Genomic DNA, 56,129 nt, shown 5'->3' on the forward strand with positions numbered 1-56,129 from the left:
ACCCACCGAGGAACGTCCGGGCTCCACAGGGCAGGGTGGTAGGTAACGCCTACCTGGGGTGACCCACGGGACAGTGCCACAGAAAACAAACCGCCGGGGCCGCGCGAGCGGCACCCGGTAAGGGTGAAACGGTGGTGTAAGAGACCACCAGCGCCCAGGGTGACCTGGGCGGCTCGGTAAACCCCACCCGGAGCAAGGTCAAGAAGGGGCCACACCTGTCTCACAGGCGCGGCCCCGCGTGAACGCCCGAGGGCTGCCCGCCCGAGTTCACGGGTAGACCGCTTGAGGGTGATGGCGACATCACCCCTAGATGGATGACCGCCACCTGGCGAGCCCCCGGGCCCACCAGACACAGAACCCGGCGTACAGGCCGCCTCGTCCGTCGCCTCTTCATCTTCCCTGGTCAGAGCCGGTGCGCTGGTCGCGCACCCGCCCCGGGGGCAGATCGGGGGCAACCCCTGAGGGGATCACCGCGTGGTGTGTGCCGTTGCCGCACTGGCAGAAGGAGGGCACCCCGAACAGATTCGCTGTGGAGTGGAGGTTCTCCGGGCACAGCTCCAGATCGGTGTGGGCACCTGTTTGACGAAGACAGGCGTTCCGTCGATCTCCAGCAGTGCGGTCCTGCCGCCGATGCCGGAGCAAATCGGCGGCGCGGCGTCCACGAGTTCGTGCGGCCTGCGATGACCGCACAGGCCAGCGAGGTGGAGATGGCCCCCTGGGCGGTCAGCCGGACACCGGGGGACATGTCGGGTTCTCCACCACCGCTCCAGCCCGAGACCCGCCTCCAGCACAGCCACTTCGGCGAGCGCCCGGGCAGGAGCCGTGCGCCACTCCTTCACGCCGAGGGTGGTCGTTGGTGAGGAGCGCTGATCGGTGTTCAGGACGACGGGGGGTGATGGATGTGCATGTCGCCGTTGGTGACGGCGTTGACCGTGCCGTGGTCCTGCGCCGTGTTGGTCTGCGTCGCCAGCGCGGGCTGGGGCTCGGGCGGGGATGTGGGGGCGGGCTGATGTGCCTCAACGTGATTCCAGTGGCCGGCGACGACCGGCCCGGACGCGTTACCGCCGATGCGGATGGTGAGTTCGTCGCCCGAACTTGATGATGTTGACATGATGTGACTCCCCGCTCGTCTCATGGCTGTTCCACTCTGGTCATGGTCGTGGTGCCGCAGCCGTCACACTCCCCGGCTCCCTCCGTCCACTCGATTTCACTCGTGAACTCGGCGGTCGCCCCTTCGTCGTCGACGACGATCGTCAAAGCGACCTCCCCGATCGCCTCCCCACATGGATCATCCAGATTGGCGAGTGGCTGCGTCCCCGTGTAGTAGCCGTCACTGCCGTGGTACTCCTGCGTGTAGTTCCTTCCGCACTCCGCATCGACGTATTGCACCTGGTAGGTGCCCGGTGCGGCCTCGATGAACTGGACCATACCGCCGTCGACTTCCCAGATGCCGGCGAGGTCGTTGGTCCACTCCGGTTCCTCGGGTGTCGGAGACGAGCCTGTATCCGGGCTCCACTCCGGCTCCTGGTGAGTCGGATATGAGCCCGTATCCGCGTTTTCGTTGTCCCAGGTCGCCGTGTCGCTGGCGTCGGACTGCGACGAGGAGTCCTCATCCCGGCTCGTGACCGAGTTGATGGTGTATCCGAGGCCGGCGACGAGCAGAGCGCCGATCGCCAGGGAAAGGAGGGAAGGAACGACGCTGATCGCGCCCGCGCCCGCGCCCGCGCCCGCGCCCGCCCCCGCCCCGGCGCCCGCTCCCGTCCCGGCCGTCGTGCCGCCGGACGAGGCGCTTGTAGAGCCGCCCCAGGAACCGCTGCCGCCATCGGGCAGATGTGCGGGCGCCGAGTCCGCGCCACCGGAGGACGGTGGAGATGCGCCGCCCCCCGCCGCGCCGTCGCTCGTGACGGCCGGTGCGTCGCCGTCCCACCGGGCGTTGTTGCCCCAGAGACTGTCGCCGCCCGTCGCCTCCGGCGGCGGGTCTGCTGAGCCGTGACCGTGAGGGTCGGGGAGAGCGCCGTGACCGGTCGGTTCGAAGCCGTTCTCCGCCATGTAGGAGTCGACATCGAAGTCGGGCTGCACGATGTCCACGTCGGGTGCCGATCCCTCGCCGAAGTCGGGCGGCGTGCCGGCGTTCGGGTCGGGAGGCGGAGTGCCGGTACCCGGGTCGGCAGTCGTGTTCGTGGCACTCCCGCCCTCTCCGGGACCCAGTTCGTACCCGAGCCAAGCCGACTGGGCCAGCAGCGCGGTGTACACGACCCGCCTGCCGATCAGCAGAGCCCGGATCGCCTCCTCGCGCAGGAAGAACGCCTCGGACCGCCGGTCCCCGGCGGCGCGCGACGCGAGCCAGCCGTGGCCTAGCAACCGGCCCCACACACCGAACCGCAGGGAACGGGCCAGCCCCGGCGACGTGGCTCGCGCGAGCACCACCACCAGGTCCGGCCGGCCGGCCGCCTCGGCCAGCTCGGCCACCCGCTCCAGCACCTGGCCGTGCTCCGCCAGATCCGCCGGAGTGGTCGTGCGCTGGGACGCCCACCACGTGAAGTGCTCACACATCCGCTCGACCGAAAACGGGGCGGCGAATCGCTGGCGCAGCGTCCGCACCGTGTCCGCGACCGAGCTGTAGCCGTGTTCCCCGTCCTGGGCCAAACCCAGCCGCACGAGCCGGTCACCCACCGCCTCCGCCTCCGCCGGGGCCACCTCCGCGAGTGCCGCAAGACGGGCGGCCGCGATCTCCGCTCCGTCGAGGGTGGCCAGCAGGTGCAGCACCGTCATGGTCGCCTCGTCCGACGCCAGTTGGTCGAGCAGCGTCGGGAGCAACGCGGCGACCTCGCCCGGGCGGGGCAGCCTGCCTCCGCTCGCCGTGCCGGTACATGCCACCGCCGCCGCCCGTAGCAGCAACAGCGGGAGACCGGCCGCGACATGGCACAGGGCGTCGGCCGCGCCGCTCTCCTCCTCCAGCAGTGGGCGGTTCACCGTCCTGGCCAGCAGCTCGAAGCAGGCGGTGGGCGTCAGGCCCTCCAGCTCCAGCGCCGTGCCGTCGCCCCACAGCGATCGATCGGTGCCGGCGATGACGAAGGTCGCGTCCGGAGCCGTGTCCCACAGTTCCGACAACTGGTCGGCCGCCAGGGCGACATCGTCCAGGTACACCGTCACCCGCACCCCGGTCATCAGCCGCCGCAGCTCGGACCTGGTCGGCGCGTAGTCGGGCGCCTCGTAGCACGCCTCGAAGAGGGCTTGGGCGATGTCCCCGACGTCACGATGGGTGCCGCCCAGGAAGACCACCCCGTCGTCGCCGGGCGGCAGGACGCGTGCCGCGTGCCGCAGCAGTGTGGTCTTGCCGATTCCGGAAGGCCCCCATAACTGCACCGGGCCGCCCGCGCGGACGGCAGCCGCCAGGGCGTGCGTCGCGTTCTCCCGGCCGACGGGCTCCTGTAGACGCCGGGGCAGCAGGGAGATGTGCTGCCTGCGCTGCGGACGGGGCCGCTCGGGGCCCATCTGCACGGTCACCTGGGAGCCGTCCCGCGAGTTGACGATCAGATTGTGATTGCCCGCCACCACGGGGCCGGTGGCATTGCCGGTGATGGTGACCTGGTGCGCGGTACCCGGGCCGGTGGGCGCCGAGGCGTGGTCATCCGACATGGAATCCTCCTCTGTCTTCGGCGTGGGTTCGCGATGTTCCCGTCCTTCGGGAGGCACCGGGAGCCACCGACGCTAGTGACGTACGCGAGTCGGGAAACCGTCGTAGGACGGCTTTCCTCCGCTTCCTTCCTGAGTTCGCGCTAGTCGAAGGCGAGTCTGCGCAGTTCCGGGAGGTTCTCGATCCGGAACGTGCGGTAGCCGGTGGAGACCACGCCCTCCGTCCGGAGCCTGCGCAGTGCCTTCTGCACTGTGGGCTCTGCGGTGCCGGCGAGGGTGGCCAGTTCGGGCTGGGTGATGGGCCAGCGGATGACCGCTCGCGCACCGGCGCGTTCTCCGTACGTCATGGTGATCTGGTAGAGCACCCGGGCGAGCCGGGTCGGCGCGTCGCAGCCGGTAAAGTCGATGCGCTGGGTGGTCGCGACCCGCAGCTTCGAGATGATGGACTCGTTGACCGCCTGCGCGATCCCCGGGTCGTGCCGCGTGCAGTTGAGGAAGTCGCCACGGGAGACGACCCGGGTGACGACCTGTCCACACGTCGTCACCGTCGCTGCACGGGGGCGCCCGTCGACCGCGGCGAATTCGCCGACCAGATCGCCGCCCATCCGGACGGCCAGCAGCGCGTCCCTGTGGTCGTGGGTGCGCCCGGTCACCTTGATCACGCCGTCCAACAGGATCAGGACGAACGTGGTCTCCTCCGCTTCGCGCATCAGCACGCGGCCGGGCGGGTAGCGCGCGAGGGCGCCCAGGGTGAGCAACCGGTCGCGCGCCGCTGCCGGGAGCGCGCCGAGCAGACTCTCCACCGGCCACGCCCACGCCTCGCGCGGCCGCCCCCCAGCCCGCCCGTTCACAGCATTCGTCACGGCATCAGTGTGTGGCTCCCGCGACCTGCTGTCACTGTGTCCCCACGGATTGGAGCGTGGAAAAGTTCGGCGGATTCCGTACTGGTACGGGATGTCCGCCGCACAGCCGGTACACAGTAGGGGATGTACGGAAGGGGGACGTCGGTGCGGTGTGCCCTATCGGCTTGTCACCTGCTGGGAGGGATGCATGGACGAGGTGTCGGAGTACCGGGCGATGCTGGCCGTCGACATCGAGAGGTCGGGAGGCAGGGGTGATGTGGCGCTGCTGCGTATCCGCGAGGTCCTGCTGTCGGCGCTTCGGGAGGCCTTGGAGGAGAGCGGCATCGACCGGGGTGAGTGCCGCTTCCACGACCTCGGGGACGGGGTGCGGGTCATCGCCCCGGCGAGTCTGTCGAAGGCCAGGCTGATTCATCCGCTGATCCATGAGCTGACTATCCGGTTGCGCGCGCACAACCGGACGGCCGCCCCGTCGACGCGGATCCGCGTCAGAGTGGCGATGCACGCGGGCGACCTCTGGTTCGGACGGACCGGTACCGTCGTCGGCGGGCCGCTGGAGGTGCTGGCGCGGCTGCTCGACGCCCCAGCGGCGCGCGAGGCTCTGGCGGGAGCGGCGGACACGATTCCCCTCTCGCTTCTCGTCTCGCAGCACTACTACGACGAGACGGTGCGGCACAGCTATCCGGGCATGGATCCCGACACGTTCCGACGGGTCGCGGTCTCGGTGAAGGAGTACGAGGCGGACGCCTGGCTCCACCTGCCCGGTGCCCCGCTCCAGCCGCCTGACCCCACCCAGGGCGGGGTGGCCTCGAAGGGATCCACAGACTCGCCAGCGGGAGAACGTACCGCCGGCTCCTCGCAGATGGTCAACAAGGTGTCGGGACACGGCGTGGCGTACGCCACGCAGAACGGGTCCCAGCACATTCACCACCACTGACGCCCGGTCAGCGGCAGAAGGAAGTTTCCTGTGGAGGACGAACTGGAGGCGCTAGCCGGAGCGGGAGCCGCGGCCCTGGTCGCGGCGATGGCGACCGAGCTGTGGCAGTCCGCACGCGGCGGCGTCCTCGCGCTGTTCGGCCGTGCCGGCCGCCGGCGGCGGGCCGAGGTCGCGGACCGCCTCGACGACCACGCCGCCCTGGTAGCGGCCGCCGCCGCTCCCGACGACACGCGGCGGGCACTCGCCGGCTCCTGGGCGCGGGAGCTGGAAGCCCTGCTCGGCCGGGAAGCGGCCTGCCGGGAGCCGCTCGCCCGCCTGGTGGAGAACCTACGGGGTGCGCTGCCGGAACGCGGCGGCGCAGTGTCCCCGCGCCTGGACCAGATCAACACCGTCCATGGCTCGGGCATGGTCTTCGCCGTGCAGGGCGGCGACCAGTCCGTGCGGTGGCCGCCGAGCGCCACCGGACCATCATCCGGCCCGGAGGAGTAGGCACCGGGCCGGATGCCATCCGCCCCGGAGTATCAGCGGAGTGGATTCCCCGGTCGGCTGCCCGACATCTGAGGAACCGACCACCCGGAGCGACTGCGGAAGGTTCACCACATTCCAGGGTGGGGCCATCTACTGGACCTCACCCCGTCGGGGGCGCGATCCGCGACAGGTGGGGTGCCCTGGGCAGGGAGGAGAGCCAGCTGGGCTTCCCCGTCGGTGACGAACTGACTGACCGTGACGGAGTGGGAGAGAGAAAACAGTTCATCACCAGCCTTGAGATGGGGCCCTCGCTTTACTGACCGGCGCCAGCTTCGATCAAGTTCGGGCAGCCCACAAGGCCGACATTGTTGCACTCAAAGGGGGATGGGATGAGCGAGTCGAGCAACGACAACGAGGGCATAGGCATCCTGATCGTACTTGGCATGACAGCCGGCCTGTCCTTGGTCTGGGCTCATATCATCAAGGACCAGGCACAGCTGATGACTTGGGGCGCACTCGTGATGGCCGGAATCACCGGCCTCATCGCTGGGCACTACAGCAACCACAGCCAGTCGGTCGCCGTCACCTGCGCCTTGGCCACCCCGCTCGGCACCTACCTCGGCACGCTCCTCGGCCTCTGCATGATCGGCGTCGCTCCGTACGGAGGTGACTTCAGCGATGCCTGGCGCGTCTTCACCAGCGACATGAGCGAGGCGGCGCGCCTGTTCGAAACCGGGGCCCAGGACCGCGACTGGCTCCTCCTGTTCCTGTCGGCGCTGGTGGGGTACGGAGCGGCGGTGCTGGACGATTGACCTGGGGCGGTCCCATGCACCTGGAACCGGTTTTCCGCCCACGCTGTTCAGACCCGGCACCTCTCTCCCCGCTCAGACACTCGACAGAATCGGCTTCCGCTCGTCGTCCCACTGCGGCGGAACGGTGACCGGCGGGCCTCCTCGAACATGCGCGAGGCACGCGACTCCCGGCGCAGAGGGCGGCGGCCACGATGCGGGGTTCGGCCACCGCGAGGCGGACGCCGATGGAGATCACTCCGCCCGAGTACCCGACCGGGCGGCCGCTCCCGGGCAGCTCGATGGTGGCGGTGGCGAAGCCGTCCGCCGCCGCGCGCCCGGCCTGCGCCACCAGTCGGGGGCATATTGAGCGCGGTCCGAGCGGGGGATGGCCGAGCATGATCAGGGGCGTCGGGGCGGACGTGGATGCGGGTGTCCACAGGATGCCGGGTATTCCATCGAGGGTGAACTCGCGCTCGTGGAGGCCGTCGTCGAGTCGCTGTTCGGAAGTGAAGCGCATGGTCAGCTCTTTCGGGAGCACTCAGGAACGGCGCTCCCGGACGGCCTATCGCCCGACCGCGACCCCGGGGGAGAGTACCCATGTCGACACTGCGTTCACGGGTACCACCTCCTCGTTCTCCAACATGGCCTTCGAAAAAACAGCACCGGCGGGCCATCCCACCCCGCACCCGGAACCGGCGCGGGGTGGGGGACGTCGGTAGGCACAGGGAGAGCAGGGGAGTCGGGGGGAGCACGATGGGAAGCGGACGGCGGGTCGTGGTGTGGGGAATCGGGGGCGCGGCGCTGCTGGCGTTGCTGGCCACGGTGTTGGTGGTGGTGCTGGTGGGCGGCGACGACGGGCCCGAGGAGGTGTGGCGGGCGGAGAACGTGGCGAACGGCGGCGGTGAGCCGGATGTGGCGCTGTGGGTCCACGACGGGGTGGTCACCCGCGTCGGCCCCAACGCCGGCGAGGACGTCACCGGGTATGACGCGGCCGACGGCACCGCGCTCTGGGGCATTCCGGCGCCCGAGGGGGCGAACGGCCCCTGCGCGGCCAGCGAGCGCACCAACGCCGAGGGGATCGGCGCCGTTCTGTACCAGTCCCGCGAGGTGGACGGCTGCCTGGTGCTGGGGGTGATCGACACACGCTCCGGCGAACTGCTGTGGTCGCGCGACCTCAGCGCTCTCGAACCCTTTGTGTCGACCGGCACCGTCACGGCGACGGTCGGCCAGGACACGCTCACCGTCAACCTCTCTCCCGCCAACGTCCCCGAGGCGTTTCAGCGTTTCGACCTGGCCGGCGGCGAGCCCCTGCCCGTGCCCACGGCCGACGACGGCTGTGCCGGTGGCTGGACCCCGGTGACCATCGACCACGCCGACGAGCGCATCGTCACGCTGGACCACTGCCCGGGGCCGTCGGGCGAACCGTCGGCGGAGCAGCGCTTCGCGACGCATGTGTATGACGCGGCGACGGGCGGGTTGCTGTGGACCCGCTTCATGCCGGATCCCGGGACCGGCGTGAGCGATGTCCGGTTCGGCGAGCCGGGGGCCCCGATGATCGTCGTGGAGAACGGGAAGTTGGTGGCGTACACGGACGCCGGGGAGGAGCTGTGGCGGCTGGACGCGGACGAGGCGAGCCTCGCCGCGCGGGCTGTGGCGGACGGGGTGCTGATCACCGAGCGGCTGACGGAGGACTCCTCGGAACAGTCGGAACAGGTGGTCTTCGAGGGGTACGCCCTGGACAGCGGCGAACGGCTGTGGAGCGGCGAGTTCCCGGCGCTGACAAGCTTCCTCGCGGCCGATGACGCCGATGACGCCGATGACGCCGATGACGCCGATGACGCCGATGACGCCGATGACGCGGACGGCGCGGGCGGCGTCGCCCTGTTGGGCTCGTACTTCTACCAGCGGGGAGACGGCGGACAGTTGACCCTGAGCTGGCTCGACCTGGCGGATGGCACGGGCAGCGAGATCGGGACGGTGCCCTTCCCGTTGGAGCGCTCGCTGATCGAATCCGGCGCGGCCCTCGACGCCGACCACCTCTATCTCACCGGAACACTGGAGCAGGAGTCCCGACTCCGCGCGTTCGCCCGCTAGAACGGGTCCGTGACGGGGGGCTCCGTGGCGGCCGGTGCGAGACGGTTGTCCGCGTGTCCGCGTGTCCGCGTGTCCGCGTGTCCGCGTGTCCGCGTCGGCGCCGGGTACCGGTTCTGTCCCCTGTCGAGTCGAGTCGAAGTCGCTCTCGGTCAACGACAGTTGCGGTCTACGCGGCTAGAATCCCCCTGTCTGTGTCATGTCCACAGCGAAGGGATTTCCGGGATGAGATCGAGGATCGCGGCTACGGCCGTCAGGTTATTGCTGGTGCTCGCGGTGGTGCTGGGTGTGGGGGTGGGCACGGCGGGGGTGGCCGCCGCGGCGCCGGCGACCGTGGGGAACACCGACGGGGACGGGCTGACCATTCGGTCGGCGCCCACCACGTCGAGCGCGGGGCTCGGGCTGGTGTGGGACGGGCAGGCGGTCGACATCTCCTGTCAGGCCGTGGGGCAGTCGGTGACCAACACCCGTGGGTTCACCAGCAATCTGTGGGACTACGTGCCCGCGCTCGGCGGCTATCTCGCCGACGCGTACATGGCCACCGGGCACGACTACCGCATCCCCGGCGTTCCGGACTGCGGTGGCTCGTCGGGGCAGTACGTGCCGGTGTCGCAGTTCCAGGGGCAGCCGAACCAGGGCGAGGACTGCGGTCCGACCAGCGTGGTGACCGCGCTGCTCGCCGCCGGGGTGACGCCGAGGTCGTGGAACGCGTCCAACCCGGTGCTGGCGATCAACCGGGCGCGTTCGGACATGGGTTACGACCCGACGTGGAACGATCCGAACAAGTTCGGCACCAACGAGACCGATGTGCGTAACGCGCTCGCCGCCAACGGCGTTTCGGCGACGGTGGTGTTCAACGATATCGACCGGGTGCTGTCCCATGTGCGCTCGGGCCGGCCGGTGGTGTTGGCCGGGAACATGAAGGATCTGCCGTGGTCGGGGCAGTCCGTGCCGCACTTCCTGACCGTCGCCGGCTACGAGGGCGGCCAGTACCTGGTGCTCGACCCCGCCTCGGACACGGTCGTGTACCGGACGTCGGCCGCGGTCCTCACCGCCTACTGGAACAACGAACTCGGCCGCGCCGGCGTCATGTTGTGACCCGCTGAGCGGCCGGACGGCCGGACGGCCGGACGGTCGGGCGCGGGCGTCGACCGTGGTCCGGTGTCGGTGGGGGTCGCCAGCTGGTCGAGTCGGGGGCGGGCGTCGGCCGGGTTCTCGTGGTCGGGGAGTTCGAGGAGAACGCGGTCGACGCCGGCCTCGCGGTGGGAGTCCACGGCTTCCGGCGTCCCGTCGTAGAGGGTCACGTTCACGGTCCGGCCGGCGAGTTGTTCGGTTTGAACAGGGCCGACGCCATGGCTGAGCAGTCGGTCCAGGACGGCCACGCTGCGGTAAGTGCCGGCCGTATGACACTTGTTGACGGGGTGTTAACGTGACGCGGTGACGGAGAGCGGGGGCGTGCCCATGCGCGCGGATGCCCGGCGCAATCGGGCCGCCATCGTGGCGGCGGCCCGCGCGGCGGTGGCCGAGGGGAACGACGAGGTCCCGCTGGAGCGGATCGCCGTACGGGCGCGGGTCACCGCGCGCACCCTGTTCCGGCACTTCCCCACCAGGGACGATCTGCTGGCCGCCGTGCTGGAGGACTACTTCGCCGAGCGGGTGGAGCCGGTGCTGCTGCGGGCCGCCGCCGACCCCGATCCGCACCGCGCGATGGTGACCGTGTTGACGGAGAGCACCACCGCGTTTGTCGCACAGCCCGGGATGCTCGCGCTGGTCAGCGGGGGTGCGCTGACGGGGGGCATCACCAACCGCTACCGGCGGCCGCTGGCCGGGATCCTCTCCCGGGCGCGGCAGGCCGGCGTGGTGCGGGCCGACCTCACGCCGGAGGATTTCCCCTGTCTGGTCACCATGTTGGTGGCCGGCGCGCGGCAGGCCCCCGGCGGCTGGTCGCGTTATCTGGCGCTGATCCTCGACAGCCTCTCCCCCGAGGCGGCCAGGACGCCGCTGCCCCCGGCGGAGAAGCGAGCCCGCGCGCCGGGGAGTTCAGATGGCGGTGTGGGGGCCGAGGCGGTGGTAGGTGCGGTCGTGGAAGACGAGGGGGGTGGTTTGTGGTTGGGCGTTGCTGGTGAGGGCGAGGAGGGAGATGAGGTAGCTGGCGCCGACGGGGGTGCGTTCGATGATGCGGGCGCGTATCCAGGCGTGTGCGCCGGTGATGATGGGTTCGCCGGTGGGGAGGGTGGTCCAGCCGCCGGTTGAGAAGCGGTCGATGCCGCTGGTGGCGAAGCGGGCGGCGATGTCGTCCTGTTGGCCGGAGAGGAGGTTGACGGTGAGGGTGTCGGCGGTTGCGATGGCGGGGGCGCTGGACGAGGTGGCGGCGAGGGAGAAGGCAAGGAGGGGTGGTTCGGCGGATACGGAGATGACCGAGGTGGCGGTGAACCCGACCGGCCGGCCGTTGTGCACGGTGGCGATCACCGCGACCCCCGCCGGGTGCCGGCGGAAGACGGACTTGTAGGCGTCGACGGTCAGGCAGTCCTCTCCGACCCGTTCGGCCGAGGTCATCGGGGGCCTCCCAACGGGTGGTTCGGGGCGGTGGTGGCGGCGGACACGGGGTACTTCCTTTCGGCGGTGGGGAGTTGGGGGCTGGTTCGGGGGCGCTGCGGGATCAGATCGCCTTGCCCGGGTTGAGGATGCCCAGCGGGTCGAGGGCGTCCTTGATCCGGCGTTGGACGCGCAGCGCGTCGTTGCCCGACTCCGCCGCGAGCCAGGCCCGTTTGAGGCTTCCCACCCCGTGCTCGCCGGTGATGGTGCCGCCGAGTCGCAGGGCGAGGCGGAAGATCTCGTCGACGGTCTCCGTCACCGTTGCGGGGTCCCGGCCCTCGGCGAGCACCAGGGGGTGAAGGTTGCCGTCGCCGGCGTGGGCGAAGGTGAAGATCGGCACGCCGCTGCGTTCCGCGAGGGCGGAGAGGGCCCGTACCGCTTCGGCGAGGCGGGAACGGGGCACCGCGATGTCCTCGATCAGCACCCGCCCCAGCCGTTCGACGGCGGGCAGCGCCAGCCGGCGGGTGGCCAGCAGCGCCTCGGCGGTCTCGGGATCGTCGGTGCACTCGGATGTGGTGGCGGTGCGCCGCAGCACCGCGTGCACGGCCGCGATCTCCGCGTCGGCGGCGAAGCCGTCCGTCCGGGCCAGGACGAACGCCCGCCCGTCCGGCGGCGGTTCGCCGCGCAGCCGGGCGATAGCCGTCAGGGTGTGGCCGTCGAGGAGTTCCAGGACGCTGGGGCGCAGTCCCGCGTCGAGCACGGCGGCGCAGGCAGCGGCGGCGGCCTCCGGTGTGGCGAAGTACGCGGCGGCGGTCCCGGTGCGGGCCGGCGTCGGGAGCAGTCTGAGCGTCGCGCCGACCACCACCGCGAGGGTGCCCTCGGAGCCGGTGAACAGCGAGGTGAGGTCGTAGCCCGCCACGCCCTTGACGGTGCGGCGGCCGGTGCGCAGCCGGGTGCCGTCCGCCAGCACCACGTCGAGGCCGAGCACCGCGTCCCGGGTGACCCCGTATTTGACGCAGTGCAGTCCGCCGGCGTCGGTGGCGATATTGCCGCCCACGGTGGAGAGTTCGGCGCTCGCCGGATCGGGGGCGTAGCGCAGGCCCACGGCGCGGGCGGCCCGGTCGAGTTCGGCGGTGATCACGCCGGGTTCGACCTCGGCGAATCCGTCCTCGGCGTGCAGGGCCAGGATCCGGTTCATGCCGGCGAGGTCGAGCACCACCGTGCCGGCGCCGGCGGTGGCGCCGCCGGCCAGCCCGGTGCCGGCGCCCCTGGGCACCACGGGGATCCGGTGCGCGCTGGCCCAGCCGAGGGTGGCGACCACATCGTCGGCCGACGCGGCCCGCACCACGGCCAGCGGCGGCGCGTCGGGGCGCTGGCCCGAACGGTCGGCGGACAGCCGGCGCAGATCGTCGGGGTCCACCGAGACGGCGCGTGGCGACAGTTGACGGGCCAGGGCGTCGAACGGCGGCGCGGCGGCCGGTCGGGCGTCGGTCATCGGGGTGCCGGCCATCGGGGTGTTGGTCATCGGGGTGTTGGTTCGGTTTCGGGCAACTCGCTGACCACGGCAGGGAGATGGGCGCCGAGCCGGAGCCGTTCCAGGAAGAGCACCACGGTGGCGGCCACCGAACGGTGCGAGACGTCGTTGAGGATGTCGTGCAGCCCGCCGTCCACCTCGACGATCGAGGTGGCGCCCAACGCCCGGTAGAGCGGGACCGCTTCGGTCGGCGGGCTGATTCCGTCGGCGCCGCCGTGCACGGCGAGCAGCGGCAGGCCCAGCGGGGAGGCGTCGACCACGGGCGGTTGACCGGCGGGGGAGCCGGCGGCGCCCTCCCGGCCGAGCACCAGACGGTGGTTGGGGCAGGCGGTGCGGGCGGCGATCTCGGCGTCGGGATCGTCGGGGCGCGCGTCGTGGGTGGGCAGGCCGGCCAGGATCACGGCGTCCACGGTGTCGGCGTGCTCCCTGGCCAGCCGCAGCGCGTGCGGGCCGCCGCCGTCCACGCCCACCAGCACCAGCGGTCCGGGCGTTTCGGCGTCGGCGACCAGCTCGGCGAGGACATCGGCCGGAGTCTCGCCGAGGCCCCGGCCGGTTCCGGGGTGGTCCGTGGGGACGGCGACGACGCGGTAGGCGTCAGCGGCCAGTCGGCTGCCGAAACGGTGGTAGACCTGGGCGGTTTCGCCCCGGCCGGCGAGCAGCAGCAGGGTGCCGCGCGGGGCGATGCCCGTCGGCTCGTGCCAGCGCCGGACGGTGGAGGGTGAGGTGGTGGTCATGAGCGTGCGGCTCCCGTCGGCTGGGTGGGGGTGGTGTTCTCTTCGGTCGGGGCGCTGGTGCCCGCCAGGGCGGCGATCGTGTGCAGGACCTCGGCAATGTCCCGGCTGCCGGGCTTCTCGCCGGCCGAAGCGGAGACGCCGAGCACCCGTTGCAGGGCGGAGTTGACCGGGGTCGGTACCCCGTGCAGCCGGCCCAGCAGGCTGATCTCGCCGTTGAGGAAGTCGACCTCGCTCGATGCGCCCCGCTCGAAGCTCTGCCAGGTGGACTGCTGTCCCTGGACATGGCCCGAGCCGGGCACGATGGTGGCGAGCGCCGGATCGTAGGTGCGTTCCGTCTCCGGATCGGCCACGGTATGGCCGGCGGCGGTCAGCACGGTGCGGGCCTCGGCGGTGGCGCGGCGGCCCACGGCGGCCAACTCCTCGGGCGCGCCGGTGAACAGCTCGACCGCGTTGGTGACGTTGTGCAGCAGCTTCCACGCCTTCCAGCGGGACGCGTCCGGCACGCCCTGGGCGAGCCAGCCGGCGGCGTCGGCGTCCTCGACGAAGGCGACGGCGGCCGGATCCGGCGGTGCCGGCCTGGCCGGGAACGGGAGGCCGCCCACCAGCAGTTGGCCGGCCCTGGGGGCGGCGGCGGTGAGCACTTCGCCGGGGCCGAGATGGCGGGCCGGCACCAGGACGGTGGCGCCGATCACGTTCCCGAACCAGCGGGCGGCGACCCGTTCGGCGTCAAGGCCGTTCTGCAGGGTGATCACCGGCAGATCGGCGGCCAGGCCGCCGTCGCCGGTCGGGCGCCAGGCCCAGTCGGCGAGGGTGGCCTGCGCGTCCTGGGCCTTGGTGGCCAGCAACAGCACGTCGTCCGGGGTGAGTTCGGTCTCGGCGGGGCCGCCGACCACCGGCACGGGCACCGTGCGGCGGCCGGCCGGGGTGACGCGCACCAGGCCCCGGGCGCGGATGGCGTCCAGGGCGGCTCCCCTGGCGGAGAGCACCGCCGGGATTCCGGCCAGCAGCAGATCGGCGGCGAGCGCGCCGCCCACCGCCCCGGCGCCGATCACGACATAGCGGCGGGTCATGAAGTCCCCTTATGGGTAGCGGTGTTGAGGGCGGTGGCCGGTCCCGTGGAAGGCGCGGGGGCCGGTGCGGGGTCCAGGCCCAGATGGCCGGCGATGGTGTCGGTCCGGTAGGTGGTGCGGTGGACACCGGCCCGTTGGAGCAGCGGCACCACCCGGGCCACGAACCGTTCCACGCCGGAGGGCTGCAGGGGGAGCAGCAGGTTGACGCCGGCGACGCCCCGGCGGTGCCAGCCGATCAGGGTGTCGGCGATCTCCTCGGCGGTGCCGTGCAGATGGGTCTGGATATTGCCGAAGCCGCCGGCGTGGAGGCGTTCGGCGATCCCTCGGATGGTCAGCCCCTCGCGTTCGCCGAGGGTGCGGGCCAGTCCGGCGAGGCTGGCGCCGCTGAGCCGGTCGGGGTCGGTGGGCAGCGCTTCGACCGGCAGCGGGCCCTCGGGATCGAGGCCGGTGAGGTCGGCGCCGACGATCGGGCCCAGCCAGGCGATCGGGTCGATCCGGCCGCGCTGCACCGCGTCCAGCCGGTCGGCCAACCGGTGTGCCTCGGCGGTGGTTTCGGCGAGATAGGGGATCACTCCCGGCAGCACCAGGGGCGTGCCGGGCGGCCGGCCGTGCGCGGCGGCGCGGGCGCGGAGGTCGGCGTCCAGCGCGAGGGCGTCCTGGATGCCGTGGCCGCCGGCGTAGACCACGTCGGCGTGCCGGGCGGCCAGCTCGCGGCCCCGGGCGGAGCCGCCGGCCTGCACCACCAGCGGCCGGTCGGCGGCCCCCGTCGACAGCTGCTCCCAGCGGTCGCGGACGGTGGTGAGAAACGTTTCGGCGTTGGCGTAGCGCTGCCCGTGGTCGGGCTGTCCGGCCAGGCCGAAGTTGGCGGCGATCCGGTCGCCGGCCGAGGCGACCGCGTTGATCGCCGCCCGGCCGCCGCTCAGGGTGTGCAGGGAGAACGCCCGATCGGCCACCGTCACCGGGTCGTTGTAGGTGGTGGAGACGGTGCCGATCAGCCCGATCCGCTCGGTCGACACGGCGATGGCGGCGAGCAGTCCCAGGGGTTCGAAGCGGTGCGGGATGCCGTGTTCGTCGGTGCCGAGGGCTGGGGAGTCGGCGAGGAACACCGCGTCGAACAGGCCCTCTTCGGCGAGTTGGGCGATGCCCACGAAATGGTCGATGTCGAGTTCGGCGCCCGGTGTGCTCGTGGGGTGGGTCCAGGCGGCGGTGTGCCGGCCGACGCCGCTCATGTTGAGGCTCAGGCGCAGTGGGCGGGTCATCGGGTCGGTTCCTTGTTGTCGTCCGTGCTCCACAGGGCCAGGGGCGGGCCCGGTGGGGTCGGCAGGTTGAGGGGGCCGGCGACCCGGTGGTGGGTGCCCCGGTAGCCGCCGGGCGGCAGTGCCTCGGGGGCGAAGTAGCGGCCGGTGACGCGGTCGGCGAGGATCGCCTCGGGCGGAAAGCGGTGTTCGTCGGTGCCGAGGGCTGGGGAGTCGGCGAGGAACACGGCGTCGAACAGGCCCTCTTCGGCGAGTTGGGTGATGCCCACGAAATGGTCGATGTCGAGTTCGGCGCCCGGTGTGCTCGTGGGGTGGGTCCAGGCGGCGGTGTGCCGGCCGACGCCGCTCATGTTGAGGCTCAGGCGCAGTGGGCGGGTCATCGGGTCGGTTCCTTGTTGTCGTCCGTGCTCCACAGGGCCAGGGGCGGGCCCGGTGGGGTCGGCAGGTTGAGGGGGCCGGCGATCCGGTGGTGGGTGCCCCGGTAGCCGTCGGCCGGCAGTGCCTCGGGGGCGAAGTAGCGGCCGGTGACGCGGTCGGCGAGGATCGCCTCGGGCGGGAAGCTGTGCCACAGGTGCCGGACGGCCGCCAGGTAGTCGGTCCATTCGGGGCCCGTTCCGGTGTCCGCCAACAGGACGCGGCCCGGGGCGAGATGGGCGAGGGTGGCCAGCACACGGGCCGCGTTGTAGGGCGCGACCCGCTCGGGGTCCAGCGGCACCACGACCCGGAGTTCGGCGGTGGCGCGCAGCACCGCCGCGGCCAGCGTGGTGGCCTCCACGGGCGCCGCCGGCTCGGCGCGCGCCGGCAGCAACAGCGTCCGCACGCCGCGTCGTTCGGCGGCGCGCACCGCGTCCCGGATCGCCGGCCACGTCAACCGGCGCCCGTCGGGCAGCAGTTGGGCCAGGGTGACGGTGTCCGTTCGGGTCATTTCGCTGCCTCCTGCTGCTCGGCCCCGGGGTCGGGCCGGTGGAACGGCGCCGCCACGGAGGCGAGCAGCTCGCGGGTGTAGGGGTGGCTGGGCGCGGCGAACACGTCCTCGGTCGGGCCGTGTTCGAGGACGGATCCGTGCCGCATCACCAGCACCTCGTCGGATATCTGCCGCACCACGGCCAGATCGTGCGAGATAAAGACATAGGCGACGCCCAACTCGCGTTGCAGCCGCGTCAACAGGTCCAGAATCTGCGCCTGCACCGTCACATCGAGTGCGGACACCGGCTCGTCGCAGACCACCACCTCGGGCCGCAGCACCAGGGCGCGGGCGATGGCGACGCGCTGCCGTTGGCCGCCGGACAGCTCGCGTGGTCTGCGGTCGGCCAGTTCGGGCGGCAGCGCGACGGCGGCCAGCATCTCGGCGACGCGTTCCTCCCGTTCGCGGGCGTCGCCGATGCGGTGGGCGCGCAGCGGCTCGGCGACGGTGCGGCGCACCGTGAACCTCGGGTCGAGCGAGGCGTACGGGTTCTGCTGGACGATCCCCAGCCGCCGCCTCACGGCGCGCAGGCCGGCGGAGCCGAGGGTGGTGATCTCCGTGCCGTCCAGCAGCACGCTGCCGGAGTCGGGGCGTTCCAGGCCCAGCAGGATGCGGGCCGTGGTGGTCTTTCCCGAGCCCGACTCGCCGAGCACCCCGAGGGTGCGGCCGCGTGGCACATCGAAGCCGACGTCGTCGACGGCCCGCAGCCGGGTGCCGTCGGCGTCCCTGCCGAAGGTCTTCACCAGGTTCCGCGCCCGCAGCAGCGGCGCGGCCGCCGACTCGTTCCCGGCCTCGCGCGGCCGGACGAGCCGACGTCCGCGCAGGCTGGGGGTGTTGGCCAACAGTTCGCGGGTGTACGGGTGTTGGGGGTCGGTGACCAGTTCGACGGCCGGGCCCTGCTCCACCAGCCGGCCGTCGCGCAGCACCACGATCCGGTCCGCGCGCTCCGCCGCCATCGCGAGATCGTGGGTGATCAGCAGCAGCGCGATCCCGTGGTCGGCGCGCAGCGTCGCCAGATGGTCGAGCACCCGGCGGCTGACGGTGGCGTCCAGCGCGCTGGTCGGCTCGTCGGCGATCAGCAGCCGGGGCTCGGCCGCGAGCGCGATGGCGATCAGCACCCGTTGCCGCATCCCGCCGGACAGCTCGTGCGGGAACTGCCCCGCCCGTGTCTCCGGCCGGTCGATACCCACCTCGGCCAGTAGCCGGACGGCGCGTTCGGCGGCCTCCCGCCGGCCGGCCAGCCGGTGGATGCGCAGCGCCTCGGCGATCTGCTCGCCGACCCGGGTGGTGGGGTTCAGGGAGGACCCGGGATCCTGCGGCACCAGGGCGATCTCCGCGCCACGCAGCCGGCGCAGCGCGGACCGGGACAGGCCCAGCACGTCCCGCCCCCGGTAGCCGATCCGGCCGCCGACGATCCGCGCGTTCCCCGGCAGCATGCCGTTGACGGCGTGCGCGGTGGTGGACTTGCCCGATCCCGACTCCCCGACGACGGCGACGGTTTCGCCGGCCCGCACCTCAAGGCTCAGGCCCCGTACGGCGGTTCGTTCGCCGCCCCGGACGCGATAGGCGACGGTGAGATCGTCGATGGTCAACAGGGCGGCACCGTCGGGCTCTTGGGCCTCGGGGGTGGCCCGGGTGGTCGTGTCGGTCGTGTTGGTGACGGGGGTGCTCATCGCAGCGCCCCCCGGGTGTCCAGCCAGCGGGAGATCCGGTTGGTGGAGAGCACCGTCGCCGCGATCACCAGGCTGGGCAGCAGCGCCACCCACCAGGCCGTGGCGAGATAGTCCCGGCCCTCGCTGACGATCTTGCCCCATTCGGGAGTCGGCGGTGGTTCCCCGTAGCCGAGGAAGCTCAGCGCGGAGACGGAGAGAATCGCGCTGCCGAACTCCAGCGTGGAGAGCACCAGCGCGGGCCCGATGGAATGCGGCAGCACATGCCGCCAGAGCACCGGCAGCCGCCGCACCCCGAGCACGGTCGCCGCCTCCACATGGGGCGAGGTCCGCACCCGCAACGCCTCGGCGCGGGTGATCCTGGCGAACGAGGCGACGGAGGCGATCCCGACCGCGACGGCCACATTGGTGATCCCGAAGCCCAGTGCGGCCACCACGGCGAGCGACAGCAGCAGGGACGGCACCGCCAGCAGAACGTCGGTGAGCCGCATGATCACGGCGTCCACCACCCCGCCGAGGAAACCGGAGACCAGGCCGAGCGCCGAGCCGACGCCGAAGGCGATGCCCACCGCGATCAACGGGGCGCGCAGCGAGAGCCCGGCCCCGTGCACCACCCGAGCGAAGACGTCGCGGCCGAGCTGGTCGGTGCCGAACCAGTGCTGGGCGCTGGGGGGTTGGAGCTTGTTCAGCACCTCGCCGCTGGTCGGCGACTGGGACGTCAGCAGCCCGGGCGCGAAGGCGGCGAGCACCGCGAGGAACAGCACCGCGAAGGCCAGCAGCACCGCAGGGCCAGGACGGCGGTGGTCACGTCGCCGGCGCGGCCGCTCGGCCGGGGCCAGGACCGGCGGCCCCTGCGCCTCGGCGGCGACGGTCTCTGAGGTGGTCATCGGATGGCCTCCGTGAGGGTGACACGACGGTCGAGCAGCGGATAGGTGAGATCGACCAGCAGATTGACGACGACAAAGACCAGCGCGGACAGCAGCACCACGCCCTGCACCACGGGCAGGTCCTGGCGGGTGACGGCGTCGGCCGTCAGCCGCCCGACGCCCTCCCGGGAGAACACCGTCTCCGTCACCACCGCGCCGCCGAGCAGATTGCCCACCACCACGGCGGTGGCGGTCAGCGTCGGGCCCGCCGCGTTACGGGTCGCGTGCCGAAGGTGCAGCCGGAGCCGACCGGCGCCCTTGGCCACGGCGGTGTCCACATAGCCCTGCTCCAGCACCTCGCGCAGACTCCGGTTGAAGATCTGCGCCACGGTGGCGGTGACCGGCAGCGCCAGGGTGATCGCCGGCAGCACCAGGTTCTGGAACCCGTCGGTGCCACCCGACGGCAGCGCCCGCCACTGGAAGGCCACGACCTGGATCAGCACCAGGCCGACGGCGAAGGTGGGGAACGAGATGCCCAGCGGCGGCAGCGACATCAGCAGCTCCCTGGCCCACCGGCCCCGGGCGTGCGCCGCCAGACTGCCCACCAGCAGCCCGGCGCTCACCCCGAACAGCAGGGCCAGCGCGGCGAGTTGCGCGGTGTGCGGCAGCGCGCTGCCGATCATGGAACGCACCGGGGCGCCGGTGTGCAACGAGGTCCCCAGATCCCCGGTGAGGAGGCCGCCGAGCTGGCGTACGTACTGCACGACCAGCGGATCGTCGTAGCCGGCCTCGGCGCGCAGCGCGGCGACCTCCTCGGGGTTGAGCGCCGAATCGCCCGAACCGGAGAGCTTGATGGACAACGCGTCACTGGGCAGCACGGACAGCAGCACGAACGCGAGGGTGAAGGTCCCCAGCAGGACGAGCACCGCCTGGAGGGCGCGCGCGGCGAGGTACTTCCCCATCGGATGCCTTTCGGTTTCGGGTCGGGTGCGGGGTGCGGGGTGTCCTGCGGAGAGGGGCGGGTGGGCTACTCGTTCAGCCAGACGTCGTAGAGGCTCAGCCGCGAACTGGCCTCGAAGTGGAAGCCCTTGACGCTGTCGCGGTGGGTCATCACGCCGGCCAGCTCGTAGAGCGGGATGGCATAGCCCTGGTCCACCAGTTCCTGGGTGGCCTCGGTGACCAGCTCCTGCCGCCGTTCCGGGTCGGCCTCGCCGGACTGGGCCTGCAACAGCTCGTCCACCGGGCGGGGTTCGGCGGCCCGGTTCTGGTTGCGGCCGGTGAAGCCGAAGACGGCGCGGGCGGCGTCCGCCTCGGCGCGGTGGAACGGCGAGTACCAGAGGTCCCATTCGCCGCTGGCCTCGGCCGCGGCCAGATCGGCCGGCGCCTCAAGCCTGATCTGCAGATCGATGCCGATCTCCCGCAGCTGCGACTGGAGCAGTTCCATCATCGGCCCGGCCTGCCGACCGGCGTGGTAGAGCCCCAGCAGTTCGAGCCGCTGCCCGTCCCGTTCCCTGATCCCGTCCGAGCCCGGCACCCAACCGGCCTCGTCCAGCAGGGACCTGGCCTCCTCCGGGTCGTACTCCAGGCCGTCCAGCGGCTCGAAGAACGGGGTGGCCGAGGTGATGACGTTCTGCGCGACCTGGTCATACTCGGTGAACACGCCGGCGACGATCTCCTCGCGGTCGGCGCCCAGCGAAACGGCGCGACGCACGGCGAGTTCGGAGGTCAGCGGACGTTCCAGGTTGGGGATCAGATTGACCCCGACGCCCGGGTAGGGGCGGCCGACCACGCCGAACCCGTTGCCCTCGAAGCTGGGCACGTCCTCGGTGAGCGGGATGGTGTCGATATGCAGCTCACCGTTGCGCAGCTGCCCGGCCCGCACCCCCGACTCGGGCACCACCTCGAAGTCGACGGTCTCCACATGGGCCTCGCCCTCGTGCTCCAGCACGGGCGACGCCCAGTCGTATCCTTCGCGGCGGTTGAGCGTGATGCGCTGTTCGGGCTGGTAGGAGTCGATGACGAACGGGCCGGCCGCGACCAGGTTCCCGGCGCAGCGTTCCTCGGGCGTCGCGGCCAGCGTGGCGGGCGCCAGGATGCCGAGGGTGATGGTGGCGGTGCCCTGGAGGAACTGCACGTTGGCGTGGTCGAAGTTGACCGTGACGGTGTGCTCGTCGACCACCTCGGACCCGGCGTAGCCGTCCAGATAGGTGGAGGCCAACGGGGTGACGGCCGGGCCGAGTTCGGTGATGGTGTCGAAGTTGGCGGCGACCGCCTCGGCGTCCAGCGGGGTGCCGTCGGAGAAGGTGACGCCCGCCCGCAGATGGAAGGTGTAGGAGGTCGCGTCGGGGGAGACGTCCCAGGACTCGGCGAGCCAGGGGGTGATCTCGCCGGTTTCCGGGTCCTGGTCGGTGAGCGAATCGGCGATCTGCCGGGCCACGAAGATCGACACATTGGACGAGTTCTGGTGCGGATCGACGCAGGCCACACTCGTGTTGAGGCCGACGGCCAGGGTGCCGCCGGACCGCGGCTCGCCGTCGTCGGCGCCGCCGCCGCCCGAGCCGCCGGGCTCGGCGCCGCCGCAGGCGGTGACCAGCAGCGCCAGCGGCAGGGCGAGGCCCGCGGTGGCGAGGCGGAGCGGACGGGCCGGGGATCTGGGGAAGGTGCGCATGGTGGGTTCCTTGCAGAGGTGGCGGCGAGGCTCGGGCGGTGCTCGGCGATCAGGGACGGGGCGCCCGGGCGGGCGGGGGTGCTCAGGCGGTGGGGACGGCTTCCGCGACGGCGGCGAACGGTGATCCGGGCGGCGGGACGGGCGGGCCGGCCGCGCCGGGGGACGATTCGCCCCGCTCCCGCAGCGCCAGCTCCTGGCGGACCAGCGGGAGGACATAACGCCCGTAGTCGATGGCGTCGTTGATGTTGTCGTAGCCCCGGATGGAGATCAGCTCGGCGCCCAGATCGATGTAGTCGAGGATGGCGGCGGCCACCGTCTCCGGGGTGCCGACCAGCGCGGTCGAGGCGCCGCGCGCGTTGGTCGCCGTCGCCACCGGCGTCCACAGCGCGCGGTCGTGCAGCTCGCCCCGGTCGGCGATGTCCAACAGCCGCTGGGAGCCCACGTTCTGGGGCCGCCCGGCGCCGTGCGGCCAGCGGGCGATGGCCGTCCTGGCGGCGGGGCGGCGCAGCGCGTCCAGCACCCGGTGCGCCTTCTCCCAGGCCAGTTCCTCGGTGGGCGCGATGATCGGGCGGAACGTCACCCAGATCCTGGGCCGGTCGGCGCGGCCGGCCTTCTCGGCCTCCCGGCGCACGGCGTCGATCTGCTCGCGGGTCTCGGCCAGCGGCTCGCCCCACAGCCCGAAGATGTCGCCCAGCGCGCCACCGACCCGGTAGGCGTCGGGCGAGGAGCCGCCGACCGAGACGGGGATGGTGCCGGCGAGGGGCCGGTACTCGGCGCGGAAGTCCTCGAAGGAGTAGAACTCGCCCGCGTGGTCGAAGGGTTCGGCCGAGGTCCAGACCTTCCGCAGCACCTCGATGAACTCGGCCGAACGGGCGTACCGCCGGTCCTTGGGCAGCCGGTCGCCCTCCCTGGCCTGCTCGTGGTCGTCGCCGCCGGAGATGATGTGGACGGCGGCCCGCCCGTCGCTGAGCTGGTCCAGGGTGGCCAGCGCCTTGGCCGCCACCGTGGGATAGAGGGTGTTGGGCCGCAGCGCGATCAACGGCCTGACGCGCTCGGTGTGTTGGGCGATGGTCGCGCCGACGGTGAACGGGTCGTAGCCGGCGGAGCCGTAGGGCAGCAGCGTGTAGTCGAAGCCGTACTCGTCCAGGGTGCGCGCGTAGCGGGCCAGGAACGCGCGGTCGATGCCCTGGCCGGGCCGGGGACGGAGTTCGGTGGAGTCGTTGACATAGCTGGCGCTGATGAACTCGACGGTCATCGGATGGCTCCTGTGGGTGCGTTCTTGGCGTCCTGGGGCGTGGCGTCGGGAGGGGTGCCGGGGCCCGGTTCGTCCCCGGTGGCGACGGGACGGTCGGGGTGGTTGGACCAGGCCGACCAGGAGCCGGGGAAGAGCGCGGCCTCCCGCCCGGTGACGGCCAGCGCGGCGACGGTGTGCGCGGCCGTCACCCCGGAGCCGCAGTAGACGGCCACCGGACGGTCGTCCCGTACGCCGGCGGCGGCGAAGCGGGCGGTCAGCTCGTCCCGGGTGCGGAATCGGCCGTCGGCGTCCAGGTTCTCGCTCGCCGGCGCGCTTCCGGCGCCCGGGATATGGCCGGCGCGCGGATCCACCGGCTCCTCGGCGCCCCGGTAGCGGGCGGCGGCCCGGGCGTCCAACAGCGTGCCGTCGGCGGCGAACCGGCCGGCCTCGTCGATGTCGATCACCGGGCGGTGGCCGTAGGCGAGTCGGATGTCACCGAGCGGCGGCGCCGGCTCGTCGCCGGCGGCCAACGGAAGACCGGCGGCCGCCCAACCGTCCAGCGCCCCGTCCAGGATGCGGACATCGGTCACCCCGGCGTGGCCGAGCAGCCACCAGGCGCGGGCCGCCGCCAGCCCGCCGGAGGCGTCGTAGACCACCACGCTCTCCCCGTTGCGTAGCCCCCAACGGCGGGCGCTCTCCTGCAGGTCGGCGATCGGCGGCAACGGATGCCGGCCCTCGGTCGGCGCTCCGTGGCCGGAGAGCTCACGTTCCAGATCGACATGGACGGCGCCCGGGATATGGCCGGCTCGGTAGGCGGGGCGGCCATCGGGTTCGCCCAGTGACCAGCGGACGTCCAACAGGCGGACGGGCGGGCCGGGCGCATCGACGGGCAGCCGCGCCGCAAGGGCGGTAGGGGACAGCAGAACGGACATGGCGGTGCTCCAGAGACAGGCGTGATCACCGTCCGCGGGGCGCGACGGCGCGCGGGGCGGTGAGTGGGCGCGACCGAAGGCGCCGGGGGACGGCTGGGCCGGGCTGAAGAGAGGTGGGGGAGCGGCGCGTTCGCCGGGCGGGTCAGCCCGTCACCGGGACGGGGACGGCCACGCTCCCGAAGGGTCCGACGGCTCGGTCAGCGAGCCGGACAGGGCTGACACGGACATCGCGGCGCGAGGAACGCGCAGGGCAGCCCGCCGCCAAGCGGCGGGTGGCCGGCGGCTTGTCCTTGGCTGCGTGTCATGACCAACACCCTAGGACGGGGTCAGGGAACCGTCCAACAGTGATGTCCGATCGAAAACGATCGGGAACGGCAATGGAACGCTCCGCCGGCGGACGGTTTCGAACGGTCAGTCGCGGGCGTGGCCCAGCCGCTCGCCGACCTCGTCGGCCTCGTCCGCCTCGATCGAGGTGGTGCCTCGCTCGCGCCGCAGATCGTCGAAGAACCGCTCCAGGGCGGCCAGCGCCGCCGCCTCCAGATCGATGTCAAGACCCCGACGGGCCGTCAGATGGATCGCGGCCAGACCCAGGTCCGGCAGATCCGTGCGCTCCACCAGACCGGCCAACTGCCGCCCTGCGGACGGCAGTACGGCGACGCCGAGCCCTGCGCGCGCCGCGCCCATCACCCCTTCGAGACTGGTCGACTCGGCGGTGACATCCACCGGAAGGCCGGCCTCGGCCAGCTCGTGCAACGCGCGCTGCCGCATCCCGCAGGGCTCGACATAGGCGACCAGCGGCCAGGGCTCCCGGCCCACCGGCGGCTGCCAGAACGGAGCCGCGTACCAGGCCAGCGGAAGGGACCCCACCGGACGCCCAGGGGTGTCGGGGGTGGTGCTCAAAATCACAGCCAGATCGATCGTCCCCCGGGCCACGGCCTCGGTCATCTGGGTCGACCGGTCGATCTGGAAACGCACCCCGTGGTGCGGATAGGCCGCGCGCAGCGCCCCCAACACACCGGGCAGCACCTGCTCGGCCGCCGTCTCCGCGGACCCGATCACGATCCGTGACTGCCCGGACGCGTCCAGCCGCTCCAGCGCCTGATCGTGCACCGACAGAATGCGCCTGGCCTCCACCAGCAGCCGCTCGCCCGCGTCGGTGAACCGGGTACGACGCCCGTCCCTGCGCACCAACTCGGCGCCGAGCCGCCGCTCCAACAGCCGGACATGCTGGCTGACGGTCGGCTGACTCAGATGCAGCGCGGCGGCGGCACGACCGAACCCACCACAGTCCGCGATGGCGACAAAGCTGCGGAGTTGCACCAGGTCCAGGGAGTCACTCACAGGCTCGATGCTAGACCCCACGTCAACCGCCCGCCGGGGCCGAGGCCGGCCGGCGGTGTGGCCGGGTTCGTCGGTTCGGGCGTACTTGTTGGTAACAACGTCTAGCCGGACTCGGATGTGCGTTCTACGGTCGTCCCATGCCGAACCTGCCCGATGTCGTGCTGTGGTCCATACCCGCGTTCGTGCTGCTGACCGTCGTGGAGATGGTCAGCTATCGCATCCATCCGGACGAGGACGCGGCCGGGTATGAGGCCAAGGACGCCACGACCAGTCTCAGCATGGGCATCGGCAGTCTGGTTTTCGACTTCCTGTGGAAGATCCCGATCGTCGCGATCTATGGCGCCGTCCATGAACTGACGCCGCTGCGGGTTCCGTTGGAGTGGTGGACGATCCCGTTGATGCTGCTCGCGCAGGACTTCTGCTACTACTGGAGCCATCGGGGCCACCATGTGATCCGCGTGCTGTGGGCCTGCCATGTGGTGCACCACAGCAGCCGGAAGTTCAACCTCACCACGGCGTTGCGTCAGCCCTGGACCAGTTGGACGTCCTGGCCGTTCTATCTGCCGCTGATCGTGCTCGGGGTGCATCCGGCGGCCATCGCGTTCTGTTCGTCGGTGAACCTCGTCTACCAGTTCTGGATCCACACCGAACGCGTCGACCGGCTGCCACGGCCCGTCGAGTACGTTTTCAACACGCCCTCGCACCATCGGGTGCACCACGCGTCGCAAGGTGACTATCTGGACCGCAACTTCGGCGGCATTCTGATCGTCTGGGATCGGTTGTTCGGTTCCTGGGCGGGTGAGGTCGAGCGGCCCGTCTTCGGTCTGACCAAGAACATCGACACCCACAACCCGCTGCGCGTCGCCACCCACGAGTACGCCGCCATCGCCCGCGACCTGCGGGCGGCGACCAGTTGGCGGGAGCGCGCCGGGCGGGTGTTCCGCGGCCCCGGCTGGCAACCGGGGCCAGGGACGGAGACGGGCACGGGGCCAGGGGCGGGGACGGCCACCGATGTCCCGGGGCGTGCCGCATGACCGCCGCCGCCCGTTCCCGACTGCTGCTCCGCGCCTTCCTGCTGGTCGCCGGCGTCGATCTGGTCTGTGTGCTGGCCGGCGCCGACCTCGGCCATCTGATCGCCAAGCCGCTGCTGATGCCGCTGCTCGCCGCCTATGCGGCCAGCCGTGGCGCCCCCAAGCTCCTCCTCGCCGCGCTGCTGTTCGGCTGGGGCGGCGACGTCTTCCTGCTGCCCGACGCCGACTGGGCGTTCCTCGTCGGCATGGGCTCGTTCGCCGTCGGACACGTCTGCTATCTGACGCTCTTCGGCCGCCGACGCGCGCCCGCGCTCCTCGGCCCCGGCTACGCGGTGGTGCTGGTCGGCGCGGTGGCGCTGCTCTGGCCCGACCTGCCGGCCGAACTCCGTATACCCGTCGCCGGGTACTCGCTGCTGCTCGCCGCCATGGCCTACCGCGCCGGTGCGCTGGGCCCGCTCGCCGGCGCCGGCGGCGCGCTGTTCCTGCTCTCCGACACCCTGATCGCGACGGATATCGCGGAGTGGCCCCAACTGCCCGCCTCCGGCTTCTGGGTGATGTCCACCTATATCGCCGCCCAGTACCTGCTCACGGCCGGCATCCTGGCCGCACCCCGCGACCCGGGCCGGACGGGGACCGGCTGAATGCGGTACTGGAAGGTCTACTGGCACCACGCGTTCGACGCCGAACCCGTCGCCCTCTACAGCGAACTCGCCCCCGACGGGACGGAACTCCGCCGGGTCGAGGAGTTTCGCGACGGCACGACCGGCTGGGCCGACGGCCGGGCGCGGAGTGGGCGCACCGCGCTGGCCGACCTTCCGTTCGGCGAGCTGGACGAGGTCGCCGCCCAGGAGGAGTTCACCCCCTTCCTCATCGAACGCCGGGAGTTCGACGCCGTCTGGTCCCGCGCCCGCCGGGCGGCGGCCGGGGTGAGCGCGCCATGAGTGGGCCGTCGGCTAGCCGTCGAGGCCATGGAAGAAGGTGCGGATGTCCTGGGCGAGGAGGTCGGGGACCTCCATGGCGGCGAAGTGGCCGCCCCGGTCGAACTCCGACCAGTGGCGGACGTCGTAGCGGCGTTCGACGAGCGGGCGTACCGCCTGGGTGATGTCGTGGGCGAAGACCGCCACGCCGAGCGGGACGGGGCAGGGCCCGCCGCCGCGTCGGGCGTCATGGTGCAGTCGTGCCGAGGAGGCGGCGGTGGCGGTCAGCCAGTAGAGCGAGACATTGGTGAGGATCCGCTCGTCGTCGATCGGGGTCGCGGGGTCCGTCCAGTGGGCGAACCGTTCGGCGATCCAGGCGAGTTGGCCGACCGGCGAGTCGGTCAGGGCGTAGCCGATCGTCTGTGGGGTGGCGGCCTGCAGCGCCTGGTACGGGGGGCGGTTCGCCATCAGCTGCCTGACCTTGTCCAGCCGGGCCTCGTCCGTCGCGGAGAGTTGGACACCGGCGTCCGGATCGGGCCTGGTCGGCAGGTAGTTGACATGCGCCCCGACGACCCGGTCGGGGGCCAGCGCGCCGAGCGCCATCGAGACGCCGGAGCCGAAGTCGCCGCCCTGGGCGCCGTAGCGGGCGTAGCCGAGGGTGTCCATCAACGTGTCCCAGGCGCGGGCGATCCGTTCGATGTCCCAGCCGCGTTCGTGGGTGGGGCCGGAGAACCCGTAGCCGGGGAGGGAGGGGATCACCAGGTGGAAGTCGCGGGAGAGCGGCTCGATCACCTCGACGAACTCCAGGAACGAGCCCGGCCAGCCATGGGTGAGGACCAGCGGGAGGGCGTCCGGGTTCGCGGAGCGGACATGGACGAAGTGGATGGTCTGGCCCTCGATCTCGGTTGTGTAGTGGGGGAGTTGGTTGAGCCTTGCCTCGTGTGCGCGCCAGTCGTAGTCGGTGCGCCAGCGCTCGGCCAGCTCCCTGAGGCGGGCCAGCGGGAAGCCGTAGTCCCAGCCGGCGTCGGCCACTTCGTTGGGCCACCGGGTGCGGGCGAGGCGGTCGTCGAGGTCGTCCAGGTCGGCCTGGGGGACGGCGATGCGGAACGGCTTGATCATGGCGATGGCTCCAGGGGAGGTTTCCGGATTCGTTGGTCTGGCCAACGATGAGACGATGCCGGAACCGTACCAGCCAATTATTGGTGGTTCCAACGATTAAGGGATTTCCCGGGGCCACGGCGGGCGCCGCGCGCCGTGTCGGGGCGTGAAAGGCGCAGGAAAGCGCCGGGTCACACCATCGGGCTGACCCGAGGAACGAAGCCCACCCGGCGGCCGCCGGGTCGGAGGCGCCCCCGGGCCGGCGGGGGGCCGGCCCGGGGGCGGTGGTGCTTGTCGTGTCGGCCGTGCTGGCCGTGCCGGCCTCGGCTTCGGGGGCTGGTACGCGCTGGCCGGGTCCGGCGACGGCTTCGGGGTTGGCGTCGACGGTCGAGGAGCGGTACGCCGAGGACCGTCGGCTGACGGCCCCGGCCGGTGGGCTCACAGCCGGAGTTCGCGGCCCGCCAGCGGGGCGAAGAACCCCGCCACCTCGGCCGGGGTGACCTCCGCCAGCGTGGCCGGATCCCAACGGGGCTGCCGGTCCTTGTCGATGACCTGGGCACGGATCCCCTCGACCAGATCGGCCGTCTCCAGGCAGTGACAGGACGTCCGGTACTCCTGGACCAGAACCGCCTCCAGGGTGCCGAGCCGGCGGGCGCCGCGCAGCGCGGCCAGGGTGACCTTGAGCGCGGTCGGGGAACGGGTCGCCAGCGTCGCGGCGGCCCGCCCCGGCCCCTCGCCCGGCGTCGCGGTCAGCCGCTCGACGATCTCCTCCACCGAGTCGGCGGCATAGCAGGCGTCGACCCAGTCGCGGGCGCCCGACAGCGGATCGGCCGGCGGCTCGGTGGCATGGCGGGCGACGGCCTCGTCGGCGGGCAGCTTCGCGAGATCGCGCAGCAACGCGGGCAGCGCGGCCGACGGCACAAAGTGATCGGCGAACCCGCAGGCCAGCGCGGTGCCGGCGGTCATCGAATCCCCGGTGAGCCCGAGATGGACGCCCAACTCGCCCGGCGCGCCGGCCAGCAGCCGGGTGCCGCCGACATCGGGCACGAACCCGATGCCGGTCTCCGGCATCGCCACCCGGGAACGTTCCGTGACGATCCGGACGTCGCCATGGGCGGAGACCCCGACGCCGCCGCCCATCACGATGCCGTCCATCAACGCCACATAGGGCTTCGGGAAGCGGGCGATCCGCGCGTTGAGCCGGTACTCGTCGAACCAGAAGTCCCGGGCCGCGCCGGTGCCGGCACGGGCGTCGTCGTGGATGGCGCGGATGTCGCCGCCCGCGCAGAGCCCCCGTTCGCCGGCGCCGTCGACGACCACGGTCGCCACCTGCGGATCGTGCTCCCAGTCGCGCAGCGCGGCGTCCACGGCGCGGACCATGGCGTGCGAGAGCGCGTTGATCGCGCGCGGACGGTTGAGGGTGATCCGGCCCGCCCGGCCGTCCACGCCGATCAGGACCTCGGGTGCGGTGTCGGTCATCGGCTCGTTCCCTTCCTCGGTGCGGTGACCTCGTCGGCCCTCCGGCGGATCCTCTCCCGCGAGCGTTCGCGAGACCAGCCGCCATGGCCCGTGGTGCGTCACGGCCGGTAGGCTCGCGGATCGGGCGGCCGGGCCCGGGCTGGAGGGGAACGGGAGCAGATGGTGGCGGACCGCGACGAACAACGGTTGCCCGGGCTGCGGTTGGACGCGCTGCTGGAGGAACTCCAGATGCGCATCGACGCGATGCGCGGCACCAGGGACCGGGTGCACAGCCTGCTGGAGGCGGTGCTCGCGGTCGGCCGCGAGCTGGATCTGCCGCAGGTCCTGCGACGCGTCGTCGAGGCCGCCACGGTGCTGGTTGACGCCGAGTACGGGGCGCTGGGCGTGATCGGCGAGGACGAGCTGCTGAGCGAGTTCCTGACCGTCGGCATCGACGGCGAACGGGCCACCACCATCGGCTCGTTGCCGTCCGGCCACGGCATCCTCGGCGAACTCATCCGCCATCCGGCGCCGTTGCGGCTCTCCGATCTCACCACCCATCCGGCGTCCCACGGCTTCCCGCCCAACCATCCACGGATGCGGACCTTCCTCGGCGTGCCGATCCGGGTCCGCGACGAGGTGTTCGGCAACCTCTACCTGACCGAGAAGCGCGGCGGCCAGGAGTTCGACGCCGAGGACGAGTCGGTGCTGGCGACCCTCGCGGTGGCCGCCGGCGTGGCCATCGAGAACGCCCGGCTCTACGAGGAGGCACAGAACCGCCAACGGTGGCTGGCGGCCAACGCCGAGGTGGTGCGGAGCCTGCTCTCCGGCGCCGAGGAACACGAGGTCCTGGAACTGCTGGTGGGCCACGCCCGGCACATACTCGACGCGGACCTCGGGGCGCTCTGCGCCCCCGACGCCGAGGGTGCCGGCACGGTGATCAGCGTCGCCGAGGGGCCGGCCGCCGAGGCGGTGCGCGCCGGCACACCACCCGAGCTGGCGGCGGTGGTCCGGCGGGCCATGACCGAGGGCGGCCCGGTGACCGGCGCGGACATCGGCGCCGGCGCCGACGGGCCGGCGGCCCGCCTCGGCCCGGCGCTCGCCGTCCCGATGCGCGCCGGGGAACACGCCTGGGGCGCCCTGCTGTTGGCGCGCGACCGGCGGCGCCCGGCGTTCGGCGAGGACGCCCCCGAGCCGCTGCTGGCCTTCGCCGGACAGGCCGCGCTCGCCATGGAACTGGCCGAACGCCGCCGCGCGGCCGAACAGATGGCGATCCTGGAGGACCGCGACCGGATCGCCCGCGACCTCCACGACCTCGCCATCCAACGGCTCTTCGCCACCGGGATGACCCTGCAGAGCGCGGTGCGGTTCGTGACCCACCCCCAGGCGGAGGAGCGGCTGCTGCGGGCCGTCGACGATCTGGACGAGACCATCGGGATCATCCGCTCCACCATCTTCGGGCTCCGCGCCCACCGAACCGGACCCGGCGCCCGGGGGTTGCGCTCGCGGCTGGTGCGGACGGTCGAGGAGACCGTGCCCTCGCTCGGCTTCCGGCCGGCGCTGCGGATGGAGGGGCTGATCGACACGGATGTGCCGCCCGAGGTCGCCGAGCACGCGGTGCCGGTGCTGCGCGAGGCGCTGTCCAACGTCGCGCGGCACGCCGAGGCCGGCGCCGGCGAGGTGGCGGTGGTCGTCCACGACCGCACCCTGACCCTGACGGTGCGGGACAACGGCGTGGGCCCGCGCGAGTCCGGGCACCGGGGCGGGCTGCGCAACCTCGCCGAGCGGGCCGAACGCCTGGGCGGAACCCTGACCTTCGACCGCGCGGACGGCGGCGGCAGCCGCCTGGAATGGCGGGTACCGCTGCCGGTCGACTGACCCGTCGTGTCGACCTGCGGACCGTTCAACGGGCCGGCGCCACCAGGGTGTTCTCGCCGGTGCGGCCGGCCAGGTAGTCGGCGACATCGGCCGCCGTGGTGGCGACGATCTCGCCGACCGCGTCCCGGGTGAAGTACGCCTGATGCGAGCTGACCAGCACATTGCGGAACGTCATCAGCCGGGCCAGCACATCGTCGGTCATCACATCCAGCGAGTGGTCGAAGAAGAAGATGCCGGCCTCCTCCTCGTAGACGTCCAGCCCCACGCCGTCGAGCCGCCCGGAACGCAACGTCTCCACCAGGGCCTGCGCGTCGATCAGCCCGCCCCTGCTGGTGTTGACCAGGATCGCGTCGTCCCGCATCCGGGCCAGCGCCGCCGCGTCCACCACATGGTGGGTCTCGGGGAGCAGCGGCAGATGGAGGCTGACCAGATCCGCCTCGGCGAAGATCCGCTCCAGCGGCACATACTCCATGCCCAGGCGTTCGCACTCCGGGTTCGGCGCGATGTCATGGCCGAGCAGCCGCATCCCGAAACCGGCGGCGATCCGGGCGAACGCCTCGCCGATCCGGCCCGTGCCCAACACGCCTGCCGTCCGGCCGTGGAAGTCGCGGCCCAGCAGCCCGTTGAGCCGGAAGTCGAACTCGCGGGTGCGGGTCGCCGCCCGCACCACCCGCCGGTTGACGGCCAGCGCCAGTGCCCAGGCGAACTCGGCCACCGAATGCGGCGAGTAGCCGGAGACCCTGGCCACCCCCAGGCCGAGGCCCCGCGCCGCGTCCAGATCGATGTTGTTGTAGCCGGTGGAACGCTGGGTGATCATCCGGGTGCCGCCCTCAGCGAGCCGGCGCAGCACCTCGGCGTCCAGCACGTCGTTGACCCCGGTGCAGATCACCTCGTGTCCCGCGGCGGTCGAGACGGTGTCCCGGTCCAGCACCAGCTCCAGGCAACGCACCCGATGCCCGCCCCCGAACGTGGCCTCGAACGCGGCCTCCAGCAGCGGGCGTTCATCGGCCGTGACGCCATAGGCGACGATCTCGGCCGGCTCCGTCCTCGGCATGGGACTTCTCCTTCTGATGTGCGCGGTCAGGGGCTGCTCCCCAACCTGCCAGGCCGACCGGCGCTGGAACGGCAGGCCGCGCCGGGGCCGATTCGGACCACCGCACCGGCACCGGCCAGCGGCCGGGCCCGGCCCGAGGGCTCAGCCCCGGGCCGGGCCCGCCTCCTTGGCGAGGAGAGCCGCCTGCACCCGGCGCTCCACACCAAGCTTTCCCAACAGCCGGGAGATGTGGTTCTTCACCGTCTTCTCCGACAGATAGAGCCGGGCACCGATCTGACGGTTGGTCAACCCCTCGCCGATCAGCGCCAACACCTCCCGCTCCCGATCGGTGAGCCTGGCCACCGCCTGCTCGCTCGGGGACTCGCCGGGGGGCTCGGTCCGCAGGGTGCTCATCAACCGGGCGGTGGTGGCCGGGTCCAGCATGGACTGCCCCGAGGCCACCGTCCGCACCGCCGCGATCAGGTCCGAGCCCTTGATCTGCTTGAGCACATAGCCGGCCGCGCCGGCCATGATGGCGTCCAGCAGCGCGTCGTCATCGTCGAACGACGTCAGCATCAGACAGGCCAACCCCGGTATCAGCGACCGGAGTTCACGGCAGACGGAGATCCCGTCGCCGTCGTTGAGGCGGACATCGAGGATCGCCACGTCGGGCCGGAGCGCCGGCCCCCTGGCGATCGCCTCACCGGCGCTGGCGGCCTCGCCGACGACCAGCAGATCCGGCTCCCCGTCCAGCAGATCGTGCACCCCGCGCCGTACCACCTCGTGGTCGTCCAGCAGAAAGACCCTGATCGACTCGGCCCCCGCACCGTCCCGTTCCGCACTCATGACCCGCGCTCCCTGTCCTGGGCGGCACCCCCGGACGGCGCCGCGTCTCCAGGGTGGACCACCGGGCGGCGGTTCCACATGGGCCGAACGGCCCCGTTGTACGGGCCGGCGGAGGGCCCGTTCGGCCCCGGCGGCAGGTCCCGCGCGGCCCATGCCGGAACGGGTGCCGGGCGAGCAGAGTCGATATCGCCAGCAGGTGCTCACCGGCACCCACGGCGTCAACTCCCAGAAAGGGAAGGGCCATGACTCTCCATGACACCCCGCGAGCATCCGATGGAGCCTCCCGACCGCTGACCGCACCGGCGGACGCCGCCGCGCCGGCCCGGGCCGACGCCCCGGCCGCCGCCCGGTTCCTGGCCCTGCTGCGGATCGCGATCGGGTTCGTCTTCGTATGGGCCTTCCTCGACAAGGCGTTCGGCCTGGGCTACGCCACCAGGTCGGGCAACGCCTGGGTGGACGGCGGCTCGCCCACCAGGGGCTTCCTCAGCAATGTGTCGGTCGGCCCGCTGGAGTCCACGTTCCAGGACATGGCGGGCGCGGTCTGGGCCGACTGGCTGTTCATGCTGGGCCTGCTGGGCATCGGAGTCGCGGTCTGCTCGGGGATGGGGCTGCGGATCGCGGCGGTCGCCGGATCGTTGATGATGCTGCTGATGTGGGCGGCGGAGTGGCCGCCGGCACGGCATCTCTCGGACGGCTCGCCCAGCATGTCGAGCAACCCGTTCATGGACTCCCACCTCGTCTACGCGCTGCTGCTGATCGCGCTGGCGCTCTGCCGGGCCGGTGACACCTGGGGCCTCGGCCGGTTCTGGTCCCGCCTCCCGGTGGTGCGCACCACGCCCTGGCTCCGCTGACCCCCGCAAAACCCGGCCGCCCCACCCCCGTTCGCACCGGGGTGGGGCCGCCGGACGTCGGTCGCCTCCCGCCGGACCGCGCTCCAACTGCTGGCCCGGCACTGGACGAACGAGGCGCACGGGCTGGTGGCCGAGCACGCCGTCCAGGATCCCGACTCCGGCGCGCGCCGGAGCATGCTGCGGGCGCTGGCCGCCCGTGCCGACCACGACTGAGTTCAGATGGCGGTGTGGGGGCCGAGGCGGTGGTAGGTGCGGTCGTGGAAGACGAGGGGGGTGGTTTGTGGTTGGGCGTTGCTGGTGAGGGCGAGGAGGGAGATGAGGTAGCTGGCGCCGACGGGGGTGCGTTCGATGATGCGGGCGCGTATCCAGGCGTGTGCGCCGGTGATGATGGGTTCGCCGGTGGGGAGGGTGGTCCAGCCGCCGGTTGAGAAGCGGTCGATGCCGCTGGTGGCGAAGCGGGCGGCGATGTCGTCCTGTTGGCCGGAGAGGAGGTTGACGGTGAGGGTGTCGGCGGTTGCGATGGCGGGGGCGCTGGACGAGGTGGCGGCGAGGGAGAAGGCGAGGAGGGGTGGTTCAGCCGATACGGAGATGACCGAGGTGGCGGTGAACCCGACCGGCCGGCCATTGTGCACGGTCGCGATCACCGCGACCCCCGCCGGGTGCTGCCGGAAGACGGACTTGTACTCCTGGGCGGTCAGAAAGCCCTCGCCGACGCGCTCACCCGAGGTCATCGAAGGCCCCGAGGACAAAGGGCCCAGGGCCCTGGCGGCGGGTGGTGCCGGAGAGAGCGACAACGCTCGGTGATGAGGCGGACAAGGACACTTCCTCTCGGTCGCGGGAACGCGCGGCGCCGGTCCCCTCCACGGCACGAAGGGCCCTGTCGTTCAGCGCATAAGCACGGACGGATGTTCCCGTCCCCCACACAGCGCGATGTCAATCACCACCCGCCCCCCTCAGCGCGGGTCGGTGAGCAGGGTCGCCAGGTGGTCGGCCAGGGCGGTGAGGCGGGCCAGGTCGGGGCCCTCGCGGGCGGCGCGGAAGCCGTGGCGGCGGGCCCAGAACGCCGCCTCGACGGCGTGGAACTGCGCCCAGCGGCGGGCGCGTTCGGGGTCGACCTCGGCGGCCTCGGCGAACACGTCCAGCGCGCGGTGGACGGCGCGGCGCAGGTCGCCCGCCTCGGTGAGCGCCGGCGCGCGGGACTTGAGCAGCGCGCCGCCGTCATAGGCGGGGTCGCCCGCGTACCCCTTGGGGTCGACGGCCAGCCAGGGCTCTCGTTCGGCCCGCAGGATGTTGCCCGGATGCAGATCGCCATGGACCAGGGTGTCCGGCTGGTCACGGCCCAGCTCGCGGACGGTCGCCACCGCCGCGTCCACCACCCTGGGCGCGAGCGCGTGCGTCAACTCGACGGCGTCCCGCCGGAGTTCCGCCTCCCACGCGTCGGCCCGCTCCCGCAGCCGGGGCAGTCCCGGCGGGGCCGCGACGGCCAGCCGGCGGCCGAGCCGGCCGGCGATCCGCACCACCTCGTCGCCGTCCGACAAGGTGGCGAGGGTGGTCGGTTCGGCCCGCTCCAGCAGCATCCCGAAGCGCGCGTCGTCCCGCTCGTACAGCCGCACCGCGCCGCGTCCGGCCCAGGCGGCGAAGGCGTCGGGCTCATGGACGTTGCCCGGGTGGGGGAACGACACCTTCAGCACGGCCGGCTCCGAGCCGTGCCGCCGCACCGGGACGATGACCCCGACGCCGCCATGCCTCACCCCGCTGTCCGGCACACAGCCCCAGCGGTCCAGCAACTCTCCGACGATCCCGGGCAGTTGGGCCAGCCACTTCTCCCCGGCCGCCCCCTCCCTGGCCCGGGTACCCCGCGCGAACGCCTCCGGTACGGTGAACATGCGGGCAGCCTACGCGCGGAGGCGGCGGAGATGACGCGGGACGAGGCCCTGCGGCGGCTGGGCGATCTGGTGTGGGAGCGCGCCTTCGGCTGGGATGTCGGTTCCGATCGGCTGATCCGGGCCGGCCTGGACGCGCTGCTCGCCGGCGTCGAGTGCCCCTCCCTCGCACGGTTGGCCGGTCTGCTCCGCCGCGAGGAGCCGGAGGCGCCGCAGCTGTTCGACGCGGTGGTGGACGAGTTGGGCCTCGGCGTCCGGCTGCCGTCCGACCCCCCGGCGGTCCGCTGGGCGCTGGCGAGATGGCTCGCGCGACGGATCGTCGACGGCTCCATCGACCCGGACCGCGGCACCCGGCTGATCTGGTCGGACGCGGCCTTCTGGCTGCGCTACCCGGAGGAGTTGGAGCCGTTCGTCCGCATCGCCATCAAGCTGGCGGACACCGACCCCGACACGGACACGGACACGGATGAGGCCGGGACGGCGGCCGGGGGCGGCCCGCTCGAAGAGCTGCGCGGCCAAGCCGTGCTGGCCGCCCGGCGGTTCCTCGGCGAGGAGCGTTCCGACGGACCGTGCGCCGGCCCCCCGGAGACCGTCATTTGAGGCCGTCACCCGAGGACGTCCGGGGCGTCGGGCCCGGTCCGATCAGGCCGACGGCCAGGGCGGCGAAGGCCAGCGCCGCCGCGCCCCAGAGCAGCGCCGGGATGCCACCGGCCGACTCGACGACGGTGCCGCCGAGGAAAGCGCCCAGCGCGATCGACGCGGTGAAGACCCCGACATAGAGGCCGGTGATCTGCTCGACGCGCCGCGGCGCCGCCTGGGTCATCCAGATCTGACCGCCCACGGACAGCCCGCCATAGGCCAGGCCCCACAGGGCGATGGCGGCCCAGGCGGCGCCGGCGACGGTGCCCAGCAGGGCCAGCAGCGCGATCGCCGTGCCGATGCCGACGGCCAGGCCCAGCACGGTGCGGCGGGCCGCGGCGGCCGCCGCCGCGCCGGCGGCGAAGTTGCCGGCCAGCCCGAAGAGGCCGTAGACCAGCAGCAGCAGGGCGATGGCGCCGGGCGCCAGCCCGGTGCGTTCCTCCAACACCGGCCGCACATAGGTGTAGGCGGCGAAGTGGGCGGTCACCAGCAGCGCGATCAGCGTCAGCCCGACGGTCACCCGCGGTGTCCACAGCGGTGGCCGGTTCCCGCCGGGGGTGTCGGCGACCGTTGGTGCCGGCAGCCGGGGCAGCGCCGCCAGTAGCCAGGCGGCGAGCAGCAGCGCGGCGCCCGCCAGGGAGCCGAACGCGGCCCGCCAGCCGAAGGCGTCGCCGACCAGCGTGCCCAGCGGCACCCCGACGACCGAGGCGGCGGCGACGCCGCCGACCGCGAAGGACACCGCGAGGGCCGCGTGGCGCGGCGCCACCAGCCGGATCGCGACGGCGGACGCCAGCCCCCACACCGTGCCCATTCCGAACCCGAGCACCACCCGGGAGACCAGCAGCGTGCCGAAGCCGCCCGCGACGGCCGTCAACGTGTTGCCGAGCGCCAACACCACCATGGCGGCGGCCAGTACGAGCCGCCGGTCGAGCCCGCCCAGCAGCCGGGGCACGGTCGGTGCCGTCCCGGCCGCCACCAGTCCGGTGACGGTCAGGCTGTAGCCGGCGGTGCCGTTGCCGATGCCCAGGCCGTCGGCCATCGGCGTCAGCACCCCGACCGGCAGCATCTCGGAGGTGACCACGACAAAGGTGCTCAACGACAGCACGGCGACGGCCAGCCACCCCCGGCGGGCGGTGTGGTCGGTGCGGTCGGTCGGGGGCGCTGAACCGGTGGCGGACGCGGCGGAGTTCATGCAGCCCAGCACAACAGCGCCGCGCGGCGTGAACAACGCCGATCTTCTCAACGATCGATCAGCGTGGGTGATCGATGGCCCCCGCTCGGCTGCGGTGTGTACCGGGCCGGGCACCCATGGCAGGCTCGCTCTTCGACAACGCCCTGACCAGCAGCAAGGAGTACCGAGGATGACCGGAGCGATACCGCCGACGTCGGGCCGCCCCCTGCGCGTCACCGTCTGGAACGAGAACGTCCACGAGACCACCGAGCCCGAGGTCGCCGCCCGCTATCCGGAGGGCATCCACGGCGCCGTCGCCGACGGCATCCGTGCCCATCTCGCCGACGCCGAGATCCGCACCGCCACCCTGGCCGAGCCCGAACACGGCCTGACGGAAGAGGTGTTGGCCGAGACGGACGTACTCACCTGGTGGGGGCACGCCGCGCACGACAAGGTGGACGACGCGGTGGTGGCCCGGGTGCGGCGCCATGTGCTGGCCGGCATGGGCCTGTTGGTGCTCCACTCCGGCCACTTCTCCAAGATCTTCACCACCCTGTTGGGCACCACCTGCACCCTCAACTGGCGCAACGCCGGGGACCGCGAGCTGGTGTGGACGGTGGCGCCCACGCATCCGATCGCCGAGGGCGTGCCCAGCCCGATCGACATCCCCGAACAGGAGATGTACGGCGAGTACTTCGACATCCCCACCCCCGAGCAGCTGGTCTTCGTCAGCTCGTTCAGCGGCGGCGAGGTCTTCCGGTCCGGCTGCACCTTCACCCGGGGACACGGCCGGATCTTCTACTTCAGCCCGGGTGACCAGGAGTACCCCGTCTACCACCACCCCGATGTGCGGCGGGTGTTGGCGAACGGGGTGCGCTGGGCGGCCCAGCCGGAGCGGGCGCGTGGGGTGCCGGAGATCCACCAGCGTCCTGACGTCGACTGGTTCGCGAACGGGGCCCGCTGACCGTTCGCCCGTACCCGATGCGGCGGCCCACCCGGGCCGCCGCTTCGTCGTTCGGGGTCACCGCCCCTACGGGGCGACTCCCGCGCTATCTCCCGTCGCGGTCAAAAGCATGTCCGGATGCGGGAAACATCGTCCTGATGCTGGAGAAAGTATGGACACGTTCGTTCAAAGTCCCTACGGTAACCGCGATATGGGCGTGTTACGGGAGCATGACAACCCGCCCGGCTCGCGACGTGCCCCCACAGCTTTCGTCAGCGGCAGGAGGACAAGTGAATCCACGGCAGGATCGACGTCGGCGCAGACGAGCGGCCGGAGTGGCGTTCAGCGCTCTGCTTCTCGGCAGTCTCGCGGTGCCCAACAGCTCCGCGGCCGATCTCCCCCCACAGGAGCCCGGCGTCACGCTCCGCAGCTTCGACATCCAGGACCCGATTGAGCAGATCTGCACCCTGAAGTCCGGACAGACGCCCAACGTCGACAAGTTGATGCCCACGATCGACTGGGAGTCGACCGACGACTTCGGTCTGGAGGACTTCTTCCTCTCCCAGGTGATCGCCAACATCGACATCGCCGAGGAGGGCGACTACGCGTTCCGTCTGACCAGCGACGACGGTTCGCGGCTGCTGATCGACGACCAGCTGGTCATCGACCACGACGGGCTGCACTCGGCCGAGCCCAAGGACGGCTCCGTCCAGCTCACCGAGGGCTACCACAGCCTGCATATCGACTACTTCGACCACGCCGCCGAGCAGCAGCTGACGCTGGAGTGGCAGCCGCCGGGCGCCGAGGGCTTCAGCCTGGTGCCGAACGACGTGCTCAGCACCGACGCCGACGTGGTGCGGGTCACCGCGCCGGGCAAGAAGGACTGCGAGGGCGGCTTCGACACCCCGGGCGACGGGCTCCCGTTGGACTCCCTGCACCCCAACTACGATCTGACGGACCTCCGTCCGGACGGCTTCGAACCGCAGGTCTCCGCGATGACCTGGCTGCCGGACGACCGGCTGGCCATCGCCACCTGGGGCGGCACCGACAACGTCGCCGGCGAGGTCTACCTGCTGGACAACGTGGTCGGCGACACCGGGCCCGACCAGGTCACCTACACCAAGATCGCCGAGGGCCTGAACGAGCCCATGGGGCTGGCCTATGTCGACGACAAGCTCTATGTCTCGGAGAAGCACCAGCTCACCGAGCTGAACGACACCAACGGCGACGAAGTCGCCGACGACTACACCCAGATCGCCGAATGGCCCTACGGCGGCAACTTCCACGAGTTCGCCTTCGGGCTGCTCTACGAGGACGGGTACTTCTACCTCAACCTCTCCGTCGCCATCGACCTCGGCGGCAACACCACCGACCCGCAGCCGGCGCCCGACCGGGGCACCACCATCAGCGTCAACAAGGAGACCGGCGAGGTCTCCTATATCGCCGGTGGGCTGCGCACCCCGCACGGCATCGGCTACGGCCCCGAGGGCGAACTCTTCGTCACCGACAACCAGGGCGGCTGGCTGCCCTCGTCCAAGCTGGTGCATGTCAAGCAGGACCGGTTCTTCAACCACTACATGAACCCGGCCGGCCCGTTCGACGGGAACGAGGTCACCCAGCCCGTGCTGTGGCTGCCGCAGAACGAGATCGGCAACTCGCCCAGCACCCTGGTGATGGCGGAGGAAGGCCCGTTCGCCGGTCAGATGATGATCGCCGACGTGACCTACGGCGGCCTGCAGCGCGCCTATCTGGAAGAGGTCGGCGGCGAGTACCAGGGCGCGCTCTTCCGGCACACCCAGGGACTTGAGGTCGGCGTCACCCGGGTCACCCTCGGCCCCGACGGCGCGTACTACATCGGCGGCCTGGGCGCCGGCGGCAACTGGGGCCAGGAGGGCAAGCTGAACCACGGCCTCCAGAAGCTGGCCCCCAACGGCGGCAACGCCTTCGACATCCACGAGATGCGGGTCACCGAGGACGGCTTCGTCCTCAGCTACACCCAGCCGCTCTCCGAGGAGACCGCTGCCTCGCTGGCCTCCGCCTACCAGGTGGAGCAGTGGCGTTACGAGCCGACCGAGCAGTACGGCGGCCCCAAGCTCGACCAGGAGACGCTGCGCGTCACCTCGGCCGAACTGTCGGACGACGGCACGGAGGTCACCCTCCGGATCGACGGCCTCCAGACCGACCGGGTGGTGCACGTCCAGTCCCCGCGCCCGTTCAGCTCCGCCGACGGCGAGACGCTGTGGAGCACCGAGGCCTGGTACACGCTCAACGCCCTGCCCTGAGGCCCGCCCGCGCACGGCCGGCCCGGTGCCCCCGCCCCGACGCCCGGGGCGGGGGCACCCCCGCGCCCGTTCACCCGGCCGCCGCGTCCTCCGCGCGGACATGCGCCACCAGCGCGTTGGCATGGCCGTGCCCCAAGCCGTGCTCCTGCTTCAGCCAGGAGACCAGCTCCCCGTGCCGGGTCAGCGGCGAGGCGCGGATCAGCTCCAGCCACTCCGCTATCGGGCGGCCATAGGTCCGCTCGATGGAGGGGAAGTAACTCGCCGGGCCCTTAGGTGCGTTCGCCATCGCTTCTGCCGTCCCATCCCTGGTTCGCCGTGTTCTCTCCCATATGGACCAGGCGCCGCCGGCGAACTCATCGCCGGCCGCGAGTGAGCCGGCTCACATCGCCCCGGGGTCAGCGCCGTCCGTGTGACCCGGTGGCCAACGGGGTGCGAAGCCGGGGCCGGGCGGGCGCCCGGCCCTTATCGTGGCGCCACACGACAGCTTGCCGAGGTGGCGCGGATGACCGAGTCGGAAATCGATTACGCGGCGGTCTACCAGGCGTATCCCGCCGCGGTGGCGCTGCTCACCCCTGACTTCACGTACGTGGACGCCAACGACGCCTATCTCGCGGTGGCCGGCCGGTCGAAGGAACAGGTCGTCGGCCATAACGTGTTCGAGGCGTTTCCCGACAACCCGGACGACGCTCGGGCCAGCGGGATGCGCAACCTCAGGGAGTCGCTGACCCGGGTGGCGACCACCGGGGAACGGGACGCGATGGCGGTCCAACGCTATGACGTCGAGTCGGACGACTCGTCCGGCGAGTGGTCGGAGCGGTACTGGAGCATCGTCAACTCGCCCGTGCTGCGGGCCGACGGCTCCGTCGCGCTGCTGCTGCACCGGGTCGAGGAGGTCACCGGGCTCGTCCGGTCGGGGGCCGAGGCGGGCGCGGGCCACGGCGTCGGCGATCCGGCGCGGCGGCTGGAGTCCGATCTCTACATCCGGGCCAGGGAGGTGCAGGAGGCCAACGAGCATCTGCGCCGGGCACACGCCCGCGAGAAGGAGGTGGCCATCTCGCTGCAGCAGGCGATGCTGCCCGTCCCCGAACCGGCGATCAGCGACCGCGCCGCCGTCCGCTACCGCCCGGCCAGCGCCACCATGAACGTGTGCGGCGACTGGTACGACATGATCACCGTCGACGAGGACCATATCTCGGTGGCCGTGGGGGACGTGGTCGGCCACGGCCTGGAGGCGGCCGGCGTCATGGGCCAGCTGCGGAGCGCGCTCAGCGCGGTGGCCCGGGTCTCCCGGGGCCCGGCGCGGGCCCTTGAGGTGCTCGACCTCTACTCCCGTTCGGTCCGGGGCGCCCAGTCCACCACCGTGGTGAAGACGTTTGTCTCCCGGCGGGAGCGCACCGTCACCTACAGCAGCGCCGGCCATCTGCCGCCCGCGCTGGTCAGGGCCGACGGCCGGGTGGAGTTCCTGGACCGGGCCACCGCGCCACCGCTCGGCACCCGCCCCGAGCCCGGGCCGGCCGAGGAGGCGTCCGTCCCCTATGCCGAGGGCGACACCCTGGTGCTCTACACCGACGGCCTGGTGGAACGCCGGGGCGAGGACATCGACCGGGGCCTCACCCGCCTCGCGGAGTCCCTGGCCCGACACCACACCGAGGACCCGGAGACCCTGGCCGACGCCCTCCTCGCCGACCTGCTGAGCCGCGAGGACACCGAGGACGACACGGCCCTGGTGATCGTCCGGCTGTGAGACCGGCGCCGGGACCGGCGCGCCGTGACCGGGGTCGGCCGGCTCAGCCGAGGAGTTCGGTCACCTCGGGGCGGAGCAGTTGGTCCGCGCAGAAGCGGAAGTGTCCGTCGTTGCCCAGCGGATCGTAGACGGTGCCGGTGAGCACGCCGTAGACCGCCCGGTAGAGGGCCATCCGCTCCGGGGGGCAGCCGAACCGGCGGGCGATCAGCTCGTCGACGAACCGTTCCGTCCGCCGGGCCTCTGGGCTGTACATGTCGTAGACGCAGGCCGTCACCGCGAGGTCGAAGACCGGGTCGCCGACGGTGGAGAGAAACCCGAAGTCCAGCACGCTCAGCACCCGGGGCCCGTCGTCCACCAGGAGATTGGGCGGGACGAGATCGCCGTGCAGCAGGCCGAGCGGCACATCGAGGGCGGCGACCAGCGTCAGCATCCGCCGCACCTTGGCGTCGAAGCCGGGGACGGCGGCCCGGAACACGTCGCCGGAGCGGGCCAGCCGGCGTTCGACCAGCGCGGTCAGCGCGCCCGGCCAGGTGGTGTGGCCGGCCCAGAAGGGGTGCTCCTCGTCGAGCACGGCGAGCCCGCGCAGCGCCGGGGCGTCGACGCGGCCCAGCTGGTCGAGCACATCGAGCATCGCCGTCGCGACCCGGGGCAGGACATCCGGACGGCGCGCCTCCCGCTCGTCCAGCGGCTTGCCCGGCAGCCGCTCCTCCACGCTGACGAACTGCCCGTCCACGCAGAGCACCTCGGCGATGCGCGGGGTGCGGAAGGTGAGGTCGGCGGCGGCCAGCGCGTCGAGGAAGCGGCGCAGCCGAGCCAGCTCCTCGCCGGAGCGGACCGCCCAGACCTTGGCGACCAGACGCTCGTCGAGCGCGTACACCGAGCCCTCCATGCCCGCCGCCAGCGGCGCGGCCCCCGGGTGGCCCCGGGCCGCGAAGTAGTCGATCCACTTCTCGTCGTGCCGCTGCACCCTCGCGCTCCTCGTTCCGCGTGTCCCCGGCGGGCCGCCCCTCAGCTTAGGGGCGGCGCCGGGGACGGGCACGGCGCGGGGCGTCAGCCGACCACCTGCAGCAGCTTGTTGGGGGTGCCGGCCGGTACGCCGGTGAGTCGGTCGAGGACCGCCGCCGCGTCGATGGCGTCCCAGACGTCGTTGGGGGAGGCCGTCGGATGGTCGCCGAGGTAGAGGGTGGCGACCCCGGCGACATGGGCGGCGGCCGAAGCGGTGCCGGAGATCGTCGCCGTCCCGGTATCGGAGGTGTGCCAGGTGGAGACGGTGTCGACGCCAGGGGCGTAGAGGTCGACGGACTGGCCGTGGTTGCTGGCCGAGCTGGCCCGGTCGTCGCAGCTGGAGGCGGCGACGGTGATCGCCTCGGTGACCCGGGACGGCGAGAAGTCCCCGGCGTCGGCCGCCGAGTTGCCGGCGGCCACGGCGTAGCTGACCCCGGAGGCGATGGAGGCGCGGACGGCCGCGTCCAGCGCCGCGCTGGGGGCGCCGCCGATGCTGAAGGTGACGACGGAGGGGCCGTCGGCGTCGGCCGTCAGCCAGTCGATGCCGCCGACCACGCCGGCGACGGTGCCGGCGCCGCCCGCGTCGAGGACCTTGACCGACACCAGCGTCGCCGCCTTGGCCACGCCGTGGGAGGCGCCGCCGACGGTGCCGGCCAGATGGGTGCCATGGCCGTTGTCGTCGGAGCCGTCGCCGCCGGTGGCGTCGTAGCCGGACTGGGCGCGGCCGCCGAAGTCCTGGTGGGTGTAGCGGATTCCGGTGCCCACCACATAGACGGTGACGCCGGCACCGGCCGTGTCCGGGTAGTGGTAGGCGCCGTCGAGCGGCAGGTCGGGCTGGTCGATGCGGTCCAACCCGCAGGAGGGCGGGTTGGGTTGGACCAGCTCGGCGGCCTCGACGAGGGTGTTCCGCTCCACCGCGCGCACCTCGGGATCCGCCGCCAGGGCCAGCGCCTGCTCCTCGGTGGCGCGGACGTGGTAGCCGTCGAGAGCGTCGGTGTAGGTGTCCAGCACGGTGACGCCGTGGCGTGCGGTCAGCTCGCTGTCCTCGGCGTGCGCCCCGTCGGCCAGCAGCACCAGATAGCTGTCGGGGACGGCGTCGGGCGCGTGGGCGTTGACGATGGTCACGGGGTGGGTCGGGGGCGTGGCGCCGTGGGCCGCGCCGGCCGGCAGGGTGCCGGCGGCGAGGCACAACAGGGCGGCCACGGAGGCGACGCGGTTCACTGCCTTCACGGAACTCCTCCAGTGGTGGCGTGCGCATGACAGCTGCACGGGGCAGCCTTCCGCACCCGCCGCCCTCCCGGCAACCCCGCGTCAGCCGGCGGCGGTCGGCGCGCCGTGGTACCTGCCGATGGGCAGCATCAACGGCCGTCCCGAGACCGGATCGTCGATGACGCGGCTCTCCAGGCCGAACACCGCGCGCACGCACTCCTCCGTCAGCACCTCGGCCGGCGGCCCCGCCGCGTGCGGCCGGCCGTCGGCCAGCGCGATCAGCTGATCCGCGTACCGGGCGGCGAGGTTGAGGTCGTGCAGCACCATCACGATCGTGGTGCCGCGCGTCCGGTTGAGGTCGGTCAGCAGGTCGAGGACCTCCACCTGGTGGCTGACGTCGAGGAAGGTGGTGGGCTCGTCGAGCAGCAGCAGATCGGTCTCCTGGGCCAGGGCCATGGCGATCCACACCCGTTGCCGCTGACCGCCGGAGAGTTCGTCCACGGCGCGGTCGGCGAGATCGGCGGTCCTGGTGGCCTCCAGGGCGGAGGCGACGGCGGCGTCGTCCCGTTCGTTCCAGCGGGAGAAGACGCCCTGGTGCGGGTGGCGGCCCCGGCTGACCAGGTCGAGCACCGTGATGCCCTCGGGCGCCACCGGGGACTGCGGCAACAGGCCGAGGGTGCGGGCGAGTTCCTTGGCCGGCAGCCGGTGCACCGCCCGGCCGTCCAGCAGGACCTGGCCCTCGCGGGGCCGCAGCAGCCGGGACATGGACCGCAACAGGGTCGACTTCCCGCAGGCGTTGGCCCCCACGATCACCGTGATCGCGCCCGGCGGCACCGTCAGATCGAGCGAGGAGACGACCACCCGGTCGCCGTAGCCCAGGGTCAGCCCCTCGGCCGTCAGCGAGTGGGTCACGGCGTCGGTGGGGGAGTGGGTCAGGTTCACAGGGAGCCTCCCGCCCGATGGGTGCGGACGATCAGATAGATGAGATAGGGCGCGCCCAGCACGCCGGTGACGACGCCGACCGGGTAGCGGTGGTCGAACGCGAACTGCCCGGTGAAGTCGGCGGCCAGCACCAGCACCGCGCCCACCAGACCGGCCGGCACCAGCAGCGAGGGCCCCGGGCCGATCAGCCGGGCCGCGATCGGGCCGGACAGAAACGCCACAAAGGCGATCGGCCCCGAAGCGGCAGTGGCAAACGCGATCAGGCCGACGGCGGCCACGATCAGCGTCACCCGGGTGCGTTCCACCCGGACCCCGAGGGCGCCGGCGGTGTCGTCGCCGAGCGCCAGCGCGGAGAGATCACGGGAACGGGACAGCAGCACGGGGGTGAGCACGGCCACCGCGACCAGCACGGGCAGCACCTGCTCCCAGGTGGTGCCGTTGAGGCTGCCGGTCAGCCAGCGCATCGCCTCCTGGAGATCCCATTCGGCGGCCCGGGAGAGGACATAGGAGGTGACGCTGTCCAGCATCGCGGAGATCCCGATGCCGATCAGGATCAGCCGGGTGCCCACCACCCCGTCCCGGAACGCCAGCGTGTACACCAGCAGGGCGACGCCGAGCCCCGCCGTGATGGCCAGCGCCGAGACCTGGGTCTCGCCCAGCGACAGGGTGACGATCGCGATGGCCGCCGCCGCGCTCGCTCCCGCGCTGATGCCGATGATGTCGGGGCTGGCCAGCGGGTTGCGGAGCATCGTCTGGAAGGTGACGCCCGCGATCCCGAAGCTGAACCCGGCCAGCACCGCGAGCACCGCGCGGGGCAGCCGCAGCCGTCCCACCGTGAACGAGGCCCCCGGCACCTGCTCGCCGGTGATCACCCGGAACACGTCGCCGGGCGGGTAGTACGTCCGCCCGAACATCAGGGTGACGGCGAACAGTACGAGGACCAGAACGGCCAGCGCCAGCACCACGCCACGGCGCCGGACGGAACGCCGGATGCGGCCGACCGTGACGGCCCGCAGAACGGACGTCGAGGCGGGGGCGGTCACAGGGCACGCACCTTCTGACGGCGGACGATATGGATGAAGAACGGGGCGCCGATCAGCGCCGTGACAATGCCCACGTCGACCTCAGCCGGGCGGGCCACGATCCGGCCGACGACATCGGCCACCGTCAGCAGCGAGGCGCCGACCAGCGCCGAGAACGGCAGCAGCCAGCGGTGGTCGACGCCGACCAGCAGCCGGCAGGCGTGCGGAACGACCAGGCCGACAAAGCCGATCGGGCCGGCGGCCGCCGTGGCCGCGCCGCAGAGCGTGATCGCGCCCAGCGAGGCCAGGGCCCTGGCCACCGCGACCCGTTCGCCGAGACCGGCGGCGAGTTCGTCGCCGAGCGCCAGCGAGTTGAGCGCCTTGGCCGACAGCAGGCAGAGCAGGAAACCCGCCGCCAGAAACGGCAGCACCTGCTCGATCCGGGCATAGGAGGCCCCGCCCACGCCGCCGATCTGCCAGAGCCGGAAACCGCCGGCGATATCGTTGCGCGGCAGCACCACGGCGCTCACCAGCGAGGCGAACGCGGCCGAGGTGGCCGCGCCGGCGAGCGCCAGCTTCAACGGCGTCGCGCCGCCACGCCCCAACGAGCCGACGGTGTAGACGAAGGCGGCCGCGCCGCCCGCGCCCAGGATCGCCACCCAGACATAGCCGGTCGGCGAGCTGAGCCCGAAGAACGCCACCGCGGTGACCACGGCGAGCGAGGCGCCCATGTTGACGCCGAGGATCCCGGGATCGCCCAGCGGGTTGCGGGTCACCCCCTGCATCACCGCGCCGGCCAGCCCGAGCGCGGCACCCACCAGCACGGCGAGCAGGGTGCGCGGTATCCGCTTGGTGACCGCCGCCTGTTCCAACGAGTCCTCCGCGCCGCCGAGCGCGGCGAGCACATCGGACCAGGGCACGGTGCGCGAGCCGAGGGCGACCGACGCCAGCATCGCGGCGGCCAGCGCCGCGACGGCGGCCAGCAGCCACAGCAGCCGAACGCGCGCCGGCCACCGCACCAGGGCGACGACCGGCGCGCGTTCGGCGACGGGTGCCGTCACCTGACCTGGTCCGCGGCCTCGGCGAGCGCCGCGACATAGTCCTCCAGCACCCAGGAGATCGACAGCGGCGTCGGGTTGGCCGCCGTCGCCAGCGGGGTGCTGCCGGGCAGCAGATAGATCGAGCCACGCTCCACGGCCGGGATCCGGGACAGCAGCGGGTCGTTCTCCAGCGTCTCCAGCAGTTCGCCGGTCTCGTCGCCGTAGCCGGTGATGATGTCGACGTCGTCGAAGAGGTCGATCTGCTCGGCGCTGCGGGTGAGGGCGAACTGGTCGGTGTCGGCCGAGGCGGTCGCGATGGACTCGGGGGTGGTGAGCCCCAGGTCCTCGAAGAAGAGCGTCCTGGTGTCGTGGGTGGTGTAGAAGCCGACCTCGCTCACGTCGTTGGGGTCGACATGGGTCATGAACATCGCGGATTTGCCCTGCAGTTGCGGGTAGTCGGCGACCACGGCCTCGATATCGCCCTCGATGCCGGTGATCAGCTCCTCGCCCTCGGCGCCGAGCCCGATGGCCTGGCTGTTCAGCCGGACGATCTCCCGCCAGGGGGTGGCCCAGGCGGCGTCGGGGTAGGCCACCACGGGCGCGATCTCGCTGAGGGTGTCGTAATCCTGCTGGGTCAGCCCCGAGTAGGCCGCGAGGATCACATCGGGCTCGGTGTCGGCGACCGCCTCGAAGTCGATGCCGTCGGTCTCGTCGAAGAGCACGGGCGTCTCCGCGCCCAGCTCGTCCAGGCGCTCGGTGACCCAGGGCAGCACGCCGTCCCCGTCGTCGTCGCCGAAGTTGGCCGCGGCCATGCCGACCGGGACGACGCCCAGGGCCAGCGGCACCTCGTGGTTGGCCCAGTTGACGGTGGCGACCCGCTCCGGCCGGGCGTCGATGGTGGTCTCGCCGAGGGCGTGCTCGATGGTGAGCGGGAACGCGCCGGCGTCGCCCGCCGAGTTGTTCCCCGAGCTGTCGCCGGCGTTGTCGTCCTCGCTGTCGGACGAGCCTCCGCAGGCCGTGCCCCCCAGCAGGACCGCCGCCACGACGAGCGGGAGAAGGCGGTGTGCGCGCATCGTTGTCGAACTCCACTTCCGAGATGTGTGGTTGGTGCCGGACCTCACACGTCGGGATCGGGGAAACGCGTTCGTGGAGCGGTACACCGGACTGGGGCAAGGAAGTTAGGTAAGGCTTGCCTTGCTTTCGGTACCTTATGGGGGGTGTCGGTATGTCGCAATCGACCATTCGAGACAGCCTCTGTCGCGATCGGGACATCGCCCGCCGTCCGGGGTGGGTCAGTGCGCCCGGAACGTCCCCGGGGTGAGCCCGGTGGTACGCCGGAACGCCACCCCGAACGCGCTCGCCGACTGGTAGCCGACCAACTCGGCGACCGCGTCGACCTCGAAGCCGCGGGTCAGCAGCCCCACCGCGTGCTGCGCCCGCACCGCGGCCACCCAGCGCGCGAAGCTGGTGCCGGTCTCGGCGTTGAACGCCCGGGTGATGGTGCGCGGGCTCACCCCCAGCTCGGCCGCCCAGTGGGTGAGCGTCCGCTGGTCGCGCGGATCCTCGCGGACCGCGTCGGCGATCGGCCGCAGCAGGTCGGAGACCGGCAGATTCAACAGCAACTCATGGGCGGACGGGGTGAGCACATCCAGCACCATGGCCTCCGTCACCTGCCGGGACCGCGCCGAAAGACCCTCCTCGCCGAGCCGTTCCAGCAGCAGCCGGAGCAGCGGGGTGATCTCGACCGCCACCGGCACGTCGGAGATGGAGACGGTGCCGCTCAGCCCGACGAAGCTGGCCCGCAGCCACGTTCCGGCCGGCGCCGAGCCCGAGTGCAGCGTTCCGGCCGGCATCCACAGGCCCAGGGTCGGGGTGACGGTCCACACCCGCGCGTCCACCACGGCCGTCGAGGCGCCCCGTTCGTTCCAGAGCAGTTCATGGCACGGATGGGAGTGCGCGGCCCAGGTGGTGTCCTGGGTGAACAGCTCGTCGTAGCAGCTGATCACGAACGGCGTCTCCACCGCGCCCGGCGCGAACGTCGGCAGCGTGCGGGTCTCCCGGCTCGCTCTCGGCCGGTCGGCGGCGGACGCGGATCGCATCCCCTCAGCGTAGAACGCGACCTGGAACGCGGCCGACGCGGCCCGGGCGCCGGTGGCGCCCCCGGCCAGGGGCGCCACCGGCTCGGTCCCGAAGGGGTCAGCCGGCGTCCGGGTGCCAGCCGGAGGAGTCAAGCCAGTTGACGCGCTGGGTCAGCCAGTCGCGCATGTACTGGACCTGCCCCTCCCAGGTGGGCGCCGTCGGGGTGATGAACGGGCCGACGAACGGGTCCTGGAGGTTGGGCCAGCGCTGGAAGTTGCGCCCGGCCGAGGCGGCCAGCGGCTGGGTCAGCGCGTCGATACGGGCGTTGAGCTGCGCGTCGGAGAGCACTCCCTGACGCAGCTCGCCCCAGCGGGCGTTGACCCGGTCCCGGAACGCCTGGTCGTTCATCAGCAGCACGAACCAGTCGTTGCCCTGCGGCTGGCGGACCTGCTCGAACTGCCAGCCGGCGGTCTCCATGTTGTTGAAGTAGCCGCCGGTGCCGAAGATCAGGTCGTAGTCCCAGAGCGGCCCGGCGACGATCTTTCCCTCCCGGTCCTTGTAGAAGTTGGTGCTGCGGATGTACGAGTCCATCTCGCGGGTGAGTTCGTTGACGATGACCAGGTCGACGAACGAGTCCACGTCGATATAGGCCGGGTAGCCCGTCTGCGGGTCGGACGGGTCGGGGCTGCGCAGCGCCTGGTGGAACTGGTGGACGTAGTCGGTCAGATACTGCTGCTGCGCGGGCTGGAGCGGGTCGGGCTCGGAGACCTCCAGGTCCTGCCAGCAGGTGGCCGGGTCGCCGGGGCACCGGAGCGTGGGCTCCTCGGCGGCCGCCCACTCGAAGCCGAAGACATAGCCGCCGGTGACCTCGGGCGGTGTCAGGTCGTCTTCCTCCAGCTCCACGATGTCCAGCCGGTCCTCGGAGATCTTGATGGTCTCCGCGATCATGTAGACGCCCTGGTAGTCGCCCTGGGAGAGCGGCCGGTTCTCGACGTTGAGGTACAGCTCGACAAAGGCGAAGCGCGGGGCCGCCATGCCCATGTCACGCCCCATGGACCAGGGTCTTGTCCGAGAACGGCCCGCGCAGCACCCAGTCGGACTCGGCCGGCATGCCCAGCACCGGGTAGTCCTCGTCGTCGTCCTCGTTGTCCCACAGTTCGAGCCGGTACGGCGCCTTCTCGAACATGGAGGAGGACTGCCCGCGCAGCCGGAAGCCGGCCCGGGTGGCCCAGGTCGGGTCGGTGGAGAGCGAGGCGTTGCCGGCCCGGGGTTCGATCAGCATCGTGGCCACGTCGAAGTACTCGCGGTCCGGCTTGCCGGCGCCATAGGCGTCCATCACCAGCAGCGGAAGGTCGCTGGAGGCGTCGTCGGACCTGGCCACGTACAGGGCGGTACCGGGGTCGCCGGTGGCCGTCCCGCCCACGAACGCCTGCGCCCGCAGCTGCGTGGTGGCGTTCAGCTGCACCGGGCTGCCCTGGTACAACTCCGAGTCGGCGGTGGGCAGTTGCCCGTCCGTGCGGTAGCGGATCTCCGCGCCGGCGATCTCGGTGCCGAGCGAGACGGACAGCTGCCCCTGGAAGGTGCCGCTCGGCTCGGAGAACGTGATGTCCCCGGTCAACTCCGCGCGCGCCGCCGCCGTCTCGGCCGCGGCCCCGGCCTCGGCGGCGCTGGCGGCCGTCCCGGCGGCGGCCGGTCGGGGGGACGGGTCGCCCTGCGCGTTGGTGCCGCCGAGCAGCATGATCAGCACGGCGGTGACCCCGACCGCGGTGACTCCGCGCGTCCGGGCCGTGAGCCCTCTCCTCCCGGGCCTTCCGGTCCCGAGCCTTCTCGTCCTGAGTCCTCTAGTCATGAGCTGGACCTCGATCCGCCATGACGACATCGCTTCGGTGGGGGGATGGGGCGGGTGCGGAGACTGCCTCGGGCCGGCGCTGCCGCACCCGGGGTGTCAACTCGCGGCGCAGCACGCGCCGCCAGGGCGCGTCCGGCAGGTGGGGGTGGAGCGCGGCGAGACCGGTCGCGTACTTGGAGATCCGCACCGGGCGGTACCCCGCGCGCCACAGCAGTCGGTCCGCCTCGGACGGCGAGGAGCCGGTCTTGGTCTCCACCACCGCCATGTCCGGCAGACGCAGGGCGCGTTCGGTGTCCTCCCAGAGCAGATCGGTGTCCAGGGTGACCCGGCTGCCGGTGCCCGGCAGATAGAACGTGACCCGGTCGTAGCGCGTGGTCAGCGTGGGCAGAAAGGTCAGCCGGTGCCCGTCGGGGAGGCCGAGTTCGGCCAGCGCGGCGTCGAGGAACGGCCGCCCCGGCGCCAGGGTGTCCCGGTCGCGCGGGTCGTAGGGCAGCCGCTCCTTGACGGTGCTGTTCCGCAGCCCCGCGGTCTTGATCTCCAGCCAGCACTCGTCCGACTGCTCGTAGAGCCGCGTCCGCACCTTGAACCTGCGACGCCGCCGGCGCGCCGCCATCCGGTAGCTGACCAGGTCGGGGGTGTCGAAGTACAACGAGCGGTAGCCGAAGCCGCGTTCCCCGGCGATCTCCAGCACCCGGGTGTCGGCGGGAAGCCGGCCCACCAGCGCCCGCGCGGCCGCCACCGGGAGGACGTACTTGCGGTCCATCCGGGTCTGCAGCAGCGCGCGTTCGAGCAGCTCGGCCAGATCGATGGGGGGCAGCGCGTCGAGCGCGGCCCCGAACGGCCCGCCGCTCATGGCCGCGTCGCCAGCGCGTGCGTCTGGCCGCCACCGCCGCCGCGCGGTCCCGGCGCGCTGTGGTAGCGCACATCGACCACGGTGGTCTCGTTCACCATGTCGACCCGCTGCACGGTGGCCTTGTGGACCCGGGCGCCCAGCGTCTGCTCCAGATGGGCCACCAGCGCGGCGTGGTCGGGCAGCGCCGCGTCCAGCACCATCACCTGGTGGCGGTACTTGCGCAGCAGCCTGGGATGGTCGCCGACATAGAGCGCGAGCAGCACCATCGCCATCAGGCCGACGGAACGCCAGACCTGGTCGGTGTCCACCGCGCCGAGAATGCCCAGGGCCAGGGCGGAGAAATAGTAGGCGACCTCGTGTTGGTCCAGTTCCGTCGAACGCAGGCGGATGATCGAGAGCACGCCGAAGAGCGCGAGCCCGAGTCCGAGGCCGGTGTCGGCGCCGCCGGCGCTGAGCGAGCTGGCCACCGCCACCACTCCGACGTTCACGCCGAGATAGGCGACCACCAGGTCCCTTCGGCGATGTCTGGGGAAGTAGAGCCCGAAAACGAGCAGGCTCACGGCGGCCATATCGCAGAGGAATAAGACTGGCTGTGTCATGACATGTCCTTTCCGCTCAGTGTCTGGGGGGCGTCCGTGAGATGAACTCACGGCGACCTGAGGGTTACGCCGACGGTAAAGCCGCCCTCACCCGATCGCACAGCCACTTTCGGCCGTAACATTTTCGGATTTCGAATGCGTTCGATATCGCCCCGGATTCCCCGACGCCGTTTCTCCGCCTGGCGATTCGGAGCGGCGGGCCGCGCCGCCGGAAAACGTGTTCTGTGTATCCGCCGAAATTACCGGCGCGATATCCGGGCCCGTATCCGTCACCGAACCGGAGCGCCGGGGTGCCGCCCGCACCGCCCGCAGAAATCGTTGCGCCCGACGCCCGACGCCCGACGCCCGACGCCCGCGCGGTGTCGGCCCGTGCCGTGCCGGCCCGCCGGGCGAGAGCGGGGCCGTGCGCCTTGTACCGGCAGTGGCCGGCCGACTATCCTGTGCCACAAGGCGGTTGGGGTCCTGGTTTCGGGTTCGGTGCGAGGACGCGGTAGGGGGCGTGGGCCATTGATCACGGTCGAGCGGTTACGCCAACGCGACGAGGCCCAGCCGGCGGACCACGAGTTCGGCGATGTCCGCCCCACCAGAGCCGACGCCGACACCAGCGGAAACCCGCACCGCGAACAGCGGGTCCAACTGCCCCCCGCCGCCATCCGCGCGGCCGCCGCCATTCACGCCCCCGCCGGGCTCGACAACCTGCCGCCCGAGGCCGCCGACCATGTCGTCGGCCGGATCGACGACCTGCGGCGGGTGCGCGCCGCGCTCACCCGGGGCGAGGGCGTCATCGCCCAGGCCCACGCCCTGCACGGCCTCGGCGGCGTCGGCAAGACCACCCTGGCCCTGCACTACGCGCGCACCCACCGCGCGGACTACACCCTGGTCTGGTGGATCGTCGCCGAGAGCCGGGAGCAGGTGGACGCGGCCCTCGCCGATCTGGCCGCCTCGCTGCACCCCGGCTGGGCCCTCACCGCGCTGCCCAAGCTGCGGACGGAATGGGCGCTGGCCTGGTTACGGTCCCACCGCGACTGGCTGCTGGTCTTCGACAACGCGGAGGACCCGGCCGATCTCAACCCCTACCTCGGCCGGCTCCGTGGCCGCGGGCACCAACTCGTCACCAGCCGCCGCGCGGACGGCTGGCACCGCGACGCGGTGCCGCTGCGGCTCGATGTCCTCTCCCCCTCGCCGGCCGTCGACCTGCTCGGCCAGCTGGCGCTGCCCGACCGCGCGGCCACCGCCGACGAGCTGCGCGAAGCGGCCGCGCTGGCCGCCGAGTTGGGCCATCTGCCGCTGGCCCTCGCCCAGGCCGGCGCCTATCTGCACCAGACGGGCAGCTCGTTCGCCGCCTACCGCGCGCTGCTCGCCGAGATCCCCGAGGCGGTGCTCGACACCGGCGCCGGACGCGCCGAGGCCACCCGCACCATCGCCAGGATCTGGCGCACCACGCTCCGCGCCGTCGACCGCGCCGACCCGATCGCCGTCGCCCTGCTGCACGCCTTGGCCTGGTACGCGCCCGAGGCGGTGCCCAGGGACCTCCTTGCCGAGTCGGCGCCACGGGCCGCCGTCGAACGGGCGCTCGGCGTCCTCGCCGACTACAGCATGATCACCCTCACCGAGCGGACCGTCACGGTGCACCGACTGGTGCAGACCGTGCTGCGGGCCGCCACCGCCGAGGCCGCCGGCGGGCGCGCCCTGGCCGAGCGGGCGCTGGCCGGCGCGCTGCCCGAGGGGCCGCGCGCCGACCGGACGGCGCAGGAGCGCTGGCAGGCGCTGCTGCCGCATATCCAGGCGCTGGCCGCCACCCGCCCCGCCGACGTCCGCCCCAGCGAGCCGACCGTCCGGCTCTACCAGCGCGCCGCCGACGAGTTGACGGCCAGGGACCAGAAGACGCTCGCCGTCACCCTGCTCGAAGCCGTCGCCGACGGCCGTGCGGCGCTGCTCGGCGGCGACCATCCCGAGACCCTGGAGAGCCGTCACACCCTCGCCGAGGTCCAGGCCACCGACGGCGACCCGCAGCGCGCGGTGGCGCTCTGCCGGGAGCTGGTGGCCGCCCGCGCCCGGCTGTTGGGCGCCGACCATCCGGCGACCCTCACCAGCCGCCACACCCTCGCCTTCGCGCTGCGCAAGGCCGAGGACTACCGGCGCGCAGCCGAGGAGTTCGCCGGCCTGGTCG

General features: G+C 72.3%; 50 protein-coding genes, 1 other RNA gene and 4 pseudogenes (2 of these 55 cut by a window edge). 18 read left to right on the plus strand and 37 right to left on the minus strand.

Annotated elements, in window-relative coordinates; genetic code table 11:
• Positions 1-382: RNase P RNA component class A (gene rnpB, locus AOM46_RS03745), an RNA gene on the plus strand (it extends 37 nt beyond the left edge of the window).
• A gap of 495 nt (positions 383-877) precedes the next feature.
• Here the strand turns inward: rnpB and AOM46_RS03750 are convergent.
• The 3 genes from AOM46_RS03750 to AOM46_RS03760 all read right to left on the minus strand — a co-directional run bounded on the left by AOM46_RS03750 (position 878) and on the right by AOM46_RS03760 (position 4,499).
• A complete protein-coding gene (locus AOM46_RS03750) occupies positions 878-1,111 on the minus strand; it encodes a hypothetical protein (RefSeq protein ID WP_234313614.1) in 234 nt (77 codons plus the stop codon).
• Positions 1,112-1,131: 20 nt separating this feature from the next.
• Positions 1,132-3,639: an ATP-binding protein gene (locus AOM46_RS03755; RefSeq protein ID WP_062205486.1), complete on the minus strand. Its 2,508-nt coding sequence runs from the start codon at positions 3,637-3,639 to the stop codon at positions 1,132-1,134.
• A gap of 140 nt (positions 3,640-3,779) precedes the next feature.
• Positions 3,780-4,499, minus strand: coding sequence for a Crp/Fnr family transcriptional regulator (locus AOM46_RS03760; RefSeq protein WP_199823912.1), 720 nt, complete (start codon positions 4,497-4,499; stop codon positions 3,780-3,782).
• Positions 4,500-4,686: 187 nt separating this feature from the next.
• Between AOM46_RS03760 and AOM46_RS03765 the strand changes: the two genes are divergently transcribed.
• The 4 genes and pseudogenes from AOM46_RS03765 to AOM46_RS03775 all read left to right on the plus strand — a co-directional run bounded on the left by AOM46_RS03765 (position 4,687) and on the right by AOM46_RS03775 (position 6,713).
• Positions 4,687-5,433: a hypothetical protein gene (locus AOM46_RS03765; RefSeq protein ID WP_062205489.1), complete on the plus strand. Its 747-nt coding sequence runs from the start codon at positions 4,687-4,689 to the stop codon at positions 5,431-5,433.
• Between the two features lie 30 nt (positions 5,434-5,463).
• Positions 5,464-5,922, plus strand: coding sequence for a hypothetical protein (locus tag AOM46_RS03770; RefSeq protein WP_062205491.1), 459 nt, complete (start codon positions 5,464-5,466; stop codon positions 5,920-5,922).
• Positions 5,828-6,221 (plus strand): annotated as a pseudogene (locus AOM46_RS35795) (LGFP repeat-containing protein). The gene AOM46_RS03770 and the pseudogene AOM46_RS35795 overlap by 95 nt, the downstream one beginning before the upstream one ends.
• A gap of 69 nt (positions 6,222-6,290) precedes the next feature.
• A complete protein-coding gene (locus AOM46_RS03775; protein ID WP_062205494.1) occupies positions 6,291-6,713 on the plus strand; it encodes a hypothetical protein in 423 nt (140 codons plus the stop codon).
• Positions 6,714-6,812: 99 nt separating this feature from the next.
• Here AOM46_RS03775 and AOM46_RS35100 read toward each other — a convergent pair.
• Positions 6,813-7,209 (minus strand): annotated as a pseudogene (locus AOM46_RS35100) (alpha/beta hydrolase); the annotation flags it as partial.
• A gap of 236 nt (positions 7,210-7,445) precedes the next feature.
• Here AOM46_RS35100 and AOM46_RS03780 point away from each other — a divergent pair.
• Together AOM46_RS03780 and AOM46_RS03785 are read left to right on the plus strand one after the other, a co-directional pair.
• Positions 7,446-8,786, plus strand: a complete 1,341-nt coding sequence (locus AOM46_RS03780; RefSeq protein WP_062205497.1) for a PQQ-binding-like beta-propeller repeat protein — start codon at positions 7,446-7,448, stop codon at positions 8,784-8,786.
• 222 nt (positions 8,787-9,008) lie between these two features.
• A complete protein-coding gene (locus AOM46_RS03785) occupies positions 9,009-9,881 on the plus strand; it encodes a C39 family peptidase (RefSeq protein ID WP_062205500.1) in 873 nt (290 codons plus the stop codon).
• Here the strand turns inward: AOM46_RS03785 and AOM46_RS33825 are convergent.
• A complete protein-coding gene (locus AOM46_RS33825) occupies positions 9,839-10,165 on the minus strand; it encodes a hypothetical protein (protein WP_158920228.1) in 327 nt (108 codons plus the stop codon). The genes AOM46_RS03785 and AOM46_RS33825 overlap by 43 nt on opposite strands.
• Positions 10,166-10,244: 79 nt before the next feature.
• Here AOM46_RS33825 and AOM46_RS35105 point away from each other — a divergent pair.
• Positions 10,245-10,403, plus strand: a pseudogene (locus AOM46_RS35105) (TetR family transcriptional regulator); the annotation flags it as partial.
• A gap of 420 nt (positions 10,404-10,823) precedes the next feature.
• Here the strand turns inward: AOM46_RS35105 and AOM46_RS35110 are convergent.
• The 14 genes from AOM46_RS35110 to AOM46_RS03865 form a co-directional block, all read right to left on the minus strand.
• Positions 10,824-11,339, minus strand: coding sequence for a flavin reductase family protein (locus AOM46_RS35110; RefSeq protein WP_078856429.1), 516 nt, complete (start codon positions 11,337-11,339; stop codon positions 10,824-10,826).
• Between the two features lie 103 nt (positions 11,340-11,442).
• Entirely contained in the window at positions 11,443-12,843 is a 1,401-nt protein-coding gene (locus AOM46_RS03805) for an FAD-binding oxidoreductase (RefSeq protein ID WP_234313615.1), read from the minus strand.
• Positions 12,840-13,586 (minus strand): alpha/beta hydrolase, encoded by a 747-nt coding sequence (locus AOM46_RS03810; protein ID WP_062205511.1) that lies wholly within the window; start codon positions 13,584-13,586, stop codon positions 12,840-12,842. Before AOM46_RS03810 ends, AOM46_RS03805 begins: the two co-directional genes overlap by 4 nt.
• Complete coding sequence (locus tag AOM46_RS03815; RefSeq protein WP_062205514.1) at positions 13,583-14,656, minus strand: ketopantoate reductase family protein; 1,074 nt, start codon at positions 14,654-14,656, stop codon at positions 13,583-13,585. Before AOM46_RS03815 ends, AOM46_RS03810 begins: the two co-directional genes overlap by 4 nt.
• Positions 14,653-15,915 carry an LLM class flavin-dependent oxidoreductase gene (locus AOM46_RS03820; protein WP_062205517.1) on the minus strand — a complete coding sequence of 421 codons (1,263 nt, stop codon included), beginning with the start codon at positions 15,913-15,915 and terminating at the stop codon, positions 14,653-14,655. The genes AOM46_RS03815 and AOM46_RS03820 overlap by 4 nt, the downstream gene beginning before the upstream one ends.
• Positions 15,912-16,292: a hypothetical protein gene (locus AOM46_RS03825; RefSeq protein WP_062205520.1), complete on the minus strand. Its 381-nt coding sequence runs from the start codon at positions 16,290-16,292 to the stop codon at positions 15,912-15,914. Before AOM46_RS03825 ends, AOM46_RS03820 begins: the two co-directional genes overlap by 4 nt.
• Positions 16,289-16,837: an LLM class flavin-dependent oxidoreductase gene (locus AOM46_RS03830; RefSeq protein ID WP_062205523.1), complete on the minus strand. Its 549-nt coding sequence runs from the start codon at positions 16,835-16,837 to the stop codon at positions 16,289-16,291. Before AOM46_RS03830 ends, AOM46_RS03825 begins: the two co-directional genes overlap by 4 nt.
• On the minus strand, positions 16,834-18,549 hold the full coding sequence (locus AOM46_RS03835) for an ABC transporter ATP-binding protein (RefSeq protein WP_078856430.1): 1,716 nt from the start codon (positions 18,547-18,549) through the stop codon (positions 16,834-16,836). Before AOM46_RS03835 ends, AOM46_RS03830 begins: the two co-directional genes overlap by 4 nt.
• Entirely contained in the window at positions 18,546-19,433 is an 888-nt protein-coding gene (locus AOM46_RS03840; RefSeq protein ID WP_062205526.1) for an ABC transporter permease, read from the minus strand. The genes AOM46_RS03835 and AOM46_RS03840 overlap by 4 nt, the downstream gene beginning before the upstream one ends.
• Complete coding sequence (locus AOM46_RS03845; RefSeq protein WP_062205528.1) at positions 19,430-20,374, minus strand: ABC transporter permease; 945 nt, start codon at positions 20,372-20,374, stop codon at positions 19,430-19,432. The genes AOM46_RS03840 and AOM46_RS03845 overlap by 4 nt, the downstream gene beginning before the upstream one ends.
• 65 nt (positions 20,375-20,439) lie before the next feature.
• The gene (locus tag AOM46_RS03850; RefSeq protein WP_062205532.1) at positions 20,440-22,080 is read right to left on the minus strand and encodes an ABC transporter substrate-binding protein; all 1,641 of its coding nucleotides are present in this window, start codon (positions 22,078-22,080) and stop codon (positions 20,440-20,442) included.
• Between the two features lie 82 nt (positions 22,081-22,162).
• Entirely contained in the window at positions 22,163-23,335 is a 1,173-nt protein-coding gene (locus AOM46_RS03855; protein WP_078856432.1) for an LLM class flavin-dependent oxidoreductase, read from the minus strand.
• A complete protein-coding gene (locus tag AOM46_RS03860) occupies positions 23,332-24,246 on the minus strand; it encodes a sulfurtransferase (protein ID WP_062205535.1) in 915 nt (304 codons plus the stop codon). Before AOM46_RS03860 ends, AOM46_RS03855 begins: the two co-directional genes overlap by 4 nt.
• Positions 24,247-24,657: 411 nt before the next feature.
• Positions 24,658-25,587, minus strand: a complete 930-nt coding sequence (locus AOM46_RS03865; RefSeq protein WP_078856433.1) for a LysR family transcriptional regulator — start codon at positions 25,585-25,587, stop codon at positions 24,658-24,660.
• Positions 25,588-25,724: 137 nt separating this feature from the next.
• Here AOM46_RS03865 and AOM46_RS03870 point away from each other — a divergent pair, with 137 nt between their 5' ends.
• The 3 genes from AOM46_RS03870 to AOM46_RS03880 are packed head-to-tail and all read left to right on the plus strand — an operon-like array spanning position 25,725 to position 27,559.
• Complete coding sequence (locus AOM46_RS03870) at positions 25,725-26,621, plus strand: sterol desaturase family protein (protein ID WP_062205538.1); 897 nt, start codon at positions 25,725-25,727, stop codon at positions 26,619-26,621.
• The gene (locus AOM46_RS03875; RefSeq protein ID WP_062205541.1) at positions 26,618-27,259 is read left to right on the plus strand and encodes a lysoplasmalogenase; all 642 of its coding nucleotides are present in this window, start codon (positions 26,618-26,620) and stop codon (positions 27,257-27,259) included. The genes AOM46_RS03870 and AOM46_RS03875 overlap by 4 nt, the downstream gene beginning before the upstream one ends.
• Complete coding sequence (locus AOM46_RS03880; RefSeq protein WP_062205544.1) at positions 27,260-27,559, plus strand: hypothetical protein; 300 nt, start codon at positions 27,260-27,262, stop codon at positions 27,557-27,559.
• Positions 27,560-27,571: 12 nt separating this feature from the next.
• On the opposite strand, the gene AOM46_RS03885 is transcribed toward AOM46_RS03880, so the two are convergent.
• Positions 27,572-28,654 carry an epoxide hydrolase family protein gene (locus AOM46_RS03885; protein ID WP_062205547.1) on the minus strand — a complete coding sequence of 361 codons (1,083 nt, stop codon included), beginning with the start codon at positions 28,652-28,654 and terminating at the stop codon, positions 27,572-27,574.
• 417 nt (positions 28,655-29,071) lie between these two features.
• Positions 29,072-30,112: an enoyl-CoA hydratase/isomerase family protein gene (locus tag AOM46_RS03890; protein ID WP_062205550.1), complete on the minus strand. Its 1,041-nt coding sequence runs from the start codon at positions 30,110-30,112 to the stop codon at positions 29,072-29,074.
• Between the two features lie 159 nt (positions 30,113-30,271).
• Here AOM46_RS03890 and AOM46_RS03895 point away from each other — a divergent pair, with 159 nt between their 5' ends.
• Positions 30,272-31,969: a GAF domain-containing protein gene (locus AOM46_RS03895; protein ID WP_062205552.1), complete on the plus strand. Its 1,698-nt coding sequence runs from the start codon at positions 30,272-30,274 to the stop codon at positions 31,967-31,969.
• A gap of 25 nt (positions 31,970-31,994) precedes the next feature.
• On the opposite strand, the gene AOM46_RS03900 is transcribed toward AOM46_RS03895, so the two are convergent.
• Both AOM46_RS03900 and AOM46_RS03905 read right to left on the minus strand, forming a co-directional pair.
• Positions 31,995-33,023: a 2-hydroxyacid dehydrogenase gene (locus tag AOM46_RS03900; RefSeq protein ID WP_062205555.1), complete on the minus strand. Its 1,029-nt coding sequence runs from the start codon at positions 33,021-33,023 to the stop codon at positions 31,995-31,997.
• Positions 33,024-33,164: 141 nt separating this feature from the next.
• Positions 33,165-33,848 carry a response regulator transcription factor gene (locus AOM46_RS03905; protein WP_062205558.1) on the minus strand — a complete coding sequence of 228 codons (684 nt, stop codon included), beginning with the start codon at positions 33,846-33,848 and terminating at the stop codon, positions 33,165-33,167.
• A 242-nt stretch (positions 33,849-34,090) separates the two neighbouring features.
• Between AOM46_RS03905 and AOM46_RS03910 the strand changes: the two genes are divergently transcribed.
• On the plus strand, positions 34,091-34,699 hold the full coding sequence (locus AOM46_RS03910) for a DoxX family membrane protein (protein WP_062205560.1): 609 nt from the start codon (positions 34,091-34,093) through the stop codon (positions 34,697-34,699).
• A 215-nt stretch (positions 34,700-34,914) separates the two neighbouring features.
• Here AOM46_RS03910 and AOM46_RS03915 read toward each other — a convergent pair whose 3' ends face one another.
• Both AOM46_RS03915 and AOM46_RS03920 read right to left on the minus strand, forming a co-directional pair.
• A complete protein-coding gene (locus AOM46_RS03915) occupies positions 34,915-35,430 on the minus strand; it encodes a flavin reductase family protein (RefSeq protein ID WP_062205563.1) in 516 nt (171 codons plus the stop codon).
• A gap of 222 nt (positions 35,431-35,652) precedes the next feature.
• Positions 35,653-36,585 (minus strand): aminoglycoside phosphotransferase family protein, encoded by a 933-nt coding sequence (locus AOM46_RS03920; RefSeq protein ID WP_062205566.1) that lies wholly within the window; start codon positions 36,583-36,585, stop codon positions 35,653-35,655.
• Positions 36,586-36,615: 30 nt separating this feature from the next.
• Between AOM46_RS03920 and AOM46_RS03925 the strand changes: the two genes are divergently transcribed.
• The gene (locus AOM46_RS03925; protein WP_062205569.1) at positions 36,616-37,182 is read left to right on the plus strand and encodes a hypothetical protein; all 567 of its coding nucleotides are present in this window, start codon (positions 36,616-36,618) and stop codon (positions 37,180-37,182) included.
• Here AOM46_RS03925 and AOM46_RS03930 read toward each other — a convergent pair.
• Entirely contained in the window at positions 37,175-38,413 is a 1,239-nt protein-coding gene (locus AOM46_RS03930) for an MFS transporter (RefSeq protein ID WP_062206408.1), read from the minus strand. The two genes, AOM46_RS03925 and AOM46_RS03930, sit on opposite strands and share 8 nt — an antisense overlap.
• 169 nt (positions 38,414-38,582) lie before the next feature.
• Here AOM46_RS03930 and AOM46_RS03935 point away from each other — a divergent pair, with 169 nt between their 5' ends.
• Both AOM46_RS03935 and AOM46_RS03940 read left to right on the plus strand, forming a co-directional pair.
• A complete protein-coding gene (locus AOM46_RS03935; RefSeq protein WP_062205573.1) occupies positions 38,583-39,356 on the plus strand; it encodes a ThuA domain-containing protein in 774 nt (257 codons plus the stop codon).
• Between the two features lie 209 nt (positions 39,357-39,565).
• On the plus strand, positions 39,566-41,617 hold the full coding sequence (locus tag AOM46_RS03940; protein WP_078856434.1) for a PA14 domain-containing protein: 2,052 nt from the start codon (positions 39,566-39,568) through the stop codon (positions 41,615-41,617).
• A 70-nt stretch (positions 41,618-41,687) separates the two neighbouring features.
• On the opposite strand, the gene AOM46_RS03945 is transcribed toward AOM46_RS03940, so the two are convergent.
• Positions 41,688-41,903 carry a DUF4287 domain-containing protein gene (locus AOM46_RS03945; protein WP_062205576.1) on the minus strand — a complete coding sequence of 72 codons (216 nt, stop codon included), beginning with the start codon at positions 41,901-41,903 and terminating at the stop codon, positions 41,688-41,690.
• 216 nt (positions 41,904-42,119) lie between these two features.
• Between AOM46_RS03945 and AOM46_RS03950 the strand changes: the two genes are divergently transcribed.
• Positions 42,120-43,361: a PP2C family protein-serine/threonine phosphatase gene (locus AOM46_RS03950; protein WP_062205579.1), complete on the plus strand. Its 1,242-nt coding sequence runs from the start codon at positions 42,120-42,122 to the stop codon at positions 43,359-43,361.
• A gap of 43 nt (positions 43,362-43,404) precedes the next feature.
• Here AOM46_RS03950 and AOM46_RS03955 read toward each other — a convergent pair whose 3' ends face one another.
• The 10 genes and pseudogenes from AOM46_RS03955 to AOM46_RS04005 form a co-directional block, all read right to left on the minus strand.
• Complete coding sequence (locus AOM46_RS03955; protein ID WP_062205582.1) at positions 43,405-44,328, minus strand: phosphotransferase family protein; 924 nt, start codon at positions 44,326-44,328, stop codon at positions 43,405-43,407.
• Between the two features lie 83 nt (positions 44,329-44,411).
• Entirely contained in the window at positions 44,412-45,596 is a 1,185-nt protein-coding gene (locus AOM46_RS03960; RefSeq protein WP_062205585.1) for a S8 family peptidase, read from the minus strand.
• An 81-nt stretch (positions 45,597-45,677) separates the two neighbouring features.
• Complete coding sequence (locus AOM46_RS03965) at positions 45,678-46,511, minus strand: ABC transporter ATP-binding protein (RefSeq protein ID WP_234313640.1); 834 nt, start codon at positions 46,509-46,511, stop codon at positions 45,678-45,680.
• 2 nt (positions 46,512-46,513) lie between these two features.
• Positions 46,514-47,560, minus strand: a complete 1,047-nt coding sequence (locus AOM46_RS03970) for an iron chelate uptake ABC transporter family permease subunit (protein ID WP_062205587.1) — start codon at positions 47,558-47,560, stop codon at positions 46,514-46,516.
• Positions 47,557-48,600, minus strand: coding sequence for an iron ABC transporter permease (locus AOM46_RS03975; protein WP_062205590.1), 1,044 nt, complete (start codon positions 48,598-48,600; stop codon positions 47,557-47,559). The genes AOM46_RS03970 and AOM46_RS03975 overlap by 4 nt, the downstream gene beginning before the upstream one ends.
• Positions 48,597-49,652 (minus strand): iron-siderophore ABC transporter substrate-binding protein, encoded by a 1,056-nt coding sequence (locus AOM46_RS03980; RefSeq protein ID WP_062205593.1) that lies wholly within the window; start codon positions 49,650-49,652, stop codon positions 48,597-48,599. The genes AOM46_RS03975 and AOM46_RS03980 overlap by 4 nt, the downstream gene beginning before the upstream one ends.
• Positions 49,653-49,871: 219 nt before the next feature.
• Positions 49,872-50,678 (minus strand): AraC family transcriptional regulator, encoded by an 807-nt coding sequence (locus AOM46_RS03985; RefSeq protein WP_062206412.1) that lies wholly within the window; start codon positions 50,676-50,678, stop codon positions 49,872-49,874.
• Positions 50,679-50,775: 97 nt separating this feature from the next.
• Positions 50,776-52,537 (minus strand): annotated as a pseudogene (locus tag AOM46_RS35115) (CotH kinase family protein).
• Positions 52,500-53,360 (minus strand): polyphosphate polymerase domain-containing protein, encoded by an 861-nt coding sequence (locus tag AOM46_RS04000; protein ID WP_067225870.1) that lies wholly within the window; start codon positions 53,358-53,360, stop codon positions 52,500-52,502. Before AOM46_RS04000 ends, AOM46_RS35115 begins: the two are co-directional and overlap by 38 nt.
• Entirely contained in the window at positions 53,357-53,929 is a 573-nt protein-coding gene (locus AOM46_RS04005; RefSeq protein WP_234313617.1) for a DUF4956 domain-containing protein, read from the minus strand. Before AOM46_RS04005 ends, AOM46_RS04000 begins: the two co-directional genes overlap by 4 nt.
• 537 nt (positions 53,930-54,466) lie before the next feature.
• On the opposite strand from AOM46_RS04005, the gene fxsT reads away from it, so the two are divergent.
• Positions 54,467-56,129, plus strand: partial view of an FxSxx-COOH system tetratricopeptide repeat protein gene (gene fxsT, locus AOM46_RS04010; RefSeq protein WP_062205604.1) — the start only. Its footprint extends 4,181 nt past the window's final position; only the first 1,663 of its 5,844 coding nucleotides appear in the window; it begins with the start codon at positions 54,467-54,469; its stop codon lies beyond the right edge, outside the window.

Origin of the sequence: Streptomyces sp. NBRC 109706 (genome assembly GCF_000974485.1) — a bacterium.
GTDB lineage: Bacteria > Actinomycetota > Actinomycetes > Streptomycetales > Streptomycetaceae > Streptomyces.

Coding starts and splice junctions, on each gene's coding strand:
- AOM46_RS03750 (WP_234313614.1), bottom strand. CDS start 1,111: ATGTCAACATCATCAAGTTCGGGCGACGAACTCACCATCCGCATCGGC.
- AOM46_RS03755 (WP_062205486.1), bottom strand. CDS start 3,639: ATGTCGGATGACCACGCCTCGGCGCCCACCGGCCCGGGTACCGCGCAC.
- AOM46_RS03765 (WP_062205489.1), top strand. CDS start 4,687: ATGGACGAGGTGTCGGAGTACCGGGCGATGCTGGCCGTCGACATCGAG.
- AOM46_RS03775 (WP_062205494.1), top strand. CDS start 6,291: ATGAGCGAGTCGAGCAACGACAACGAGGGCATAGGCATCCTGATCGTA.
- AOM46_RS03780 (WP_062205497.1), top strand. CDS start 7,446: ATGGGAAGCGGACGGCGGGTCGTGGTGTGGGGAATCGGGGGCGCGGCG.
- AOM46_RS03785 (WP_062205500.1), top strand. CDS start 9,009: ATGAGATCGAGGATCGCGGCTACGGCCGTCAGGTTATTGCTGGTGCTC.
- AOM46_RS35110 (WP_078856429.1), bottom strand. CDS start 11,339: ATGACCTCGGCCGAACGGGTCGGAGAGGACTGCCTGACCGTCGACGCC.
- AOM46_RS03805 (WP_234313615.1), bottom strand. CDS start 12,843: ATGACCAACACCCCGATGGCCGGCACCCCGATGACCGACGCCCGACCG.
- AOM46_RS03810 (WP_062205511.1), bottom strand. CDS start 13,586: ATGACCACCACCTCACCCTCCACCGTCCGGCGCTGGCACGAGCCGACG.
- AOM46_RS03815 (WP_062205514.1), bottom strand. CDS start 14,656: ATGACCCGCCGCTATGTCGTGATCGGCGCCGGGGCGGTGGGCGGCGCG.
- AOM46_RS03820 (WP_062205517.1), bottom strand. CDS start 15,915: ATGACCCGCCCACTGCGCCTGAGCCTCAACATGAGCGGCGTCGGCCGG.
- AOM46_RS03825 (WP_062205520.1), bottom strand. CDS start 16,292: ATGACCCGCCCACTGCGCCTGAGCCTCAACATGAGCGGCGTCGGCCGG.
- AOM46_RS03830 (WP_062205523.1), bottom strand. CDS start 16,837: ATGACCCGAACGGACACCGTCACCCTGGCCCAACTGCTGCCCGACGGG.
- AOM46_RS03835 (WP_078856430.1), bottom strand. CDS start 18,549: ATGAGCACCCCCGTCACCAACACGACCGACACGACCACCCGGGCCACC.
- AOM46_RS03840 (WP_062205526.1), bottom strand. CDS start 19,433: ATGACCACCTCAGAGACCGTCGCCGCCGAGGCGCAGGGGCCGCCGGTC.
- AOM46_RS03845 (WP_062205528.1), bottom strand. CDS start 20,374: ATGGGGAAGTACCTCGCCGCGCGCGCCCTCCAGGCGGTGCTCGTCCTG.
- AOM46_RS03850 (WP_062205532.1), bottom strand. CDS start 22,080: ATGCGCACCTTCCCCAGATCCCCGGCCCGTCCGCTCCGCCTCGCCACC.
- AOM46_RS03855 (WP_078856432.1), bottom strand. CDS start 23,335: ATGACCGTCGAGTTCATCAGCGCCAGCTATGTCAACGACTCCACCGAA.
- AOM46_RS03860 (WP_062205535.1), bottom strand. CDS start 24,246: ATGTCCGTTCTGCTGTCCCCTACCGCCCTTGCGGCGCGGCTGCCCGTC.
- AOM46_RS03870 (WP_062205538.1), top strand. CDS start 25,725: ATGCCGAACCTGCCCGATGTCGTGCTGTGGTCCATACCCGCGTTCGTG.
- AOM46_RS03875 (WP_062205541.1), top strand. CDS start 26,618: ATGACCGCCGCCGCCCGTTCCCGACTGCTGCTCCGCGCCTTCCTGCTG.
- AOM46_RS03880 (WP_062205544.1), top strand. CDS start 27,260: ATGCGGTACTGGAAGGTCTACTGGCACCACGCGTTCGACGCCGAACCC.
- AOM46_RS03885 (WP_062205547.1), bottom strand. CDS start 28,654: ATGATCAAGCCGTTCCGCATCGCCGTCCCCCAGGCCGACCTGGACGAC.
- AOM46_RS03890 (WP_062205550.1), bottom strand. CDS start 30,112: ATGACCGACACCGCACCCGAGGTCCTGATCGGCGTGGACGGCCGGGCG.
- AOM46_RS03895 (WP_062205552.1), top strand. CDS start 30,272: ATGGTGGCGGACCGCGACGAACAACGGTTGCCCGGGCTGCGGTTGGAC.
- AOM46_RS03900 (WP_062205555.1), bottom strand. CDS start 33,023: ATGCCGAGGACGGAGCCGGCCGAGATCGTCGCCTATGGCGTCACGGCC.
- AOM46_RS03905 (WP_062205558.1), bottom strand. CDS start 33,848: ATGAGTGCGGAACGGGACGGTGCGGGGGCCGAGTCGATCAGGGTCTTT.
- AOM46_RS03910 (WP_062205560.1), top strand. CDS start 34,091: ATGACTCTCCATGACACCCCGCGAGCATCCGATGGAGCCTCCCGACCG.
- AOM46_RS03915 (WP_062205563.1), bottom strand. CDS start 35,430: ATGACCTCGGGTGAGCGCGTCGGCGAGGGCTTTCTGACCGCCCAGGAG.
- AOM46_RS03920 (WP_062205566.1), bottom strand. CDS start 36,585: ATGTTCACCGTACCGGAGGCGTTCGCGCGGGGTACCCGGGCCAGGGAG.
- AOM46_RS03925 (WP_062205569.1), top strand. CDS start 36,616: ATGACGCGGGACGAGGCCCTGCGGCGGCTGGGCGATCTGGTGTGGGAG.
- AOM46_RS03930 (WP_062206408.1), bottom strand. CDS start 38,413: ATGAACTCCGCCGCGTCCGCCACCGGTTCAGCGCCCCCGACCGACCGC.
- AOM46_RS03935 (WP_062205573.1), top strand. CDS start 38,583: ATGACCGGAGCGATACCGCCGACGTCGGGCCGCCCCCTGCGCGTCACC.
- AOM46_RS03940 (WP_078856434.1), top strand. CDS start 39,566: ATGACAACCCGCCCGGCTCGCGACGTGCCCCCACAGCTTTCGTCAGCG.
- AOM46_RS03945 (WP_062205576.1), bottom strand. CDS start 41,903: ATGGCGAACGCACCTAAGGGCCCGGCGAGTTACTTCCCCTCCATCGAG.
- AOM46_RS03950 (WP_062205579.1), top strand. CDS start 42,120: ATGACCGAGTCGGAAATCGATTACGCGGCGGTCTACCAGGCGTATCCC.
- AOM46_RS03980 (WP_062205593.1), bottom strand. CDS start 49,652: ATGCGCGCACACCGCCTTCTCCCGCTCGTCGTGGCGGCGGTCCTGCTG.
- AOM46_RS03985 (WP_062206412.1), bottom strand. CDS start 50,678: ATGCGATCCGCGTCCGCCGCCGACCGGCCGAGAGCGAGCCGGGAGACC.
- AOM46_RS04000 (WP_067225870.1), bottom strand. CDS start 53,360: ATGAGCGGCGGGCCGTTCGGGGCCGCGCTCGACGCGCTGCCCCCCATC.
- AOM46_RS04005 (WP_234313617.1), bottom strand. CDS start 53,929: ATGGCCGCCGTGAGCCTGCTCGTTTTCGGGCTCTACTTCCCCAGACAT.